Below are 57671 nucleotides of genomic sequence, written 5' to 3'. Positions count from 1 at the left end.
CCGCCGGGCAAGGTTTGAGCCGAGGCAGCGGTGGGGACCGTAGCCGAACGCGGCGTGACGATTTTCCTGTCTCGCCAGATCGATCGTGTTGGGGCGTTCGAATTCCGTCGGGTCACGATTGGCGATCATCGTGGCACAGGAAACATAATCCCCCTTGCGGATGGGCGCGCCCTCGAAGTCGATATCTTTCTTCGCCACGCGGATGATCTGCACCGTTGGATAGGCGCGCAGCAATTCTTCGGCCGCGGGCGCGATCCGGTCCGGTTCGCTGCGCAGCCATTCCTGCTCTTTGAGGTTGCGCGCCAGATAGGCGAGGTCAAAGCCTAAGGCTGCTGCAACTGTGTCAGCCCCCGCGACGAACAGAAGCACGCCCACGCCACGGACTTGCTCATGGGTCAGCGGTCGGCCCTCGACCTTGGCCTGAACGACAAAGGTCATGAAATCGTCGGCCGGTTCCTTACGGCGAACGGCTGCAAGTTCGTCGATGAACGCCACAATTGTGCGGGCTGCCACCTGTCTTTTCTCATCGTCGCCGTGCAGCAGATCTTTGCCCCAGGCCACGAATGTATCGAGTCGGTGATCGGGTAGCCCAAGAAAGCTAAGAAAGATGCTGACCGTGAAAGGAACGGCAAAATCCTTCATGACGTCGCAGCTTGTGCCGGATGCGACGATCCTCTGGATCAGCGCGATCGCTCGTTCGCGAACAGCCGGTTCCAGCACCAGCACCCGCTTGGGCGAAAGCAGCGGACTAAGTAGTGAGCGGAACACGCCATGGGCCGGCGGATCGAGTTCAAGTGGGATCATCGGCCAGTTTTCGCCCAGCGCGGAGGCGAAGATGCTGCGATGGCTGGAAAAGGTTTCGGCATCCTGCAGCACCCGGCGCTGATCTTTGGCGCGAGTGATGACCCAGGTGCCCTGGCCATCGCGCGTATTGTAGGGAGAATAAAAGATCGGCGGTCCTTCGTGAACGCAAGCGACCGCTGCGTGCGGATCCCCATTGGGCGTCGGCAGCATGCCAGGCGACGTGAACAGACTGAAGTCCCTCACCATTTCGGGCGGGACATGATCTGGAACTGGGTTGGGGGCCATTTTGACTTCTCCTGAAACGTCAGGCGTTCTTCCGCTCGGTCGAGATCGCACGGCTGGTCATAAGGTCGATCAGCAGCATGTTGCACGTCCCGGCTCAGTGCCTCGAGATTTCCGTTTCGCGATGCAGCGCCTGCGCGCAAGCGCGGATGAGATTGGTTGCGAACGCATGCAGGCAGGGTGTCCACGTCGTCCTTGGTCCATAAAGCACCTCAGCCGCCTACTCGCGTTTAGCTGACAGACTGGTCAAACCCCGCTGAGCTGCGAAGCCCTGCTGATGACCACTCTGACAAGATCATCGGAGCAAGTTGCGTGCCGATTAGCGTACCGTTTGCGTTGCACCGCTTGCACCGCGTTGCGGGCTTGGCGACCCTTGGTCGCCTTGCTACATTCTTGTCCGACTTCGGACACAAGAACATGTGCGGTCAGACACGCACGGCAGCGCAAATGAAGATATCTCGATCACCGCGACGCGAGCCCGCGCGTCCCGGCCCTTGGGCACTAGCTAGAGCTGGAGGGCGGCAAAGACCTCTTCGATGCGGGTAGGGAATAGCAACAGCGCGCGATCTTAGATGCTGACAGGTGTCTTCGCAGAACGCCGCGCATGCAGGAACACAATAGAGAAATAGACTCGCGCGGTCGCTGCAGTCCCCGCTGGTGTACGGTAAGGCATCGGTCCGGCTGTCCGGAAACGGTTGGTCTTTCCCGAACCGGCGCAGAACTGCCGATTATCCAACGATACTGCAGTCTTGCCCGATCCGGGTGACCAGTCGATTGTTCCGCGCCTGTCGGCTACGCACGGCGCTCCCGCACAAGCCCAAAAAGGTCTTCGCAAAACTCGTCAGATTCACTGCCTTCGAGGGGTTGGCATGGCGCTTGCTCTTTGTCGTTAGAGCCCATCAAGGCACCAAGAAGGCAACAACGAACCATGGCTGAGACGCGAAGCTCCATACAAGCGCCCCAGGAGATCGTACCGATTCCGGGCCCACATCGGGACGCCGTCCCCTCCAGACATCGATGGTCGGTGGCTACTTTGCACATGAGTGCTTCGAGGCCGACAGGCCAAGGCATGGCGCTCGCCCAATCGCGGTTTGCCAGCCCTGCTCGGCGTGTGAGCGCCGGCGAGACGAATAGCCAACACGCAACCGATAGACCGAATGATCGGCGAGCCAGCCCTAGCCCGGTGTCGCGTCAGCCAACCGAGAAACAATGCGCCACCCTTCAATTAGAGGAGAAACATAGATGACCGTTAAAAAGAAGGTTCCCTTCGTCACCTTTCGCACGCGTGTTCGCGACAAGTCGATCGAGGGGCCAAATCCATACCGCTGGGAAGACAAGACATCCGACGACTATTTCAGCGGCAAGCGCGTCATCCTGTTCTCGCTTCCTGGTGCCTTCACCCCGACCTGCTCGACCTACCAACTGCCCAATTTCGAAGAGCTCTATGACGAGTTTCAGAAGGAGGGGATTAACGCCGTCTACTGCGTCTCCGTCAACGACGCCTTCGTCATGAATGCGTGGGCGAAGTCCTTGGGACTGGAGAAGGTCGAGCTTATCCCGGACGGCAAAGGCGAGTTCACGCGCAAGATGGGTATGCTGGTCGCCAAGGACAATCTGGGCTTCGGCATGCGCTCCTGGCGCTACGCGGCCCTGATCGAGAATGGCGTGGTGGAGAAGTGGTTCGAGGAGGAAGGCTTCTCGGACAACTGCGAGACCGACCCCTATGGCGTCTCGTCCCCGCAGAACGTTCTTGAAACGCTGAAGGCCGCCGCATGAACCTTGTGCATGTCGCCCAAAGTGCGCAGCGGGGACATGCAAAGACACAAGACTCTAAAGCGCCTCGCCTGAGGCCCTCCAGCCGCGATGCGCTTTAGAGGGGTCGACGTTTCAATGCCCAAGGGTTCCCTCGAGAGGATTCGCGCTAACCATGCAACCCACAGCAAGCCTGCTTCAGCGCCAGCAGCAATCCATGGTGGCATCGCCTCAACTCATTGAGTCGATACGCTTGCTGCAACTGGCGCATGCCGAACTGCATCAGTACGTGGAGCGGGAACTCGAGAAGAACCCGCTGTTGGAAACAGCGTCGGACGACGAGGGGCCTGTCGGCGACGCTTCCTCGAATTCGGAGAGGGATCCGCAGGTCGGCGCAGGCAACAACAACGTCGACGGTCCGCTCAGGGCCGGTTCCCCGGATCGGGTCGGGCAACGGAAATCACAGCGCAACACGACGAACGATGCGACGGGAAGTCGCCCTGCCCCCGAGGAATTTGTCGCCCTCACCGAAACCTTGCATGACCATGTCGCTCGTCAGATCGCCCTCACCGCATTTACACCGCAGGAGCGGCTGATTGCTGGCCTGCTTGCAGCTGATCTGGAAGACACTGGCTACCTCCGGGTAGACCTCTCGGATCTGGCCGGCAGCCTAAACATCCGGGAGGCTGATGTGGAACGGGTTCTCGGAACCTTGCAACAGTTTGATCCACCCGGGATTTTTGCGAGAACTCTCAGCGAATGCCTGGAAATACAGTTGCGCCAGCGAGACCGGTTCGACCCCGCGATGGCAGCTTTGGTTGCCAATCTTGACAAGCTTGCGCGACGTGATTTTCAGACCTTGAAGCAGCGTTGCGGCGTTGATGAGGACGACCTGCTCGAGATGTTGCATGAAATCCGTGCGCTCGACCCCAAGCCTGGAAACCGATTCCAATCCGGAGAGCCCCAATCCATCATACCCGACGTCTGGGTCATGCCCTCGCCCGGAGGTGGATGGCATATAGAACTTGATCCAGAGACGCTGCCCAAAGTGTTGATTAATCAGACCTATTTCGCCGAAGTCTCACGCCTGACCGCCAAAGGTTCGAAAGATCAAGCATTTCTCAACGAGTGCCTCGAAAGCGCGAACTGGCTAATCAGAAGCCTCGATCAGCGCGCCAAGACGATCCTGAAGGTTGCGGCTGAAATCGTCCGCCAGCAGGATGGCTTCTTGGAACATGGCGTCGATCACCTGCGGCCTCTCACTCTGAAGACTGTCGCTGACGCGATCAAACTGCATGAGTCGACGGTAAGTCGAGTGACGTCGAACAAATACATGCTTACGCCGCGCGGCGTGTTCGAACTGAAGTATTTTTTTACTGTCCCGATCGCCTCCTCGCAAGGCGGCGACGCGCACTCCGCCGAGGCGGTTCGTCACCGGATCAAGGCGATCATCGCGCTGGAATCGCCCAAAGACGTACTTTCTGACGAGGACATCGTTCTCCGGCTCAAGGAAACCGGTGTCGACGTCGCGCGACGCACAGTCACAAAATATCGCGAAGCGATGAACATCCCCTCCTCCGTGCAGCGGCGGCGGGAAAAGCGCTTATCGCTTAATGGCGATAAACCCTTGCCGCCTCGTACCCATGACGGTAGCGCTCCCTAAACGGAAATCGATCCCGGGCCTTATCCGCGGCTTTCGCCTTCCTCAGCGCCGAAACAATTTTCGAAATCATTGCATTGTCCGCAACTGGGCGCGGTGCACAGCGAAAAGCCTTCGGCCTCGCAGAGCTTGCGGTAAAAGTACTTTTTCCATTTCATGTTTTGGGTGTTTCCGGACGCCAGCCGCGGAAAATGCGTGGCAAGCAAGCGGCTGAGCTCGGCACGATTGAAAAGGCCAAGGTCTTGCCAGAGATGGTCGTTGCGCATGGCACGCCGTGCGATGATCTTGGCGAAACGGGCGCCCGACGGGTCTCCTGGCCGGGCATGCGCGAGCAAGAGATCGCGCAGAAGTTCTTCCTCCAGGCTCGGCTCGGGGTCGCTCGCCTCTTCCAAGGCGAAAGTGTTGATAGCAGTTGCGGGGAAATCGCGGGCCAGGACATCCTGCAACTCGGCGCGCGAAAGGCCGGTTGCCTCGGTGGCCGTCGTGCCGCCGGCCTCAACCTCCTTGAGCGCCCGCGCGAAGATGCAGGCAAGCACATGCTGGTCGAACCCCGTGCCTATCTCAGCCCACGGCCATTGGCCAGTGCCGCGGCAACCGTGGTGATGGGCAAACATGGTGCCGTTCTCCCAGTCTGTTGCGTCAGATTATGGGGCGACCTGGTCGGCCGCGACATGCGTCTGACAGTTCTTCGGGCAGACGCGAGCGCAGGCGCCGCATCCGATACAGCGGCCGGCATGGTCGACCACCATGATCATGCGATTGAGCTCGCCGTCGAAGTCATCGTCCTCGCCGTCACAGATGCCAAGGATCTCACCCTCGTCATCGACGCCGTAAAGGTGCATGACCTCGCGCGAGCAGACTTTGAAACAGCGGCCGCACCCGATGCAGGTCGTGCCGTCGATAGCGGTCAGATATTGCGGCATCCATCCGGAACCGTCGCGGGTGACGAAAGCGTTCATGGTGAATTCTCCGGCCCAGCGAGTTCTCTTGCAGCTACCGAGCACCCTTCGTGCCAGCGCGGCCGAGTAGTAAGATGAGCGCTGCGTTCCCGCCATATCAACAGCGATGAAGGCCAGGGACGTTTTATGTCGGAATCCCGAACTGGTCTCAATCGGGCTCTGACCCGGTTCAGATATTGCATCGTCTGCAGGCCATCAATCACGCGATCCAGCCGGCCGATGCGCAGGTTGTCATGCACAGACTGGACGATAGGTCCTGCTGCTTCGGGGTTTTGCGCAGCAGATTGCCGTGCTGGCTCTGTCGCGGCGCTGATGCAGCGCTTCAGGCTGCTAGCGCTGGACGCAGGCATCGTCGAGATAGCTGCTGATTTCCGCCTCGTCGTCGCCGGACGACAGCTGCATGATGCCGCCGCAGGCGGTGTCATGCAGCTGCCGGAGGCGGGCAGTTTCCCGGCCTTTCCTTGCCGACGACGTATATCATTCGAGGATACCTTTGTTGCGACCGTCCTCTGGCAGCTTGATCAAAGTATGTACGCCACTTTGCATCGATCGCGTCCTCTCGGCGGCTGCCGTGGACGGCCAGAACGCCGGACCGACTGACGGACGGAGCACCCTCCGCCAACAGCCGTTGCACGTTGCCGACAATGTGCCGCTTCAGTGAAGCGTTCGGGTCGTAGCTGGTCGAATCGCGAGCCACGAGGGGGCGCTCCTCGCCAAGCGCATAGATGATCTCGGTGACAGAGCCGCCGATCGAGGTGATCCGCAGCGGATCGGAAAAGACAGCTGCGCCCTGACTGCGCTCAGCAGGCAACGCGGCGGCCAGCAGGAGGCCGAGCATCAGCGCGAGCAGGGAGCGTAAAGGGAAGGCAACACACATGGTCGTTATCTCACGCTGCTGACGGGGGTTGGGATACGTGGCAGGTTCTCGGCCAGAAACCGCCAGTCACCGCGTTCGCGGTCGCCTTCATAGCGCTGCCCGAAGAACTGGATGATCATTCTGCCGTCGGCGCCATAGGCTTCGAGCGACGTGATATGACCGTCCCTGGTCGGCTTGCGCACGGCCCAGACTTCGCGGATGTGATGGGTTCTCAGATGCAGGTGGAAGGTCGCGTCGAGCACATTGATCCACGGGCCGATCGGCTTGACCGACTTGACCGGACCGGAATGAATCTGAATGCAACCACGATTTCCGACGAAGCACATGATCGGCATCTCGTCTTCGGCCGCGCACTGGAACATGGCGCCAATGGCAGCATTGTCGAGCAGCCAGGCGTATTCCTGGCCGACCATCCGCATCGCCTCGCAGCGGCTGAGCTTCAGCGTCTTCAGCATATCGAAGAACTGATGCACGTCGGTCAGCCGACTCCAGTGGTCGCGTAGATCCTCGACCGTGGCGGCTTGGTCCGGAATCTCAGCATCGTCAGCTTCGCTCGCCTTAGCCGACACGATCGGCTCCTGGTTTGAGGATTCGAGCTGCGCCACCAGCTTCTGATAGGCATAGAGGTTGGAGGCCGGCCTGACGTGCACCTTGTGCACCGCCTTGCCGTCGGCATCGAAGAATTGCAGGCTGCGGTGGATGTCGCCGCCATCGCGCTTTTCGACGGCAAAACCGTGCTCCCACACCTTCGGGAAGATGCGCAGGTTGATCTCATCGCCAAGCACCATGGCATGGTGGTTGCCGGTTACCACCTTGTCGTAGATGCCGATCTTCTCGTGCACGGCGCTTTCATTGCGGGTCTGCGCCATCACCTCGCCAACCGCTTCGAGGCCGGTCAACAGGTCGTTGACGCGCGGCTCGATGCGAACCGCGTCGAAACCACAATCGGCTGCAACCAGTTCGGCTTCCGAAATCCCCAATTGGGCGGCGAGATCGGGCTCGCGGATTTTCGGACTGTCTTTGCGTGCACGCCGGATTTGCTCGGGCGAGGGCTTCTCGCGCTGCTCCATGTCCTATCCCCTGCTTCCACATACGTTTTGATCATCGATGCCATGCCGGAGACGGGGCGCGCCTTGATGCTCGACCCGGTCTTGTGCTCGCCGAGAACAGAGTGTTGCTGGAGAGCCGTCCGGCACCCCTCGAAACGCGCGCGCGTACCAACTGAACTGCGGACGATGGCCGACAGGCACATGCCGGTCCCATCTCACTTCAGTCGACGGCCACTAGCCGGTGGTGAGCGATTGTGGATGCCGACGCCAATTGGCCGATCAGGGGTTCGGATTCTACGGACGGTGCTTAATTCCCATTGAAGGCGGAGCTGGTTCGGACCTGACATGTTGCTTTCCTTCCTGGCATCGATCACGAGGCTACCCAAGAGATGAATATCCGTCGACCAGTCTTGGGCCTCGCCGAAAGGGCAGGTTCAAAAGTCGTGCCAATTGCGCGGAAGCAGGCGCAGGACGGATCTTCGGCATGCTCGTCAATGGCTTACGTGCAAGCGCAGCCGGATCTGAAGCCGAACATCGCTGTGTGCCTTACTCGACACACCTGACGGGGACCTGTCGGTTACCCGACGTCGTCCCAACGATGGCACGCGAGATTCACGGCAGAGTCAGGGATATCGCACTGTTTGAAGCGGTTTTTTCCTTTGGCACGGTCCATGCATGATGATCCGCAGTACGTCACGGACTGAGGAGAGATCGAACCATGATTACGCTCACCGACAACGCCGTTGCCGCCGTCAAGGCCGCACTTTCCCGCGCCAGCGAGCCGGTTGAAGGCTTTCGCATCATGGTCCAGGCCGGCGGTTGCGCCGGCTTCCAATACCTGATGGGCCTGGAGAGCGTCGAGCGCGAAGGCGATGCCATTATAACGGCGGATGGGGTCAAGGTGTTCGTGGACGTAGGCTCCCAACCCCACGTCGCCGGTATGACCGTCGACTTCGTTACGGAGATCGAATCCTCCGGTTTTGTCTTCGATAATCCCAACGCGCGGGACAAGTGTGGCTGCGGCAAGTCCTTCGGCTGATCGCCCCAGAGAAGGAAAAGAGGCATGTTGGACTATAGCGACAAGGTCAAGGGATGCTTTTTCGTCCCGAAGAATGCCGGCATTCTGGAAACAGCCACTGCACTGTGTAAGGTCAAAGCCATTTACAAACTGACGGGCACCGGCAGCGGCGGCCGGTTCGCCGTCAGCATCAACCACGTGTGCCAGAAGCTCAATGCGACGTGGCTCGCGCTTCGCATCATTCCGATCGACTGTGGATCGTGCGCATGAGGACTGTCTATCTCGACAACAACGCAACGACGCGGGTCGACCCTGATGTCGTTCGAACGATGCTGCCGTTCTTTTCGGAGCAATTTGGCAACCCTTCGTCGATGCACAGTCTTGGCGCCTCGGTCGGTGCAGCGGTTGGAAAGGCGCGTCGGCAGGTACAAGCGCTGATCGGCGCGGAGTTCGACGATGAGGTCATCTTCACCTCTGGCGGGACGGAAAGCGACAATGCCGCGATTCTTTCGGCGCTCGAAGTGATGCCCAATCGAGCAGAGATCGTGACTTCTGCCGTCGAGCATCCGGCCGTGCTGACGCTGTGTGCACACCTTGAGAGGACGCGCGGCGTCAAGGTGCACACAATCCCCGTGGATCGCCGTGGCCGGCTCGACCTGGACGCTTACAGGGTCGCCCTCACGCCAAAAGTCGCAATCGTCTCGATCATGTGGGCGAACAATGAGACTGGTACGATCTTTCCAGTGGCCGAGCTTGCCGACTTGGCCAAGGAAGTCGGCGCCCTTTTCCATACCGATGCCGTGCAGACGGTGGGCAGACTCCCGATAGAGCTGAAATCGACGGCAGTCGACATGCTGTCGCTCTCCGGCCACAAGCTGTATGGGCCGAAAGGGATCGGCGCGCTTTATGTAAGGCGCGGCGTGGCCTTCTGCTCATTGATCAAGGGGGGGCACCAAGAGCGCGACCGGCGCGCGGGCACCGAGAACACGCCGGGCATCGTCGGGCTGGGGATGGCGGCCGAACTTGCCTTGAAATTCATGGAGGACGAGGCTACGCGGGTAAAGTCGCTCCGCGACCGCCTCGAGGACGGGATCCTCCAGCATATCCCAAACAGCTTCGTCGCTGGCGATTCGCTTGAACGGTTGCCGAACACCGCTAACATTGCCTTCCAAGATATCGAAGGCGATGCAATCCCACTTCTTCTCGGCCGCCTCGGCATCGCCTGTTCCTCCGGCTCTGCCTGCACCTCTGGATCGCTGGAGCCGAGCCATGTCTTGCGGGCGATGAAAATGCCATACGCAACAGTCCGCTTCTCCTTCGGGCGCCAGAATGGCGAAGCGGACGTCGATCGGGTGCTCGAGGTCGTGCCCGCAATCGTGGAAAGGCTGCGTGGGCCCGGCAGGCGAAGCGCTGAAGACCGTCAATCCGGTCTATGCCTGGGCAGCACGAGAACCGGCAGCTCATGAACCGTCGGATCTTTCTCAGCGATACGACATTGCGCGATGGTGAGCAGGCACCCGGCGTCGCCTTCACGACAGGCGGAAAAGCTGGAGCTTGCCGATTCTCTCGCCGCAGCCGGCGTCCCAGAAATCGAGATCGGCACGCCCGTCATGGGCGCCGACGAGATCGAAGCAATTCGCGCCGCGGTTGCGCGGAGTCTCCCGGTTCGGCTAACGGCATGGTGCCGGATAACGTCGCAGGATCTCGATGCAGCGATCGAGAGCGGCGTCTCCGCCATCGATCTGTCGCTGCCTGCATCGGACATCCAACTCGCCACAAAGCTAGGTCTCGATCATGCAGGAGCGCTTCAGGTCATCGAGTATATGGTCGGACGCGCAGCCGCCGGCGGTTTCTTCGTCGCCGTGGGCTGCGAGGATGCCTCGCGGGCCGATCGGGATCATCTCGCTCGCGTTGTCGAAACAGCCGCGCGCGCCGGCGCCAGCCGTGTCAGGCTGGCCGACACAGTCGGCGTTCTCGATCCGTTTTCGATTTTCGAACTGTCGCCCAGGTCGCGGCGCAGTCTCCTATCGATATAGAATTTCATGGGCACAACGATCTCGGCCTCGCTGCCGCCAACACGCTGGCCGCGATACGCGCCGGCGCGCGCCATGCCTCCGTCACCGTTCTCGGGCTCGGCGAGCGCGTCGGCAATGCCGCGCTGGAAGAGGTGGCTACCGCGATGGCGGTCCTCGGCGGCCCAGACACGGGCCTAGAGCTGGCCGCATTGCCCGCCTTGGCGGCCCAGGTGACGCAGGTCGCCCGGCGGACGACAGCAGCCATCAAGCCGGTTGTCGGCGCCGATGTTTTCACTCACGAATCCGGCATTCACGTCGCCGGGATGCTGAAGGACCCGCGTACCTATCAGGGACTGGATCCGGCTCTCGTGGGCCGCTGCCGGCGTATCGTCATCGGTAAGCATTCCGGCGCCACCGCGATTGCTCATGTGCTGGGCGAAAGCGGCCGCGATCTCGACCCGGATCTGGCAGCCGCGATGGTTGCCCGTGTCCGCCGCATGGCAGCCGAGATCAAATCGACCGTCACCGCAGCTCAACTGGTCGAGCCCTACGATAGACTGCGCAGCGAGACGGCTGGCCGAAGCCTTGCATTCCACTGAGGCGGACGATGTCGTTTTTCCTCGCCATCCGTTCCGCCAGGATAGCAGCCGCGGCTTGCGGCGCAAAAAGCCGCTCCGCCATCGCACACAATTTCCGACCTTGGAGAATGCAATGAGTTGTTCCGCTGACGGCCGTCCCTTCGATCTCACGGATATCCTCGCGCGGCTGAAAGGCCTGTCGGCTGCGGAGGAGTTCTTCGCCATCCTTGGCGTTTCCTATGACCCCAAGGTGCTCAATGTCTCGCGGCTCCATATCATGAGGCGGATGGGCCAATACCTTGCGAGCGAAGATCTCTCCGAACTGCCCGACTCGGTGATCGCTGCGCGGGTCCGCGGCACGCTGGAGCGCGCCTACCAGGACTTCGCGATTTCCTCGCCGCTCACGCACAGGGTGTTCAAGGTGCTCAAAGACCACGATCCGGACAAACCTGCTACGCCGGGCCGCACCTTCGTCCCGTTCGAGTCCATGCTGAAACGGTTCGGGAAGGAATGAGCGCGACACGGATGCGACGCAACAATGTCGCCAAGTCGACAAATGGGGGTCATCACGACGAAGCCTTCAGAAGCAACCAACCGAATTTCCGGCAAGAGCGGCGCGCAAATGATTGGCATGAATGATGCGCGAAGGAGACGACCGCAAAGCCCGCATCCGGACAGGAGCCTAGAGAAACCGCCAATGCACATCGTAATCTGCATCAAGCAGGTGCCGGACTCGGCACAGATACGCGTCCATCCGGTGACGAATACGATCATGCGTCAGGGTGTGCCGACCATCATCAACCCATACGACCTGTTCGCCCTCGAAGAAGCGCTCAGGCTACGCGACGCTTATGGCGGCGAGGTCACAGTGCTCAGTATGGGTCCGCCAATGGCAGAGAACGCGCTGCGCAAGGCGCTCAGTTATGGGGCCGACCGCGCGGTGCTCTTGACCGACCGCTATTTTGCCGGCTCCGACACGTTGGCGACCTCCTTCGCTCTTTCCCAAGCAATCGCCAAGGTTGGCGAGACGTTCGGCACGCCAGACATCGTCTTCACCGGCAAGCAGACGATCGATGGTGACACCGCCCAGGTCGGACCCGGCATCGCCAAGCGCCTCGGTCTCTTGCAACTCACCTATGTCGCGAAGATCGCCTCCATTGATCTCGCTGCGCGCGAGATCAATGTCGAGCGCCGCTGCGAAGGCGGCATGCAGTTGCTTAAGAGCAGACTTCCTTGCCTTGTCGCCATGCTGGAAGGCACCAACGAGATCCGCCGGGGTTCGCTTCAGGACGCCCTGTGCGCAGCGCGCAGCCAAGTCGTGAAGTGGAGTGCGGCCGAGGCCGGCATTGAGGACCTCACCAGATGCGGCCTGCGCGGCTCGCCGACGGTCGTCAAGCGTGTTTTCGCCCCGACCCCACGGGCGGAAAAGGCGGAGCGTATCGAAACCGCGGAGAAGACGCCGCGCGATCTCGCTGACGAACTCGTCGCCGCACTCTTCACCCGGCAGCCGGAATTGGCACACGAACTCGCCTTCAACAACGACGCGTGAGGGCAAGGAGCAGACGATGTCGACCCCGAACCGAGAAACCCCTCGCCCTGCCGCCGGCCGTGCCGGCATAAAGAAGGAACTGCCTGACCGTTTCAAGGACCATCGGCATGTCTGGGTTTTCATTGAGCTCGAACGCGGCCAGGTTCATCCCGTATCCGTGGAACTGCTCGGCGAAGGCCGCAAGCTGGCAGACAAGCTTGGCGTCCAGCTTGCGGGCGTCGTGCTCGGACCGCCTGAAGAAGCCACCCGCAACGCCGTTGCCGAGGCCTTCGCTTATGGAGCCGACATGGTCTACCTCGTCGAGGCACCGTTGCTGGCCGACTATCGGAACGAGCCTTTCGCCAAGGCGATGACGGATCTGGTCGATACCCACAAACCGGAGATCCTTCTGCTGGGCGCGACCACGCTCGGCAGGGATCTTGCCGGCTCCGTGGCGACGACTTTACATACGGGGCTCACGGCCGACTGCACCGAACTGGACGTGGATACAGACGGATCGCTCGCCGCGACCCGTCCGACTTTCGGCGGTTCCTTGCTATGCACGATCTATACGCTCAATTGCCGGCCGCAGATGGCGACAGTGCGTCCCAGGGTCATGCCCATGCCGCAGCGCGCCGAAAGGCCGGTAGGTCGTGTCATCGAGCACAAGCTGTGGTTAGCCGAGGATGAGATCGTCACCAAGGTCCTCGGGTTCCTGCCGGATAGCCAGTCGGCAAAGGCAAATCTCGCCTATGCCGATGTCGTGGTTGCGGGAGGCCTTGGTCTCGGCGGCGCGGAGAATCTGCAGCTTGTGAAGAATCTCGCGCGCGCGATCGGCGCCGAACATGGCTGTTCGCGCCCGCTGGTCCAGAAGGGCTGGATGCCGGCTGATCGGCAGATCGGCCAAACCGGCAAGACCATCCGGCCGAAGCTTTACATCGCGGCCGGGATTTCCGGCGCCATCCAGCATCGCGTTGGCGTCGAGGGCGCCGATCTCATTGTCGCCATCAACACCGATCCGAACGCGCCGATTTTCGATTTTGCCCACCTTGGAATCGTCACTGATGCGATCCGCTTCCTGCCCGCACTGACGGAAGCCTTCACCCGGCGGCTGTCGCCGCATAGTCGCGACAAGCTAGCGAGTTAAGGAAGATGGACATGATCGAGGAAGAATTCGACGCCATTGTCATCGGGGCCGGCATGTCCGGTAACGCGGCTGCTTACACCATGGCAAGCCACGGCCTGAAGGTGCTGCAGTTGGAGCGCGGCGAATATCCGGGTTCCAAGAATGTCCAGGGTGCCATCATGTACGCGAACATGCTGGAGAAGATCATCCCGGACTTCCGGGACGATGCGCCTCTCGAGCGGCATCTGGTCGAACAGCGGCTTTGGGTGATGGACGACACCTCCCACACCGGGATTCACCACCGGTCGGACCACTTCAATGAGGCGAAGCCGAACCGCTATACGATCATCCGCGCACAGTTCGATAAATGGTTTTCGCGCAAGGTGCGCGAGGCTGGCGCGACGGTTCTTTGTGAGACGACCGTGACGGAGCTCGTCCGAGATGGCAGGGATAGGGTGATCGGCGTCCGCACAGATCGGAGCGGCGGAATAATAGGCGCGGACGTGGTCGTTCTCGCAGAAGGTGTGTGCGGGCTGCTTGGCACCCGGGCCGGCCTGCGATCGATGCCCAAACCAGAAACCGTGGCGCTCGCCGTCAAGGAGATGCATTTCCTGCCCGAAGAGGTCATCGAGCAGCGGTTCGGCCTCAACGGCGATGAAGGCTGTGTGATCGAGGCGGTGGGCACGATCTCCCACGGCATGGCCGGGCTCGGCTTCCTCTATACCAACAAGGAGTCAATCTCATTGGGCGTCGGCTGCCTCGTTTCCGATTTCGCCGCAGCGATGGAGAGCCCTTACGCTCTCCTTGACGCCTTCAAAAACCATCCTTCGATCCGGCCGCTGATCGCCGGCTCCGAGGTCAAAGAATATGCCGCGCATCTCATTCCCGAAGGTGGCTACAAGGCGATTCCGCAGCTCTTTGGCGACGGCTGGGTGGTGGTCGGCGATGCCGCGCAGTTGAACAACGCCATCCATCGCGAGGGTTCGAACCTCGCCATGACCTCCGGCCGTATCGCGGCTGAGGCAATCGTTCAGCTCAAGAGGCGCAGTCATCCAATGACTAAACGGAACCTATCTCTTTACAAGATCATGCTTGACAATTCATTCGTGGTCAAAGATCTGCGCAAATACAAGGACATGCCAGCCTTGCTTCATACCAATTCGTGCAATTTCTTCACCACATATCCGCAATTGCTGTCCAAGGCCGCGCAGAACTTCCTGCGCGTCGACGGCACCCCTAAGATCGACAAGGAAAAAGCGACCACGGCCGCCTTCGTCAAGGCTCGTTCGCGCTGGGGGCTGGTCAGCGACGCGGTCCGCCTAGCATGCGCGTGGCGCTGAGGGAGAGATGACGATGGCAGTGACCAAGTTACGCGTCGAGGACAAGCTTTACCACAACCGCTACTTGGTCGATCCTGGCCGCCCGCATATCAAAGTGCGACCGCACGAGAAGCCGAGCCCGAACCTTCTCGCCCTGACCCGCGTGTGCCCGGCCAAATGCTATGAGTTGAACGACGCAGGCCAAGTGGAGATCACCCCCGATGGCTGCATGGAGTGCGGCACCTGCCGGATTTTGTGCGAGGCCAGCGGTGAGATCGAGTGGAACTATCCGCGCGGCGGCTTCGGTGTCCTCTTCAAGTTCGGATGATCGGCGGCGCCCGCACTGTTCAAATGAATACTGGAGTTCAAACGACCAAGGCGCGCTTGGGAGGAGTATCCTGGATAACCGCTGAGGTGTTTCGATGGCCCATATGCTGCGGGATCGGTTCGATGAAGGAGGTCCTCCGGACATCGGGCCGGAACCGGCCCTCAAAACCATGCACAAAGCCGATCTCTCACTCAGGGAATTTATGAGATATCGAAGGTTCTGACTGCGCCAGCTCCGCTGGAGATTACGCTCGCCAACGTTGTGAAGGTCCTCCCGTCCTTTCTGCAAATGCGCCACGCAGCAGTGGTTGTCCTGGACACTGCTGTGCGCGAGCTGGAAAACTGCGTGCAATGGACGGCTACACTTGCTCGGTCATGGACAATACTTCGTCGGACTTCGCCTGCACGAATAGTCAATGCCTTTCTTCGCTCCTGTGGAAAGCAGCCGAGAGTTCGCATGGCGCCAATGCAATCGACGGGCTGTCACGCAGCAACATTTTGCCGGCTGGATCAGGGCTGCTGGCCAGCCGCATCGGCACTCCACACGACAAGGTATCGTCCCTGCTTGCCCAGCGACAGCCCTGCGTCTGACAGAGCGCGACCGGCTGATCGACACTATGGAGAAGGTGGGCTGGGTTCAGGCAAAGGCCGCCCGTATCCTCGACCTCACGCCGCGGCAAATCGGCTACGCTCTGCGCCGGTATGGCATCAAGGTGAAGAAATTCCAGAGATCAGATGACCTGCAATGGCGGGCTGCATCAGCGCTGCTGAACTGTGGCTCAGACACGCTTGCCTTCGCGGCCCCGATCCGCTTGTCCGCCTGTCGGAATGCCGACAAAACGCTGTCCGAACAAAACGACAGAATTCGACACGGAAAGCCAATTCGTGAATTAAAACCGATCTTTGAGCTGGCATGGCTCTTGCGCTTCCAGCTGCGACGTCCACCAGCAACGGAGCCGTTCGATGCCCGCACCGATCGTTTCGCTTGAGGCCCTGACCAGCACGACGACTTTCGACCAATTGCTGGCGACGGCGAAATCGGCTGGCTGCACATCGCCATCCTGCGGCTCGTCGGAGAAGCCAGACGACTTGGATCCGGTTGTCTGGGAGAGAATCAAGGATCATCCCTGCTTTTCAGAAGAAGCCCACCATTATTTTGCGCGCATGCACGTTGCGGTCGCGCCGGCTTGCAATGTCCAGTGCAACTATTGCAATCGCAAATATGACTGCGCCAACGAAAGCCGGCCCGGAGTCGTCTCGGAAAAGCTCACTCCCGACCAGGCGCTACGCAAGGTGATCGCGGTTGCCAACGAAGTGCCGCAGCTTTCGGTACTCGGCATCGCCGGACCGGGCGACGCCTGTTACGACTGGAAGAAGACAAAGGCAACGTTCGAGCGAGTCGCCAGAGAGATCCCCGACGTCAAGCTGTGCATATCGACCAATGGACTCGCGCTACCGGATCGCGTCGCCGAGCTTGCCGACATGAATGTCGATCACGTGACGATCACCATCAACATGGTCGATCCGGAAGTCGGTGCAAAGATCTATCCTTGGATCTTTCACGGCCACCGCCGATACACCGGCATCGAAGCCGCCCGGATCCTGCACGAGCGGCAGATGCTGGGTCTGGAAATGCTGAGCGCGCGCGGCATCCTGACCAAGATCAACTCGGTGGTGATCCCCGCCGTCAACGACGAGCATCTGATCGAGGTAAATAAATGGGTCAAGGAGCGCGGGGCGTTCCTGCACAATGTCATGCCCCTGATTTCCGACCCCGCGCACGGTACGCACTACGGCCTGACCGGGCAACGCGGCCCCAATGCAACGGAGCTCAAGGCCCTCCAGGATCGTCTCGAAGGCGGCGCCAAGTTGATGCGCCATTGCCGGCAATGCCGGGCCGATGCCGTCGGCCTGATCGGCGAGGATGATGGCCAGGAATTCACACTCGACCGAATTCCCACCGAGGTCACCTACGACGCCAGCAAGCGCGAGGCCTATCGCGAGGTGGTCGCGCACGAGCGCCGCGATCACATGGCGGCCAGAAGCAAGGCGATCGGAATGCTCAAGGCAGCAGGTTCCGGCAAGTCCCTTCTTGTGGCAGTTGCGACCAAGGGCGGCGGCCGTGTCAACGATCATTTCGGCCATGCGAAGGAATTCCAGATTTATGAAGCCTCGCCGCGCGGGATCACCTTCGTCGGGCATCGCAAGGTCGAGCAGTATTGCCTCGGCGGCTGGGGCGAAAAAGGCACCCTCGCAGCAATCATCGCTGCTCTGGGGGGCATAGACATCGTGCTGTGCGCCAAGATCGGAGATTGTCCAAAGGATCAACTCGCGGAAGCTGGAATCCGAGCGAGCGACGCTTACGGGCATGACTACATCGAGACGGCAATCAGCGCGCTTTACGCCGCCGAGCTTAGCGTCCAACCGCTGGCGGCGACGGCCTGAGCCGTCTCATTCCCAACCGAACCAGGAGTTACAATGAGTTTTAAGATCATCGCATCCCAATGCACTCAATGCGGCGCTTGCGAGTTCGAATGTCCCTCAGGCGCGATCGAATTCAAGGGCGAGAGCTACGTGATCGAGCGGGACAAGTGCACCGAATGCGAGGGGGCCTTCGATACGCAGCAATGCGCCTCGGTGTGCCCTATGCCGAAGACCTGCGTTCCTGCTTGATATCCGGTGGCCTGAAACGCCTTTATCAACAAACTGACACCTCAAGAAGGAAGGAACGGCCATGGGGCTCGGACGCGAACAGGAGGTCGAAATCCACCAACCTCCACGATTTGAGCCGGGTGAGCGGGTCCGTGCCACGCGCCACATAAAGAATGACGGCACCTTTCCTGGCAGGCAGATCGGCGAAAACCTCGTGCGGAAGGGCGACGAGGGCTATGTGCGCGATGTTGGCACCTTTCTCCAGCAGTTCTTCATCTACGCGGTCGAGTGGATCGATCGTGGCACGGTGGTCGGCATGCGAGCGCGTGAACTGATGAGCCTCGACAAGGTCGAGGCTCCGAGCAGGACCGACAGCACTGTGAATGAAGGAACGGCCAGATGAAAGTAATGATCCGCAGGACCGGCGCTGGCTTGTCGGCGTATATCCCCAAGAAGGATCTCGAAGAGCCGATCGTCAAACTCGAGAAGGAAGCGTTGTGGGGCGGGGCCGTGACGCTCAAAAACGGCTGGCGATTCGTTTTACCCGACCTTCCACGCGATACGCCTTTGCCGATCACCGTCGAGGCAAGGAAGATCTCCGACGAGGACTAATGCCGCGGATTGATAGAGAGCGCGACCAGAGGAAGCGAGCATGAACACGATCCCACCCTCGAGGCACCTCGTCATTGTCCGGGACAGCTTTGCCGAAAAGCTGCTTGAGCTTGCGAAGCAAGCGCTAGCCGCCGATCAGGTGATCCCGTATCTCGGTCCGGGCCTTCTCCGGCTGAGCTCCGCGGAGCCGACTGTACCGTTTACCTCGGAAGCCGTCGCCGCGGCGCTCAACACGAGGATGCCAGCACCTTCCAAGATCCGCACCAATATGTGGTCGGTCGCGCAGTTTATTGAACAGCGCCGGCACCGCCGCACACTTCAAACATGGATGGCCGAGATCTTCGCAGCGCCGGCGGCGCCGACTGTCCTCCACGCCTGGCTCGCAACGCTGCCGCTCTCCCTCATCATCGACAGCTGGTACGACGGCGCCATGCGGGCGGCCCTCGCAGATGCCGGCCGAACGGACGTCGTCGAGATACAAGGCGTAACTCGGGCGAACGAATTCGGTGACATTTGGACGAAAACGTATGATTTGTCCGGCAACGAACTCGAATCCGGATCGGTGGCAAAGACGGTCCTCTATACACCTCACGGCAGCATTAGGCCGGCGGCAAATTTCCTAGTGGCGGATTCCGACTATGTCGAAGTCCTTACCGAAATCGATATTCAGACCCCGATCCCAGACGCGGTGAAGGAACGGCGCAACGATCGGGGTCTTTTCTTTTTCGGCTGCCGCTTCAATGATCAGATGCTGCGCACCTATGCCAGGCAGATCTTGAAGCGCTCCATAGGCCCACATTGCACGGTAATGGATGCGCAAACGCTGACCAGAAACGAAGCCCGTTTTCTGGCGGCAAGCGGAATCACGGTGATCGATATGTCAGCAAGCGAAGCGGTGGCTCGGCTTGTCGGAGCGCGCACTGCAGCAGATGGCCAGGATCAACTTCGCGGACGCCTTTGATATGGAAAGCCGTCCGGCTTGCCGTCAAGGGGGCAAAATTCAGTCGGGAACACACCCGTGAGCAATGCCATTGGCACAGCAACGAACGCTCTGAATTCGGCCACCCATGCGGAGGCGACCCGCCGGGGGCGAGGCTTGAATACGCTGCTGCGCATTACGCGTATGAACTTGCGGCACCCTCGGCAGGTCACCTTCGCTTTCGGTTCCACGATCGGAGCAGTAATCCTCCAGTTGCTCATTCCCCAGCTTCTCGGGCGGGCTGTCGACCAGACCCAGATAGCGATCGGGGACGGTGTCACGGGGACCACGGCAGAACAAGCGCTCTGGACCCCGGCTCTGCTGCTGCTCGGTGTCAGCGCGCTACGCGGCCTCTTCACGATGGCGCAGAACTATTTTGCCGAAGCCGTCGGGCATCAAGTCGCGTACGAACTGCGGCTCGCTTGTTACGACAAGATCCAGCGTCTCAGCTTTTCCTATCACGATCGCGTGCATTCAGGTGATCTGATCATGCTCGGCATTCTCGATCTTGACGGCGTGCGGACGTATTTTTCCAACGCACTGGTTCGCGTGCTCTTGCTCAGCATGCTGATCGGGATCGGCGCCTACACTATGATCTCAACCGACCCGGTGCTCGGCCTGGTCGCGCTGAGCTTCGTACCTTTCGTCGCCTGGCGCTCGTCGGTCACACACCTTAGGCTGCGCGCCACCTGGCTAGACCTGCAGGAGCGGCTTTCGGTCCTGAGCCGCGTGATGGAGGAAAATCTCGCAGGCATCCGGGTCGTCCGCGCCTTTTCGGCACAGGCTTATGAGATGCTGAAGTTCGACCGCGCCTCGAAGAACGCGCTCGACCGCGCACACCACCAGGTTGACGTCTCCGTGCCCAACACATCGGCAATGACCCTCTCCTTTTTTTTCGCCATGGGGTTGGTGCTCTGGATCGGTTGCAACAAGCTCATCGCCGGCGATATCACGGTCGGGACGCTGGCGACGTTCCTGACCTTCATGACGATCCTGCAAATGCCCGTCCGCCAGATCGGTCTGATGGTCAATGCCTTCGCCCGCGCTTCGACTTGCGGTTCGCGTCTCTTCGCTCTCCTCGACCAGGATATCACGATCAGGGATGCTCCCGGCGCCAGACCGCTCGAGATCAGTGAAGGCATTCTGCGGTTCGACAATGTCTCGTTTGCATATCCCGGTACCGAAAACCGCGCCATTTTGAAGAATATCAGCTTTGAAGCCCGCAGGGGCGAGACGATCGCGATCGTCGGTCCGCCGGGTTCCGGCAAATCGACAATGGCTCATCTGATTGCCCGCTTTTACGACGTGAGCGGGGGCGCCATCACGCTTGACGGGCATGACATCCGCGGGGTCACCCTCGCGACGCTTCGCAAGATGGTCGCCGTCGCACAGCAGGATGCATTCCTTTTCACCACGACGATCGAGAACAACATCGCTTACGGCGATCCCTGGGCGAGGGAACAGCGGATCGAGCGCGCCAGCGAATCCGCCCAGCTGCACAGCTACATCCTTAGCCTGCCATCAGGCTACGAGACGGTCGTCGGCGAACGCGGCGCCTCTCTCTCGGGCGGCCAGCGCCAGCGTCTCACGATAGCTCGCACGATGATGCTGCGCCCATCAATCGTCGTTTTCGACGACTCAACGGCCGCGATCGATGGGGCCACCGAGCAGCGCATCCGCGCGGCGATACGACGTTTCGCCAAGGATAGGGTTACGATCATCATCGCCCACCGGCTGAGTTTGCTCACGCACGCCGACCAGATCCTTTTTGTCGACAACGGCGAGATCGTCGAGCGCGGTACCCATCAAGAGCTCTTGGTCAAGCGAGGACGCTATAGCGCCTTGCACGATTTCCAGTTGCGCGCCAGTGATGACATCGCGATCGCGAATGGAGGCGTGACCTGATGGCCAAGGGGCATGTCAGCGAACCCGAAACCGAAACCAATGACGGCAGGCGCCCCCCGCGCGCGGTCGTCGGCTCCCATCGCATCGAGGAGGAGATGTTCGGCCGGGCTTTCGACAACAACATCGTTCGGCGCATCTGGGCCTTCGTCCGCCCCTACCGCGCTATGGTAATCATCTCCGTCGCCGCATTGATGATCTTCACCGGTACGCAGCTTCTCATGCCGCTTATCATCCGTTACGCGATCGACCACGCCATGACTTCGGCTGGCGCTGATCGCTCCGCCCTGCTTGCGGCCGCCGAGGCGTTCGGCCTCACCATTGTGGTTAATTTCGGCGCCGCCTACACACAGGAAACCGCGGTGGGGAAAATGACCGAGAACGTCCTCTTCGATATCCGCCGCGCCATGTTTGGTCATCTGCAGAAGGTTTCGCTCTCCTTCATGGACAAGACCGAGGTCGGACGCCTGATGTCCCGCCTTCAAGGCGACGTCTACGCCATCCACGAATTCCTCGAAACCTCAATCTATTCCGTAGCCGATTTTGCGCTTCTCTTCGGCATTGTTTTCGTGATGTTGTACCTCGACTTCCGCCTCGGCCTCCTGACGCTCTCTGTCCTGCCGGCCTTGTTGATCATCCGCATCGTCTGGTTGCCGCGTGCCCGCCATGCCTTCATGGCCGCACATGAGACCAATTCGGTCGTCAATGGCGCGCTAGCCGAAGCCATTCACGGCGTGCGTACCATACAGTCCATGCACCGTCAGCAGGTAAATTTCATGCTCTATGACGATAAGTCACATGCCAACCTCAGGGCTCACCTGATCGCTGCCAGGTGTGCACAGGTCATGGTCCCGATCGTCGATGGCCTCACCGGCCTGGCCATGGCCGTCATGATCGCGGTCGGCGGCTCCATGGTCATGAATGGTAGAATCGATGTGGGCGTATTGGTCGCCTACCTGTTCTACATCCAGCGCTTTTTTGACCCAATTCGCTCACTTACCCTGCAATATTCGGTCATGCAGCGTGCCATGGCCTCCGGCAAGCGCCTGACCGATGTGCTCGACGTCAAGATCGAGGTACAGGACAAACCGGGTGCCAGGGTGCTTTCGCCGGAAATGGGCGGCTCGGTCGAATTCAGGAACGTCACCTTCGGCTACGAACCCAACCATCCGGTGCTGAAAAATGTCTCCTTCCGGGTCGATCCCGGCGAGACGGTCGCCTTGGTCGGGCCAACCGGTTCTGGCAAATCGAGTGCGATGGCCCTCGTCCGCCGCCTCTATGATGTTCAGCAGGGCCAGGTGCTGGTCGGCGGACATGATGTGCGCGATCTCACCCAAGAATCGCTCGGCGGCCAAATCGCCATGGTGCTGCAGGAGCCGTTCTTATTCACGGGGACGGTCTTCGATAACATTCGTTACCATAAGACCGACGCCACGCGCGACAAGGTCATCGAGGCCGCCAAGGCGGTCTGCGCCCACGACTTCATCATGAGCCTTGCCAACGGCTATGAAGCCGAAATCGGAGAACGCGGTGGCAACCTTTCTCTCGGCCAGCGCCAGCTCATCAGTTTCGCCCGCGCTCTCGTTGCCGACGCCAAGATCCTGGTTCTTGATGAGGCCACCGCCAACATCGACAGCTACACGGAAATCCTGATCCAGAAGGCTCTGAGAAAACTTCTTGAAGACCGCACTGGCCTCGTCATCGCCCACCGCCTTGCAACAATCCGTGGTGCCGACCGCATCATTGTACTTCAGAATGGCCAGGTCATTGAGACCGGCAACCACGACCAACTGATGGCCATGGGTGGGTTCTATTCCAAACTCTACAATCTTAACTACGCATCCTTCGACGACATTCCCGAAGAAAAACTCGATACCACCGCACTAGGGGGGTCCCGGACCTGATGTAAAGTCGGCCGCTGTCGGCCTCAACCGTTCCATCTGGTTGAGGCCGACGAGATCGTTGGACCTGGCGTGCTCGTCGGCGATAGTGTCGGCGGCCGCGCTACATGATCGGGCTCGGCGGCCAGGCTGCGTCGCATCTATCTCGCAGATTCGCGATGGCGTCTCCGGGCTGATCAGTCTCGACAGCAGTCCATCCCGAAGCTGGACCATGCGCGATGTGTCCCTGCGGGTCACTTCAATATTCCCCCGGTTAAGGTCAGTCAAACTCCTCCACCCGCAAGGCAGGACAGATGTGGATTTGTTAGTTTGACTTTGTTTCCCGGGCAAAGGCTTCAGCGGCTTCTTTGAGGCGATAGCAGTCATGAAAACAGCGCGTATCCAGGTCCGCAGCGATGCCGATGCCGTTCTGGTAGAGTCCATCGAGCGCGCAAAGAAGGCCATGCGAACGGGTATCCCTTCGGAACCTTCACATTCAGTTCGCCCTCGCAGCTGTTCACGGTGATCAGCCCCAAGCGGTGGGAGCTGATCGAGCACCTGAAGCGCGTGCATGACGATCTGTCCGGGCTGATCGATTGGGGCATCATCGAGCGCACCGACGACGGAAAGGTTTACGTGCAGATTCCGACATATCCGGCCGGGCATTCTAGCTTGAAGCCGGCCGCCGTTCCGACGTGAAGCTGGCCACCATTCCGATTAATATCCGGCCACTTTGAAGCCTGAGAAGGAGCACCTGGGTCAGCAACTTTGGCATGACGGTCCTTTGGAACAAGAGACGCGTAATGCCGGCAAAGAGAAGGCTGACCATGAGACATTTACGACAGATGCTGCGGCTTGCGGGTGACGGAACGAGCGCCCGAGAGATCGCCCAGAGGCTCGGCACAGCGCGCAGCACCGTGCAGGATAATAATCTGAAGCGTGCAGCTGCGGCGGGGTTGAACTGGCCGCTGCCGGGCGAGCTGACCGACGACGCGCTTGAGCGCCGGCTGTTCGCCAGGGCGGGCTCAAGCAGGGCCTGCGGCGGCTTCCGGAGCCGAATGGGCGGGGCTGGCGCTGGAACTGAAGAAGCCGGGGCACGCTAATGCTCGCCGTATCGCGCCGTCCATCCCGGCGGCTATGGCTGCAGTCGTTATGTTGCGGCCAGATTTATGTTGCGGCTGCAGGGGTGAGCCAAGGCTCTCGGTGATTTCCTCGGCCCAAGCCGCCACATAAAGAAGAACGGCGATGGCGATTGCACTACAAATGCTTTCAGGAATGCCATCAATGACGGCAGGGAATCGTTGACGTGGGGGCTTTTTCAGGCTGCTGATATCAACCTTGGCCAACGCCTTGGCCTTCATTTGCAGATCCACCTCGGCTTAGATGTGCGTGGTGTCCAACGACACATGGCCCAGCCAAACGCGGATCGTGTTGATATCGACACCTACACGCAGGAGGTGGACGGCTGTCGTGTGCCGAATCGTATGGGGGCTGACGCGCTTCTTGGTCAGGGTCGGAACGGCTTTGCTTGCCATGGCAGCATATTGCGTCACGACGCGGTGTATTCCGAACCGCGTCAGAGGCTCCTTCATCCGCCCAAGAAAGACTGCATCGCTTTTATCCCGATCGATCACCAGGCGGGCCAGCGATGTTGCCGTCGCTGGCCACAATGGGCAGATCCGGATCTTGTTCCCCTTGCCATGAAGACGCACTGAAGGAAACGCGCCCAGTTGAAGATTGCCGACCGTCAATTTTGCTACCTCATCCGCGCGAGCACCGCTGTTGTACAGGAATAGCAGCAGAGCATGGTCGCGCGCCCCCAGAGTCGTACGCCTGTCGGGTTGACCGAGAAGCGCATCCATCTCGGCCTCTTCGAGATATCCGATCGCGGCCTTTGCGGTCTTCTTGAATGGGATTGCCCTTATCTCGGAACACCAGGCCAGGTGGACCGGCGACCGCATGCCGATGAAGCGAGCCAGTGAATGAATGGTCACAAGCCGTTGGTTGCGGGTTGCATCGCTGCATCGGCGATCACGTTCCAGATGGTCCAGGAACTTACGGGCGACTTCCGGCGTCAGCTCTTCGACGGTCATGCAATCGATGGCACAGCCTTCCTGTTTGCTAGCGAACGGCAGCAACAGAGCCAGCGTGTCGCGGTAGCTGGCTTGGGTGTTGCGGGAAAGATTGCGCTCTGCGACAAGATGTTCCAGTAGAAACCGACGAATCCACGGACCAAGGAGGTTTTTATCCGTCATGGTTGGCCTCCATCGCGTACGGTGCAAAGCGCTCGCTGGCCGCCTCGAGGAGATCCGGCGTCATCTGCAAATAGCGCTGGGTTGAATGTTTCATAATGAGTCCTGTCCGGTTGATGGAGCGGTAATTAAGGCACGGCGGGCGGGAACGGCGTTCGGACCCGGGCGGCCTTTGATAATCGTGAGGCCGGAAGGAGTATCCCGCAGACCACGGTTGAGATTGTCGCTGCAGACTTTGGTGATGAGCCCTGGCGCCCCCATTGATGCACCGTGGTCTCGGCGATCGCGAAGTGTTCGGCCACTTCCTGGGTGATGAGCAGACCACAATCCCGCAGGCGCTGGCGACGGCCGGGCAGGTTGTAGGCCCCACGGATGAAGGCGATCTTCTTGAGTTGAACGGCTTGCCTTCCCAGCTTCGCAGACCGCGTTCATTGAAGATATCGGCGATCTCGCGATCGCAATGACGGTCGAGCAAGCGGTCTACGTCGGCGACGAGCTCAGGCTTGAACTTGCGGATCTGGGCGATCGGCAAGGGCCGGTCCAGCGTCAAGGTGCGGGTCGCCCCGCCGGATAGTCGCACGTTTGCGATAATCCTCTCGGCCTTGACCAGGGTGACGTCGGCCACCAGCAGACGCGGGATGCGCTTGCGCTCACTCATGTCGATGCGGGGATCGCTCCAGATCCGCGGGAGCTGCTCGGCAAGATCGCGGACGCGTTGCTGCGTCTCGGCATCGAGGGCAGCGGCTTGCTCGGGCGCGCGTTGTTCATAGTCTTCGACGACGTCGGTGTGGAGCCGCAGCTTCTCGTTCCACTCGGCCTCGATAGTGTCGGCAACGAGGCGATTGGCGGGATCGACCTTCATGTAGCTGCGCCGGGCGAGCTCGGCGTCATGACGCGTCCGCTCCAGGGTGACGTCAAGGGTCATCGGCGTCATCAGCTCGACAAGCAATGCACCCACCGCGGGGTCGACGACTTTGCCGGGCACGGACTGGCATACCTTGCCGCCACGACGGGTGGCGGTCTCCTGGCAGATATAGGTCGGGACGGGTTTGCCGTGCTCTTGGCTATAATGAACTCCCATGCGCTCGCCGCACAGGGCCGCAGAGAACGCGGCCCTGGAGCAAGGCGCTGCCTTCGCGCACCGGTCCGGCGCGGCGCTGCATTCCATAGGCTTGTGCATTGGTGGTGAGACGCTCCTAGTTGGCCCTAAAGCACTCCCAGGCGATATAACCTGGATGCATGTCGGGGATGACGAACCGAGCCATATCCACCTTGATCTGCGAAACGCCACCGCCCGGCCCGGGGCCGTCCACGCGTTCGACCGTAGACGAAGGCGCCGGCATATCTCGGATTATGCAGGACCTGAAGGATGCGGGTGTGCCGTGGCGGCGCCCTCGATCATGACGCGCACCCCTCAATTGGTTCAGCATGCAGACCTTTTCAAATGCACGCGATGGAGCGGCTCGGGCTTCCCCAAACCACCAACGCTTGATTTGTCGATTTCGCTTAAAAGTCCTTTCACAGACGCTTGATCTCGATGCCATATTTCCTCAGCACGTACCCAATCTGGCGCGGCGTCAGCCCAAGCAGGCGCGCCGCCTTTGCCTGGACCCAGCCACATTTTTCCATAGCCGCAATGACACGATCGGCATCAGTCACCCTCGCGCCATTTAAGTAGGCTGGGCCGGCAGGCGCTAACGGCGCAAGCTCGCCTATGGGAGGCGGGACCCCAAGGGCGGCCGAACCGGTGGCGTCGGCCGGCGGCGTGCTCGACTTCACTGGCACCGGGACGATCGGCCCAGCTTGCAGCGAGGCCTTCCACAGCGCCGCGGCAAAGCACTGACCGTCGCAGCAGGCAAGGTCCTTTCTGAAGATAGATGGGCCCGCCGCCAAGACCGCTGCCCGGTGCACGCAATTTTGGAGCTCACGGATGTTGCCGGGAAATTCACAGTTCTTCAGTACCTCAATCGCACTCGGATCGAAGGTCAGCGTACGGCCGTTCTCATCACTAAAATTCTTGAGAAACTCAGCCGCGAGGAGCGGAATATCACTGCGCCTTTCCCGTAACGCCGGCACCTGCAGGTGAACCACGTTGATGCGATAGTAGAGGTCGCGGCGGAACTCGTTCCTTGCAACCGCCTCTTCCAGGTTCTTGTTCGTGGCGGCAATCACGCGAACATCGACCTTAACGGTCTGGTTGCTGCCGACGCGCTCAAACTCCTCCTCCTGGAGAACGCGCAGGAGCTTTGCCTGAAACGACCCCGAGATCTCGCCGATTTCGTCGAGGAACAACGTTCCCTTGTCAGCGAGCTCAAACCGTCCCTTGCGCGAATTGAACGCGCTGGTGAAGGCACCCTTTTCATGGCCGAACAATTCGGATTCCAGGACTGTTTCAGGCAATGCCGCGCAATTAAGTTTGACGAAGGGTCGCTTGGCGCGCGGCGACAACTCGTGAAGGGCCCTGGCAACCAATTCCTTCCCGGTACCGGATTCGCCTCGTATCAGAACCGTGCTCTTTGCCTTGGCAACCACCGCTATCTTCTCAAGCAGCGCGTTTAGCGCTGGACTGTCGCCAATCATCCCCTTGACGTAAACCTTCTTACGCTCCCGCGCAGGCTGCTTTTGCAACCGTTCCCCCTCCGCCATCGGTCGCGCGCGGTCGCCGGGGGACAAACGATGCAACTTAATGGTCTGTCCCACCAGGGTGGCGACAACGGTGAGCAGCTGGACATCACAATCGGGCGGATACCTTGGCCCATTGTCCAGGGCGCGGTCGATGGTCAGGGTGCCCACGACGTTCGCATCCACGCGAATGGGAACGCCGATGAACGACACTGCTACGGTGTCTGAGGCCCCGAGCATTTCAATATCGGCGGCACTGAAGGCCAAATGCAGCGCTATGTTCTCGGCGACGAGCGGCGTATCGGTCGTCATAATCTGATCGATTGCCTTGCGCGGCAGGCGCCTGCGGTAGCGCTCATCGCTGCTCTCGTCCCACTCGGTGCTTACGGCAATGTCCAGTACGCCGTCACCGTTGAACGAAGAGATGATGCCGTGTTGCATCCGCACAAACGAGCGCAGCAGCTTGAGAGTTTTGGCCAAAGCCACTTCGAGTCGGGAGGGAGCGGCGAGTACTTTCGATATTTCGGAGATCCCGGTAAACGCGCTTTCGTACGGCTGCACACCAGGGATCACGTCGTTCTTCTCGGGCTTTGCGTTAGCCCCTTGCGCGTCCTTGTCGCACGACGGCGTCTTCCTGGCCCTTTGTTCGGGTTTGCCGATGTTGTGATGCATGTCGTCCTCGATCTCGCGCTTTGAAAACAATGCCCGTTGCAGGGTGCAGCTGCGACGTTTCGGACAAGCGCGAAAATGGCCCTGACATGAAGTTGGGGCGCCACCATCCGATTGCCCGCCAAGCGGGGCATTGCCTGACGCATGTCTTGGTTTTCCTCTTAAGGCGGGGCCGCCATCTCGGCTTCTGTCAGGCGCAACCGCACGTTGACGAAGTGACCGGATCGAGGGAGGATAGTCAATCGAGCTATCCTTTCATTTGTGAAAGGATACTCGGCGCTCTGATAGAATTCTATCAGGTCAATACATTTCTCTTGTCGGTCTCAAAATCTTGCTGCTTATGCAGTTCCGGCACGTCAAGCCGCCGGCGCAACGCTGAGGAGTCTCTCCCCAGATAAAATACGATATTCTTGGCAGTTGCCCATTTTGCGCCGTAACGGCATCCGCTCCAGGACTCGAAAAAGGGGCGTACGCACTCGGAACGAAGGCCCGGGTCTCGCTGGAGTGGCTCTGGTTAAAGGAAGGCCTTGGCCTGGCGCCTGACAGGCCACGGCAGAGACGACCGTGGTGGAGATGATTGGCTTCCTGAGGAAACTCGGCGCTAGACGACCTCGCGGGCGCACTTGCCGCTAGCATCGGTTTCATCCGACATGGGCTATGACCCGGGAGTCGGTGGGAGACGCTCAGTAGACCCAGGAACTCTGCGACCTCCCGTGATCTCACGTTGGAGTAGCCATCCGGGACGCCTGCTGCACCATCATCTCCCGCATCCAGATGCTTGCCGGATCACTGTTGTGAAAGGCGGGCCATTGGACGGTCTCGGTGAATGTGGGAAGCGGCAGCGGGAGTTCAATGATCTTCAGGGGGAACGTTTTTTCGAAATGCTTAACCAGCCGTAACGGCATGGTCGCTACACGATCTGTGCCTGACACCATGGGCGGAATCATGCTGAAGCCCTGCACGGCGACCTCGACACGTCTCTTAAGACCATGCTCAAGGAAAAACCATTCGTCGATAGAGGGCCTCAGCGCGCGCCCGAACCTGACCGCAACGTGCCTCATCGACAAATATCTCTCGAGTGTAACCTGCCGTGGTAGCTGTTTGTTCGTAGGGCAGCCCACGCACACGAGCCTCTCGTCGAACAACGCCACTCTTGAATGCGCGCTCGACGTGTACAAATCCGGAAGAATTACAAAATCGATGTCACTGCGCCGGAGAAGCTCATCCGGCTCGTCGTCGACATGCAGCAATTCGAAGCTGACGGAGGGTGCTTCCCGGGCAACACGCTCCACGACCTTCCCAAAAAATACTAGTGTGATGAAATCGGAAAGAATGATCCTGAAGCGCCGATCGGATTGAGCTGGGATAAACGGGTCCTGGGAAATAATCGAGCGCTGGATTTGCAGGAGTGCGTCACGGACTGCGGGGGCGAGCGCTTGCGCACGCGGTGTCAAAATACGTACGCGGCCGCTCAGGATAAATAGGTCATCATGGAAATAATCGCGCAGCCGGGCGACGGCCGCACTCATCGCCGGCTGACTTAGGTTGATGCGGCGTGCCGCCTCCGTGAGCTTGCGTTCGGTCAGCAGCGCGTCAAGCACCACGAGCAGATTCAGATCAAGACCCTTGAAACGCATGTCTTAAGCCATCCAAAGCGTGTATGCGCTTCATCTAAACAAACGATTGTACCGATTTTGCAGAACCTTGCATAGGGTATCCAAGGATGGAAGCCCTAAACCTTCTGATGTGGGCGGAACATCAAGCGCGTCGCATGTCCATTGCGACCAGATTTGTCGGTGATCTGCGCAAGCTACGTCGCGGCGGCTCGGCGCGACAAGCTAATTGCGTGGGCGCTTAGCTCGAGAAACCGTAACCAAGATGAGGCTTCCATGCGCTCACAGCTACGATGGAGGTTGTGCTGGGAAAATGAGTTGCAACTGGCCGACCACATCGAACTCGCCGACTTCTTCCGAAAGACTTATGGACCGACTGGGGCCTTCAATGCGAAGCCATTTGCAGGCAATCGGAGTTGGGCCGGAGCAAGACCCGAGTTGCGTGCAATCGGCTATGACTCGGGCGGTGTAGCGGCTCATATGGGCTTACTACGCCGCTTCATTAAGGTTGGCGAAGTCGATCAACTGGTGGGCGAACTCGGATTGTACGGGGTGCGTCCGGATCTTGAAGGACTCGGAATCAGCCTTTCGTTCCGAGTCGTCTATCCAGTGCTGCAGGAGCTTGGCGTTCCATTCGCTTTCGGCACGGTTCGGCACGCGCTGCGAAACCATATTGTAAGATTCTTCAGAGACGACTTGGCGACCATTGTGTCGGGCGTTCGCGTACGGTCGACCCAAGCAGAGGTATATCCCGACCTCCCGCCGACGCGCCTTGAGGACGTGCTCGTTGTGGTCTTACCGGTTACGCGGCCGATGAGCGATTGGCCGACGGGTGCAATAATTGACAGGAACGGGCCAGAGCTATGAACCCCAACTATCTGTCCGAAGTGCCGTTTGAGTTCGCCGACCGCGTTAGCGATCGCAGCGTTTATTTGACGTTTGATGACGGTGCTAACCTACTTTTCACACCGCAGATCCTCGACGTGCTGGCGCAACATCGGGTGCCGGCGACTTTCTTCGTCATCGGTGCCTACGCCGCAGAGCAGCCGGAACTGATCCAACGAATGATCGCAGAGGGGCATGAGGTAGGCAATCACACGATGACCCATACGGATCTGTCCCGATGCGGATTCGAGGAAGTACAACGTGAGATATTTGACGCGAACCTGGCCATCATGATGGCGTGCCCGCAGGCCTCGGTGCGCTACTTTCGCGCGCCATACGGGGCCTGGAGCCAAGAGGTGATCACTGCCTCGGAGATCGCTGGGCTGACCCCCCTTCATTGGTCGGTTGACCCACGAGACTGGTCTCGCCCCGGCGTCGATGCAATCGTCGATGCAGTGCTCACCTCAGTCCGTCCTGGCGCAATAGTGCTCTTGCACGACGGGTGCCCTCCCGACGAGCTGACTCTTGGCGCTTACGCCTATCTGCGTGACCAGACCACAACGGCGCTGTCCCGTTTGATTCCGGCGTTACACGACCGCGGATATGAAATTCGCTCCCTTCCACAACATCACTGATCAATGAGATCCTATGGACCTGCTAGCTCCAGTCAGTACCTTCGTCGTGTCTTTTTATGCGCTGTTCTCGGCCGCATATGAAGGCTTGCAGGCGGTTTATGCCCTGCGGACAAACGGTTCGTCAGCATCGGACGAACTGGTCGGCCCCGACCCTTGGCCGAGCGTAGATGTCATCGTACCCTGCTACAACGAGGACCCGCGCACGCTCTCGGCATGCCTAGCTTCCATCGCAAGCCAACAATACGCCGGAAAACTGCAAGTTTATGTGGTTGATGATGGTTCTACAAATTGCGACGCCGTCGTACCTGTACACGATACCTATGCGCGCGACCCGAGATTCAACTTCATTCTTCTTCCCAAAAATGTCGGAAAGCGCAAGGCCCAGATTGCGGCGATACGCCGCTCATCAGGAGACTTGGTGCTCAACATCGACTCGGACACGACAATCGCATCCGACGTCATCACCAAGCTTGCACGAAAGATGCGAAATCCAGTGATCGGGGCGGCCATGGGGCAGTTGACGGCCAGCAACCGGATGGACACTTGGTTGACCCGATTGATCGATATGGAGTATTGGCTGGCTTGCAACACGGAACGCGCCGCACAGGCTCGCTTCGGTGCGGTTATGTGTTGCTGCGGCCCATGTGCTATGTACCGCCGCTCCGCGCTCGTTTCCCTGTTGGATCAGTACGAGACGCAACTGTTTCGAGGGAAGCCGAGCGACTTCGGTGAGGATCGTCATCTAACGATCCTCATGTTGAAAGCAGGCTTTCAAACCGAATACGTTTCGGACGCCATCGCCGCAACAGTCGTTCCGGACAGGCTGGTGCCGTATTTGCGCCAACAACTCCGCTGGGCGCGGAGCACTTTTCGAGACACGCTGCTAGGGCTGCCCCTCCTGCCCAGCCTCAATGGCTACCTCACGTTAGACGTGGTCGGACAGAATCTAGGTCCGCTATTGCTCGCCGTTTCAGTACTAACAGGGATCGCGCAGCTCTCACTCACGGGCCAAATGCCGTGGTGGACGGTCCTGGTGATCGCATCGATGACATTGATTCGCTGCAGCGTGGCAGCGTTACGTGCACGTGAATTGCGATTTTTCGGCTTTGCTCTTCACACATTCATCCAAATCTTTCTGATAATTCCGGTGAAAATCTACGCGCTGTGTACGTTGAGCAATAGTGATTGGTTGTCACGCAAAATTGGCACTGTGCAAAACAGGAGAAACAGGCAATTCATCGTGCAAATCACGATTGCTGTATCAAAGACTACAGCACGTCTCGCAATTACTGGGTCAACTGACAGGGAAGATCCTTCGCAATGCTCTGCGGGGCTGGCGACGTGTGGCGGCATTTGCCGCGACGAGTAAGACTAGAAGCTCTGACCCCAGACGAGCCGAGCTTCTCATCGAGCATGCGGAGCTCACAGGCCGAATAGCTTTTCGAAGGCTGACGTAAGCGCATGTCTAAATTTGCAATGGAACTCACCGGGGTAAAGAAGTCGTACGGCGACAAAATCGTTGTCGACGGGCTGTCGTTCACCGTTGCACCGGGAGAGTGCTTCGGCCTTCTGGGACCGAATGGCGCGGGCAAAAGCACGATCGCGCGTATGGTCCTCGGCATGATATCGCCAGACGCGGGCAAGATCACGGTTCTTGGTGAACCTGTGCCGTCACGCGCTCGCTGGGCCCGCATGCGCGTCGGCGTGGTCCCTCAATTCGACAACCTTGATCTCGAGTTTACAGCGCGCGAGAACCTGCTGGTCTTCGGACGCTATTTTGGCAAGAGCGCTCGCGAGCTTGAAGCGGTGATCCCATCGCTCCTCGAGTTTGCCCGCCTTGAGAGCAAGGCGAATGCACGTGTGGCCGAGCTATCCGGCGGTATGAAGCGGCGCCTAACGCTGGCACGTGCGTTGATCAACGACCCGCAGCTGCTCGTATTGGATGAGCCGACCACCGGCTTGGACCCGCACGCGCGCCACCTGATCTGGGAGCGCCTGCGTATCCTGCTGGCGCGCGGCAAGACGATTATTTTAACGACCCACTTCATGGAGGAGGCTGAGCGGCTTTGCGATCGGTTGTGCGTACTCGAGCATGGACGCAATATCGCCGAGGGCAGCCCTCACGCCCTGATCGATAAGCATATCGGGTGCCATGTGATCGAGATCTTCGGTGGCAATCCGCGGGAGTTGAGTTCGCTGATCAGGCCTTACGTTCAGCACATCGAGATGAGCGGCGAAACACTCTATTGCTATGCGCCCGATCCGGAACAGGTGCGGGTGCAGCTACGCGAGCGCGCTGGTCTGCGGCTTCTGCAGCGTCCCCCTAATCTGGAGGACGTTTTCTTGCGGCTGACCGGGCGCGAGATGGAGAAGTGAATGATGGACGAAGGTTTTGCGGCGGCTCTACCCGCCAACGCGTGGAATTGGCTTGCCGTGTGGCGCCGCAATTATCTGGCATGGAAGAAGGTGGCATTTGCGTCAATTCTCGGCAACCTAGCCGATCCGATGATCTACTTTTTCGGACTAGGCTCTGGCCTCGGAATAATGGTCGGTCGCGTTGAAGGTACCTCGTACAGTGCTTTCCTGGCAGCCGGGATGATCGCGGCAAGCGCGATGACCGCTTCGACCTTCGAAACAATTTACGCGGCTTTCGCTCGCATGCGCGACCGGCGCATTTGGGAAGCGATCTTGTACACCCAGCTCACCCTCGGCGACATCATTCTCGGTGAGTTGGCGTGGGCAGCCACCAGGGCCTTCCTGGCCGGTACGGCAATTACAATTATTGCCGCCATGCTGGGCTATGCGGCTTGGCCGTCCGTGCTCTATACGCTGCCGGTCATCGCCCTCACTGGCCTAACCTTTGCGAGTTTGGCGATGGTCGTCACCGCCCTTGCGCCGAGCTACGACTATTTCGTGTTTTACCAGACGCTCGTGATCACGCCCATGCTGTTCCTGTCCGGCGCTGTCTTCCCAATCAACCAACTGCCTGGCGCCTTTCAGCAGGTAACACGCTTCTTGCCGCTGGCACATTCGATCGACCTCATTCGTCCGGCAATGCTCGGTCGCCCGGTTGTTGATGTCGGCGTGCATATCGGCGCTCTTTGCATTTACGCAGTAGTAGCATTCTTCTTGTCGTCTGCATTGCTTCGCCGACGTCTGCTGCGTTGATACTGCTTGCGACTTAAAGAAGGAGACACGGGTGCAGCATCGCTACAGCCTGGAGGTAAGCGTGCTCGGATTGGAAGAAGTGGCGCGAGCGGATATCGAAGGCCGAGGCGCCGGCGCAACTGACGCACAACACCACCAGCGAAGATGTCACCTGTTATAGAAGGTCCGGATGGAATCGGAGCAGGTGCTGAGCGCTACGGAGCAAAGCCACCCCCCAGTTTGAAGAGCCGGCGGTGCCAGGATTCTTTGCTGGATCCTTCGCAAATGTTAATCGGAAACGCACTCAATGACCCATCTCCGCACTTCTCCTGAGCCATTTGCAATCCTGGCGATGCCGAGGAGTGGCACGCACTACCTGGAAGAATTGCTAAACGAGCATCCGAATGTGTTAAGCAACGGTGAGTTGCTCAATACATATGATACGAATTGGCCCGATAAGGATCGCCTGCTACGCAGCGATCGCGAACTCCTGGAGCAGGCCTTCTTGCACTACCCGACGAGAAGCGACAAGAAGGTGACGCATGTTGGCTGCAAGATCAACGAACCTCAGTTTTACGAGCGTCCGGGCTTTTTTGGACAACTGGCCCGTTGGGAGGGCCTCAAGGTCATCCTTTTAATTCGCAGAAACACATTGGAATCGCTGAGATCGCTAGTGCAGGCAAGACAAACTCGCCAGTGGCTTAAGTTCAGTTCGGACAAGAATACCGCTCCACCGTCACCCGTGACATTGTCACTCGCCGCCTGTGAGGCCTACTTCAAAGCTGCCGATGATTTCCACGCTCGGGTCGTGAGCGCCTTCGGGTTAACTAACATGCTCGGAATCGAGTATGAGTGGCTTCTTCGCGATCCCGGCGCTTGCGTGGCAACTGTCTTGGATTTCCTTGGCGTTCCAGCGCTTCAGCTCCCTGGTAGCGGCGTCCTTGAGCGCCAAGAAACGCGCCCGTTGCACGAAACGGTATGGAATTTTGATGAGTTGCGGGCACACTTCGCACATGGTCCTTATGCGAAATTCTTTGAGCTCGGTGCCGCCTGACTGGCTCCTCGCAGCCACTGGCGCGCTTACTCCCAGCGTCACATTGCATGCTTGTTGACGTAGCATTCCTTTTGCGGGAAGAGGCGCTCCGCTCTATTGTGTCAGCGCTTCAAGGCATTTGTCGGCCCGGTCCCAGTCTGCTTGTAGTCACCTCGAGGTCCATGTCAGCGCGGTCGAAACAGTTGACCAAGACGACGCCGGCATCGATGTGACGGGTAAAGGCGTGGGCGTTCCCGATGTCGCGTATCCAGATGGATGCCGAGCGCGACGGTTTTGTCGCGAAGCAAGGCTTTCGTCCTGATCTTGACGCCGAATTCGGTCACTCCACCAGGACCGGCGTCGCCATGTTGCCCAAGGCTTTGTTGTGATTTACCGGAGCATTGCCGTTTAGCGGCGAGCGGTCATCCCTTTGGCCTCCCTCACGCTGCCTGGCTGGGCTTACGGGGCAACCCGGTCGAGAAAGACATCGAATGCGGCAGCAACAGCGCGAATCACAAAGCGATGCTCCTGCCGCACGCGGATGAAACCCTTTTCGATGTCCACTATCCCGTCCTCGGCCAGCATCGCCAAGCGTTCAGCTGAATCGAGAAAGCGGCTCGGATCAGATCTATGGGCGGCGCAGATTGCCGGCACATCGGCCTCGAGATCGCTCATCAGCCGCTCGATGATTGCGGCTCGCACGCGGTCTTCGTCGGTGAGGCGGTAGCCCTTTGACGTCGCCAGATGCCCAGCTGCGATGTGCCTGGTGTAGGAATCCCGTGTAACCTCGTTCTGGACGTACCCCTCGCCGACACGGCCGATAGCCGACGCGCCGAACCCGATCAGGGTTTTGCAGGTGTCGGCCGAATAGCCCAGCGAGTTACGCCGCAGGCGACCGGTTTTTTGTGCCAGCGCGAGTTCGTCGTCCGGCAAGGCGAAATGATCGAGCCCGATCTCTCGGTAGCCTGCGGCAACCAGCGTCTCGGCTACGGCCGCAGCATGTTCGGCGCGAGCAGCGCTGTCCGGCAGCGCTGCCTCGTCGATCAGGCGCTGATTCTTTATAAGGGACGGAATGTGCGCGTAGCCGAACACCGCAAGCCGGCTGGGGCGCATGGCGATCGCCGCCGTCGCGGTTTCGATGCAGGACCGCACCGTCTGATGCGGGAGGCCCAAGATGAGGTCGAAATTGATGCGGCTTACTCCATGTCGACGCAGCATTTCGACGGCAGCGGCCGTTTGCGCCTCACTCTGGACCCGGTTGATCTCTTTTTGAACAATGGGGTCGAAGGTCTGCACGCCGAGGCTCGCCCGGTTCACGCCGGCTGCTCCTAAGGCTTCGGCCATCTCGGCCGTGAACGTTCGTGGGTCGATCTCGACGGCGACCATAGCCGTTTTCCTCAACGCGAAACCGCGGCCCAGGAGTTCCATCATGGCCAAGAACTCCGCTGGCCCAATGAGGGTCGGCGTTCCACCGCCGAAATGCACGTCGCTCACGGGCAGCGGTTGCGGCACTTGCTCCAAGACCAACCGGATCTCGTCACGCAGCACCGCGAGATACTTGATGATCGGGGCATCCTGCCGGGTGATGGTGGTAGGGAAGCCGCAATACCAGCACAACGATCGGCAGAACGGAATGTGGAGATAGAGTGACACCGATTCCTCGGCCGGCAGGTCCCTCAGCCATTCCTTGTATGACTCGGCACCGACCGCCTCGGAGAACTCCGGCACAGTCGGATAGATGGTGTACCAAGGCAGGCGGGCCTTGTGATATTTTGTCAGGATCGAGGTCCGCAACGGTTTACCGTCCTATGCCGATAACTGTCATTCTTACCGCTGCGGCTCTCCTGTGTCTTTGCGCTAAGTCAAATCCGTTCCGCTTTCGCCGCGAAACCGGCGTTTCGGCAACCTGCAAGCTCGCGCAACCCAGGTAGAAGCTAATACCGGGAGCGACCAATCGGACAGCGAATTCATGGTCAGCCAACTCGTGTCGTAATTTCGGATTGAATCGTCATTGCGGTGTATAGGGAAGCATCTAGCGGCAGATTCCCAAATGCCCGTTGACAAAGAAGCTAGTTGGAACCTGCCTCTTCCAACTGATCAAGCAGAGTCTTTCGCATAGACGGCCGATCCTACTACGCACAATTCACTCCCGATTGCTGCATCGAAGGTCAGCGGCAAGTTTGGCGGAGTCGCGATGGCATTAAGGTCGTGAACGAATCTAAAACTCCTGAGCCATCATTCGTAAGCAGGTGCGGCGAGCGAATACGCATCTGCTTCAGAACGCCCAATGACGACCATTCGGAGTAACAAGAAATGGCGCTTTAGCTTCGCTCGATCCAATTTCGAGAAATTGAGCACCTTGCATCATGTCAAGTTTGCAGTTGAACGAAAAAACTGGCGACATCCTCGCCACCCTATCGCCCGGGGGCAAGGAAAGCTCTATAAATGAGCCCGAGGAGTTCAGACGATCCGTTACCTGCGATCACCTGATCCTTGGAGACGCCGTAGGCATTGGAGGCCGCCTCCCTCAAGCTGATGTTGCCGTCTTCTGGATACAGTTATTGGCGTTCGATGGCTGCAACCGCACTTTCCATTATGCGTGCCGGCAATGGAAATGGGTTCTCATTTGTGTTTTAGTTTGACGCAACCTAAATCCGGTGCTGGTCCGTTGGACGGCAGAGCTTCTAATTGTCTCGTCACTTGCAAAAGGGACGGAAGAACACTTTGCAGTTTTGCATCGCCTTAACACCTTGGTCAGGGCCCGACCGCCGTGAGGTCGGTCGGGCTGTCCTCGATCGGATGGACTGTACGTCGCGGCCGATCGGGCCCTGGTCACGGTCAAGCGCGAGAAACGGCCTGACGTATCACGTCGCAGACATTGCCGTTCCAATTCCATCTGCCGGGAAATTTCTGATGGAATGCTATCATAGACGGCTGGTTTCCTTTCACAAATGAAAGAGAGTTCGATTGGCTCTCCTCCCTCATTCCGGTCTCCTAAATCAACGGGTGGTTGTTGGGCGGCAGAAGCCAGACAGCCAAGAACGACGGCCGCGCGTCATGGAAGGAAGGTCTGCCCAGCGCCTCCGCGGTCCCCGGCACGCGCTGACGGCCGAGCGCATACGCCTATTGAAGTAATGGCGGAACAGGTTATCGCTGCCGACGAGACTGGTGGGCTCACTGGCGTTGCTTGCGGCAACCGCCATTCCCCTCGTCATTGATGACGGAGAAGATACAGCAGGCGGTTTCGCGTGCGACGGCACGAAGTCGTCGAGCGCGGCGTCCTTGGGAGCGCGACGACTGCGAAGCCTCTTTTGAACCGCACCATCGCGGGTCGGGAACCAGCGGTCTCTGCTTCTCGACGTCCTATTTCAAAGTGTCGATTGCAGCGCGAGCGCGGCAAGGACACGGTCGCGTAAGGAATACGCCCTTTGCTGGTGCCAACGATGCGGCTCGTCGCAAAGACGACAAAAGCGAGGGGCGAGCAAAACCGCAAGCCCAAGAGGTCGACCGACGGCCGATCTGCCAGGGAACAAAAAGACCTGCTTGAAGGCGCGCCCTTATCAATCTTATGCATTCTTCAGACCGACCGTTGGCGAATCTTCGTGCGAGATTCCGCTAGGGGTGAAGGCAGACAGTGCGATTATCCGCACAAGGCCGCTTGCGCGGCGTGACAAAAGCTCGGGAGAGGACGTTGTGACACAGGTCTTCCATTTGGCACGGCACTTGCGGCGAGATGGCAGCAGCGTTCGACCGGCGCCGCGATGGGAGAAGCCTGTGAAGGGCATGAACAGCCCGCCCCAATCCGGTCAGGGAGAGAAACAGTGTCAGCCCCACAAGTCCCCAGCGCGAGTCCCGCGCCCCGCAAACCCTTCTATGCCAGGCTTTACGCGCAGGTGCTTGCTGCCATCATCCTCGGCGTCGCAATTGGCCATTTCTATCCGGAACTCGGCGAGAGCCTGAAGCCGCTCGGCGATGCCTTCATCAAGCTCGTCAAGATGATCATCGCCCCTGTCATCTTCCTGACAATTGCGACCGGCATCGCCGGCATGAACGATCTCCAGCAGGTCGGCCGCGTTGTCGGCAAGGCGATGGTCTATTTCCTCACCTTTTCGACGCTCGCATTGATCGTCGGCCTTATCGTCGCCAATGTCGTTCAGCCTGGCGCCGGCCTCAACATCGATCCGGCCTCGCTCGATGTCCAGGCCGTGAATACCTATACCGCAAAAGCCCACGAGCAGTCCGTGACCGACTTCCTGATGAATATCATCCCGTCAACGATCGTCGGTGCCTTCACGGACGGCGACATCCTGCAGGTCCTGTTCTTCTCGGTTCTGTTCGGCATTGCTCTGGCGATGGCCGGAGAGACGGCCACGCCGGTCACTTGCTTTTTCCAGGCGCTGATCGCGCCCGTCTTCAAGCTGGTCGGCATTCTGATGAAGGCTGCGCCGATCGGCGCTTTCGGCGCCATGGCCTTCACGGTCGGCAAATATGGCGTCGGTTCGGTCGTGAACCTGGCGATGCTGGTCGGGACGTTCTATTTCACCGCCTTCCTCTTCGTGTTCGGGGTTCTCGGCGCGGTCTGCCGTTACAACGGCTTTTCGATCTTTTCTCTCATCCGCTACATCAAGGAAGAGCTGCTGCTTGTCCTGGGAACATCCTCCTCGGAGGCCGCGCTGCCCTCGCTCATTGAAAAGATGGAAAAGGCTGGCGCCAAGCGCTCCGTGGTTGGTCTGGTCATCCCGGCCGGATATTCCTTCAATCTGGACGGCACCAACATCTACATGACGCTTGCGGCCCTTTTCATCGCGCAGGCGACGAATACGGATCTCTCGATCGGCGATCAGGTCCTCCTGCTGCTCGTCGCGATGCTCTCCTCGAAGGGTGCTGCAGGTGTCACCGGCGCGGGCTTCATCACGCTAGCCGCTACGCTCTCCGTAGTACCGAGTGTTCCCGTTGCCGGCATGGCTCTGATCCTTGGCGTCGACCGCTTCATGTCCGAATGCCGGGCGCTCACGAATTTCGTCGGTAACGCAGTGGCATCGCTCGTCGTGGCCCGCTGGGAAGGCGAATTGGACCAAGTGCAGTTGCAAGCCGCCTTCCGCGGTCACCAGATTGTCGAGACATTAAACCGGCCAACCGATCAAACGCCCATCGACCTGTTAGGTCGTCGCACTCGTCACAAGAAATAAACATCGAACCGCAGGCTCCAAACGGCGCTTCGCGAGCTCATGGAATCAGAGCGCTAATGCGGTGAGCGCAAAATTATGAGTGCCACAAGCAAACGAATCGTATGTTGATAGGCGCCCGGCTACGCTTGCAGTCCTGTTTGTCGATCACGGAGCATGCGCACGCCTTCATTTTTGCCGCCCGTGATCGTGGCCGAGGCGCGCTGGTCGATAGAGAGCCAACGGCATAAAACAAATCAGAATTGGAACATGGCCAAGCGTCCCACAATTGCCGATCTTGCCCGCGAAGCCGGGGTCAGCGTCGCAACAGTCGATCGGGTGCTGAACGCCCGCCATCCCGTGCGAGAGGAAACCGCGCGGCGGGTCCACGAGGCCGCCCGCGCCATCGGCTATCATGCTGCCGGTCTCATCAAGCAACGCCTGCAGCGGGACTTGCCGCACTATCGGCTGGGCTTCATCTTGAGAAAACCCGCCCAGAAATTCTACCAAGACCTCGCGCGCGAGCTCGAAGCCTCGGTCAGCACGGCCCAGTCCTTCCATGGTATTCCGCTCATCGAATTCGCGCCGTCACATGTGCCGGGCGACCTGGTCGCGCTCCTCAAGGATTTGGGCGCACGCTGCCACGCCATCGCCATGGTGGCGCCGGACCACCCGAAGATTACGGCTGCGGTCGAGGAGCTCAAGGCAAAAGGCATTCCGGTTTTCTCACTGCTTTCCGATTTCGCCACCGGCGTGCGCCAGGGCTATATCGGCCTCAACAACCGTAAGGTGGGGCGGACGGCCGCTTGGATGTTTTCCCGGGTCGCAAAACGGCCCGGTAAGGTGGCGGTGTTTGTCGGCAGCCATCGTTTCCAGGGGCACGAGCTCCGCGATGTTGGCTTTCGCTCCTATTTCCGTGAGAACGCGCCGACATTCGAGGTGCTCGATACGTTCATGAACCTCGAGAAACGGCAGATCACCTACGAAGCAACGCTGGATCTCATGCAGAGGGAACCTGAACTCGCCGGCTTCTATCTGGCCGGCGGGGGCATGGAGGGCGCCATCTCCGCGCTTCGTGAAGAGGGCCAAGGTCAGGATCTCGTGGCGATCGTGAATGAAATCACGCCGGAGTCACGGGCGGCGCTCGCAGATAACATCATCACGATGGCGGTCGCCACGCCACTTAGCCGGCTTTGCCAGGAGCTGATGACATTGGTAGTCCGGGCCATCGAGACCGGCACCGCGGAGACACCGGGGCAGACATTTCTGCCGTTCGACATCTATCTGCGGGAAAATATATGACCTGATGGAATTCTATCATCTGAGCTTCCTTTCACAAATGAAAGAAAGGTCGATTGACTATCCTCATTGCGGTCTCGTGAACCAACGGGCGGTTGGGGCGCGGCACAAGCCCAGACAGCCGACAACGGCGGCCGCGCGTTATGGAAAGGAAGGCCGAGCCATGCGCCAGGCATCGCCCTGCCCTGCACCCGATCACATGGCGGCGCATTTTTCACACAGCAGATTCTCGAAATCTCGCGGATGTGGTCTGGACAAAGTGTGCCGCTGCGTAAAGTCCGTTGCAAGTTCGATATCACGCCGGATCGCGTGATCGCCGAGGTGAACGCCTTAATGGATCATTGTAAAAAGGTCCGGGACAAACTTATCGTCGCCAGCGCTCACGACAATCACGATAGCCCAGTTCTGGGTCGCTGATGCATGTGTCAAACTCGCAACCTCGCAGCCTCAATTAGAAAAACACCAGTTCGCACCAAGGAGCGAAAGCATATGGACCGTCGTAGTCTGATCAAAGGGTTCGGCGCATGCCCGATTTGCGCTCAGGCCGCGGATGCGGCGAGCACCCATTGGGGATATGCTGGCCCGGTCGGACCCGAGTACTGGGCCGATCTGGATATGAAAAATTTCGTCTGCTCGGCGGGCACGCAGCAATCACCGATCGATATCAACAGCGCGGTCAAGGCGGATATTCCGCACATCTCTATTGGTTGGCACAAGGGCGGCGGCAAGATGGTGAGGCGCGACAAATGCCGGCTTTGCCGGCCTTGCCGAAGCTTTTCCCATGCGGCTAGGCGAGGAGATGGCGGTCGACGAGGTCGATCCCAACGGGCTTCTGCCGGCCTCGCTTGGCTACTGGACCTATGAGGGATCATTGACGACGACGCCCTGCACCGAAAACGTCGAGTGGATGGTGGCGATGGAACCGGTCCAGGTCGGCGCTGCAGATATCAAGCGATTTACCTCACTCTACCCGTCGAATGCGCGGCCGATCCATTCACCCAATCGGCGCTTTATCCTGGGCCTCTACCCCATGACTCTTGGTATAAGGTGGCCCGCGACGGTTCCGAACCGTCCGGCGGCAAGCCCGCAGCGTCCGCGGCGACGCTGGTCGGCAGAAGCTACGGCACGGTTTGAAGTAGCCGGGTGCGGACGTGTTGGCGAGCGCGCGAGAGGCTGGTCTGGCGGCCTCACTGTTGGACTGGCGGCCCAAGATGATCAAGCGCGATGCGTCACGACATCCGAGCGGGCGATGATGCCGATAGCTGTTGCCATCAATCAGCGTTCCGGCTTGTCGTCCCGTTCGATGAGAATCCGCTCGGCAGCTCCATCAAGATCCTCGTATTGGCCACTCCTCAGAGCCCAAAGAAAGCCAGAGAGCCCAAGCGCTCCGAGGAACAGAGCCACGGGTATGAGGTAGACGAGCGTCGTCATGACATTCGTGCCCATTCGCCGATGCGGGAGCGTCTGTTGTGCGGAGCAATTCTGGCCGGAGCGTTCGACGCAAATCCTTGCAAGCGCAACGCATTTCCGATGACCAGGAGCGACGAGGCGGACATCGCGACCGCCGCGATCAGCGGCGTGACATGTCCCAGAATGGCGATCGGCACCGCGACGGTGTTGTAGACGATCGCTATGGCGATGTTCTGGCGGATCAGCTGACCTGCCTTCCTGGAAATATCCAGCGCGAGGGGTACTGCCAGAAGGCTATCGCGCAAGAAGACAAAATCCGCCGCGTTGCGGCCAATGTCGGCGGCGGTCGCCGGAGCAATCGAGACATGCGCCGCGCCCAGCGCAGGCGTATCGTTAAGCCCGTCGCCGACCATCAGAACCTTATGTCCGCCTTTCGCCAGCGTCTCGATCCGTTCGACCTTGCCGGAGGGAAGCATCGCGGGAACGAAACGATCGACACCCAATGTTTCGGCCACCTCGCCGCAGGCCCTTGCCGTATCGCCCGACAGCATTTCCACCGACAGGCCGGTATCTTTCAGTTGCTTAACGGCTGCGCTGGCATCGGGGCGCAGCGCATCCTCGAAAGCAAAGGATGCGGTGATGATCCCATTCTTCGAGAGGACTGTCGCACCGAACCCGCCTAATTTGCCTTCGCCGCCGGTTCGGGCTTTCCATCCAGCCCATCCGCGCCGGCCAAGACGCCAAGTGTTTCCGGCGGCGCTGGCTTCGATCCCGAAGCCCGGATATTCGCTGACGGATTCGAGCTTGGGCTGGCCGGAAAACCCCGCAAAGCCGGCCATCGCCCTTGAAAACGGATGGCGGGAATGCGCGGCCATGTCGGCTGCGATCGCCAGCATCGTTGGATCGATGGACGATGCATTGACGAGCCGCGGCTGGCCGAGCGTGAGTGTCCCCGTCTTGTCGAATACCGCTGCGTCGATCGTCGCCAGGCGCTCCATGGCCGAACCATCCTTGACCATCACGCCGTTCTCGAACAGACGCCGCGCCGCAACGACCTCCACGATCGGCACTGCGAGCCCGAGAGCGCATGGGCAAGTGATGATGAGAACGGCGATGGCAATCGTGATCGCCCGGTGCCAGTCGCCAGTGGCCAGCATCCAGCCGATGAAGGTCACAAGGGCCGTCAGATGGACGACCGGCGCGTACAGCGCCGAGACGCGATCGGCGATGCGGCGGTACCGTGCGCGGCCACCCTCGGCGGCTTCCATCAGCCGAACCATCTCCGCCAGGAAGGAATCCTTCGCAGCAGCGGTCGCCTCGATCGTAAGTGGACCAGTAAGATTAAGGGTTCCCGCCTGAACCACACCGCCCGGTGCCACTGTGTTTGGCGTGCTCTCGCCGGAGACCAGCGAGCAGTCGAGATCCGATGTCCCGTAGATGATGGTGCCATCAACCGGAATCCTTTCGCCGGCCGCGATCAGCATTTTCATGCCGGGTTCGATCTCGCCGACCGGCAGGTAGTCGCGCGTGCCGTCGTCGCCCAGCACCATAGCCCCGCGCGCGGCCAGCCGCGACAGGCCTTTGACGGCGGTCCGGGCCCGCTCGCGCATCACGTGGTCCAGGGTGCGGCCGATCAGGAGGAAGAACAGCAGTGAGACAGAAGCGTCGAAATAGGCATGGTCGCCATGGTTGATCGTCTCGTAGAGGCTCATGGCATAGGCGAGCGACACACCGACGGCGATCGGCACGTCCATGTTCATCCGGCCATGGCGAAGCGCGTTCCAGGCCGAGCGGAAGTAGATGCCGCCGGCAAAAGCCAAAGCAGGGATGGCAATCAGCGCCGAGACCCAATGGAACAGGTCGCGCGTGGCACCTTCGGCGCCGGACCAGACCGACACTGAAAGCAGCATGATGTTGCCCGCGGCAAATCCAGCGACCGCGACGGCGCGGATCAGTTCAGAGAGCGTCTTGTCCTTCCCTTCGACCTCTGGATCGAACAAATGCGCCTGGTAGCCAAGCCGGCCAAGGGTGGCTACGAATGGCGGGACCTCTTCTCCATGCCAGCGGATCGAAACCCGTTTCGTCGACAGGTTGACGCGAGCAGCATCGACATTGTCGAGCTTGCCGATCGCCGTCTCGATCGACTGTATGCAGGCGCCGCAATGTACCATTGGCACCGACAGGTCGATCTGGCGGAGCTCTCCGCCGAGGGAGCGGCTTGCCAATTTTATTTCCTGGCTCGAGGGCAGGACGGATGTCACACCGTCCAGGTCCAATGCCATTTCGGCATCCGGTGCGCAGCAGTTCATTGAATCGCCCCTTTGGAAATGATAATGCGGCGAACGTCGCGATAGGGTTCGGCGAGGCCGGCATCGGCATCGATTTGAACGATCCAGACGCCGTCCTTTGGCGTGTGTCGTGTGCTGAATTCCTGGTCCCGGCCTGACGCCAGGGTGATGGCCTTGTCCTCGGCCTCGTAGGCAGGATGGCGAAACAGAACCTTGACGCCATTCATTAGAACAGACTTGCCGGCAGCGTCGCTCAACGAGTAGCGCACATTGCCCGATGCGATCGTCAGCTTGCCGGTCCAGCCCAACGCCGCTTGCGCGCGCCCTTCCTTGGCCTTCTCGTTGAACTGCTGGCTGGCCACATAGGTGTTTTCCACGACCAGGCCTGTCCAGCTCGTGCTGGCGAGCGTTGCCATGGTGAGGTTGACGCCGATGACCACGCCGAAGAAGCCGAGGATGGTGAGCAGCATGTGCCTGCCGGTGAACTCGCGGGATTTCTGCGATTGGGCACTCATCTGGCAGTCTCCGGTGCATTGAACGTGGCGGTGTATTCGGCGGACTCGAGGCCTGCCTTGTCCTCTATCCGGAATTTGAAGCTCCGCGCGGTGCCCTCGACCTGGCCCGCCGGCTGGCGCACGAAGACCTTGAGCACCTTCAACCGATCGGGCTCGACAAGCGTCTCGAATGACCGTGCCGGAGGAAGCTCGATGCCGACCGCGCTCATCTCGGCGCCCGGCAAGCCTTGCAAGGTGACGACGATCGCCCTCGGTTCGGGGATCATGTTCAGCAGCTTGACGGTGTAGCCGTTGCGGATAGAGCCGTCGGAGAGCGAGACGAATTGCGGGTTGCGATCATGCAAGACATTCAACTCGAGCCTCTCGCGTGTGAGCAGCGAAATGAGCAGCGCCAGTCCGACCGCCGACCATGCGCCGAGGTAGATGAAGGTGCGCAGACGGAAGATGTTGCGAAGTTGGAAGTGTGCCAGGCCGTCGGAAAATGCGCCTGTGACAGTCCGGACGAGTGCCGGGTTCACCGGGACGGTGCCGCCGGCAGTCGCAAGCGCCATGTTGGCATTGTAGTCCGAAAGCCTCGCATAGGAGATCAGCCCGCGTTCCCTGCCAAGCTTGTCCATGATGCCGTCGCAGGCGTCGATGCAAAGCGCACAGGTTATGCATTCGAGCTGCTGGCCGTCGCGAATGTCGACGCCCATCGGGCAAACGGCGACGCAGGCATTGCAGTCGACGCAATCGCCGACCGGCTGCCCGGCGGCAATAGCCTTCTTGGCATGACGCGAGCGCGGTTCGCCGCGCCAGTCATTGTAGGTGACGGTTAGCGAATTCTCATCCAGCATCGCCGCCTGAATGCGCGGCCACGGGCACATATAGGTGCAGACCTGCTCGCGCATCAGTCCGCCGAACGTGTAGGTGGTCGCCATTAGTACGGCGATGGTCACATAGGCCACAGGAGCGGCGGTGCCTTCTACGACGTCCAAAGCCAGCGTCGGGGCATCGGCGAAATAGAAAATCCAGGCGCCACCCGTTGCAACCGCGATGACCAGCCAGATAGCGTGCTTGGAGACCCGCAACACCAGCTTGCGCATTGTCCATGGCCCTGCATCGAGCTTCATGCGGGCGTTGCGATCGCCTTCGATCGCTCGCTCCACCACCAGGAACAGGTCGACCCAAACGGTCTGCGGGCAGGTATAGCCGCACCAGGCCCGGCCAACCGTCGATGTGATCAGGAAGAGACCGATTCCGGCCATCATCAGAAGGCCGGCGACATAATAGAATTCCTGCGGCCATATCTCGACGAAGAAGAAGTAGAATCGCCGATGGGCGAGATCGAGCAGCACGGCCTGATCCGGGGCGTATGACCCGCGGTCCCATCGAAGCCAGGGTGTCAGGTAGTAGATGCCCAGCGTAATCGCCATCACCAGCCACTTGAAGCGGCGAAAGTTGCCGGAGGCGCGTTTCGGGAAGATCTTCTTGCGCGCGGCATAGAGCGGCTGCCGCGTCTTGGCGGAATTGACCGCCTCGGCTGCGTGGGGCGCTACCTGCGTTTTCTTTAGCACGGGCATCTCCTCGCGCGCCGCCGACGGTATTGGCGTGCAACCGCACTCGTCTGCTTTGGGTAACGTCCAAGATGCTGAGCTAAGCATGTTTTGCCGCATCGACACGGAGCGCCCCATTAATCAGAACAATCGCCGCACGCCCGAATGTGTCGAGGCCCGGCGCGCCGGGCCTCGTCGCTTGGCGGGGAGGGCCGAGAATAGGCTTCCGATCCTATTCTCCGCCGCCAAGCGAATGGACATAGACTGTGAGTTCCTTGACTGCGGTCTGGCCGAGGCGCCCGGCCCATGCCGGCATGATGCCATGCTTCGGCTCGCGGACCTGGGCGGCGATGGCGGTCTCGCCGGATCTGTAGAGCCAAATCGCATCGGTCAGATTGGGCGCGCCGAGCTCCCTGTTGCCTTGTGCCTTGTCGCCATGACAGGCCACGCAGTTCTCGGCGAAGACCTTGGCGCCGGGCTCGACCAGGCTCGCGTCTTTGACAGCCCCCGATAGGCTGGCGACATAGGCGCTGACCTGAGTGATCTGCTCGGGCGTTATGATGTCGCCAAAAGCGGGCATTTCCGAAACGCGTGTATCCAGGTCGGACGCAAAGCGAATGCCATGCATAATCGTTTGCTGAATCTGCTCCGCCTTGCCGCCCCACAGCCAGTCGTCGTCGTTGAGGTTGGGAAAGCCCGCGGAACCTTGCCCGCCGGAGCCGTGGCACTGCACACAATTGACCTTGAAGGCGGCGCCACCGGCTGCGACGGCGAATTCGCGCAGTGCATCGTCGGCAACAATTTCGGATACGCTTTTCTGCTCGATGGCTGCGACGTAAGTGCCTTTGGCTGCTTCGGCAGCCGCAAGTTCGTTCTTGACGTCGTTTCGGCTGGAAAAGCCCAGAACGCCCTTGGTGGCGGAGCTGAGCATCGGCCAGGCGGGGTAGGCAATCGTATAGGCGGCTGCCCAGGCGATGGTGACGTAGAAGGTGATCACCCACCAGCGCGGAAGTGGGTTGTTAAGTTCCTTGATCCCGTCCCACTCATGGCCGGTCGTCGCGATCCCTGAGATTTCGTCGACTTGCTCGTTGCTCATCATCAATCCTCCTCGAGAGGAATCCGGGCGGCTTCATCGGCCAGCCCGCGGCTGCCGGGTCGGAGCGCAAATGCAATGCAGCCAATGAAGAACAGAGCCATGGCGAGCAGGCCCCAACTGTCGGCAAACTCCCGCATCAAATTGTAATCCATCGACATTCTCCTCAGCGGTAGCCGGCGGCTTCGTCGTAGTTTTTGAAATCAACAAGCGTGCCGAGCATCTGCAGGTAAGCGACAAGGGCATCCATTTCGGTGACCTGTTGGGGGTTGCCGTCGAAGTCGCCAAGCTTGGCCTTGGGGTAGCGGCCTTCCAGACCGGACGTGTCGGCATTGGGATCAGCCTGTGCCATCAGATCGGCATTTGCCTGGGCGATCATCTCGTCTGTGTAGGGGACGCCGACTCGCCTGTTCGCGATCAGATGCGTCGAGAAATCCTTCACCTCGATCGGTGTGCCCTTCAGGAAGGCATAGCTCGGCATGATCGATTCCGGTACCACCGAGCGTGGCGCGTTGAGATGCTGGACGTGCCATTCGTTGGAGTAGCGGTCGCCAACGCGCGCGAGGTCCGGGCCGGTTCGCTTCGATCCCCACTGGAACGGATGATCGTACATCGACTCGGCCGCCAAGCTGTAGTGGCCGTAGCGCTCGACTTCGTCGCGGAACGGCCTGATCATCTGGCTGTGACAGAGGTAGCAGCCCTCGCGCACATAGATGTTGCGTCCGGCGAGCTCGAGCGGCGAGTAAGGCCGCATGCCTTCGACCTTCTCGATCGTGTTGTCGAGATAGAAGAGCGGTGCGATCTCAACGATGCCGCCGACCGTCACGACCAGCAAGGACCCGACGAGAAGGAGCGTGGCGTTCTTCTCGATGACTGCGTGTTTGTCCATCAAGCCCATTTCTGGCTCCTTATTCGCCGGGCTGGAGGGCGGGCACGGAACCCGGCAATGGCTGTTCTTTGCGCTGGTAACCGCGAATGGTCATGGCGACATTCCATGCCATGATCAGGGCACCGGACAGATACATCGCACCGCCGATGGCTCGCATGACATAGTAGGGATGCATGGCGGCGACGGTTTCGGCGAAAGAGTAGACCAGGAAGCCCTGCTCGTCGTATTCGCGCCACATCAGGCCCTGCATGATGCCGGACACCCACATCACCGCCGCGTAGACCACGATCCCGAGCGTCGCCAGCCAGAAATGCCAGGTAACGAGCCGCAGCGAATACAGTCGATCGCGGTTCCACAGCTTCGGCACCATGTAATAGATCGCACCGAACGAGATCATGCCCACCCAACCGAGCGCTCCGGAATGGACATGGCCGATCGTCCAGTCGGTATAGTGTGATAGCGAGTTGACGGTCTTGATCGACATCATCGGGCCTTCGAAGGTCGACATGCCGTAGAAGGCGACGGCCATCAGCATCATGCGGATGATCGGATCGGTGCGGAGCTTGTCCCAGGCGCCGGAGAGCGTCATCACGCCGTTGATCATGCCGCCCCACGACGGCATCCACAGCATGATCGAAAACGCCATGCCGAGCGTCTGCGCCCAGTCGGGCAAGGCGGTGTAGTGCAGGTGATGCGGGCCGGCCCAGATATAGAGAAAGATGATCGCCCAGAAATGGATAACCGACAGCCGGTACGAATAGACCGGACGGTTCGCCTGCTTCGGCACGAAGTAATACATCATGCCAAGAAAGCCGGCCGTGAGGAAGAAGCCGACGGCGTTGTGGCCGTACCACCATTGCGTCAGCGCGTCCTGGACACCGGAAAACGCGGAATAGCTCTTGGAGCCCAGGAAGGAGGCCGGCATCGACAGGTTGTTGACCACATGCAGCATCGCGATGGTCACGATGAAGGACAGGTAAAACCAGTTGGCGACGTAGATATGCGGTTCCTTGCGCTTCAGGATCGTGCCGAGGAACAGGACGAGATAGGCGACCCAGACGATGGTCAGCCAGATGTCCACATACCATTCGGGTTCGGCGTATTCGCGGCTCTCGGTGATGCCGAGCAGATAGCCGGTCGCCGCCATGACGATGAAGAGCTGGTAACCCCAGAACACGAACCAGGCGAGATCGCCGCCGAACAGCCGCGCGCGGCAGGTGCGCTGTACGACATATAGAGACGTGCAAAGCAGCGCGTTGCCGCCGAAAGCGAAGACCACGCCCGACGTATGCAGCGGCCGCAAACGGCCGAAATTGAACCAGGGCTGGATGTTGAGATCGGGGTAGGCGAGCTGCAGCGCGATGACCACGCCGACCAGCATGCCGACAACACCCCAAAACATGGTGGCGATGGCGCCATAGCGGACCGGACCGTCCATGTAGGCCGTGGGGTCGATCGGAGCGGCGGGCTTGAACTCCGTGTTGCGCATCAGGATCACGGTGAAGCCAGCCACGGTGAAGAACAAAACCCACATGTGCTGGCGAAAAGTTTCATCCACGCCGAAGCCGGCGGCCACAAGGGCGGCAAAAGCAAACAGGCTCAAAAGGGCGATCTCTGTGCCGAATTTCATCGCAAGTCCCGATCTCGAATTCCCGCGGACGCCAAATCCGCGGTGCATTACTTGCCGAGCCGCCGCGTGCCCGCCATGATCCAGGTCAAAGCCGCACGAATTTACTGGGCAGCATTGAGCTCGGTGCAATCAGAAGGTGGCGATTGACTGAGAAAACGCAGCACGAGCCGCCTGTTCGTGAGAGAGTCCGACGTCCCCGGCCCGGCCCGGCTTGGAGGCGATTCCGTACGATGTGATGAGAGGCGGCGTATCGGGAAAACTGAGGCTCTGCGACGCGCGCTGGAAAGCGTCAACAATGCCTTTCCGAACGTCTCAAATGTCTTGGCATAGGCAACGCGGGTCGTTCACTTCTCCGTGACGTTTATAGGTTCGAAGAGACGGTTCATTTTCCCGGCGTATGAGGCGTGCTTGACCTCGGCCGGAGTCGATCTTGCCTCCACCAGCCGGTTGCTCGTCGAGTATGTCGAGGATCAATGCTTCGCCGACGAAGTGGTCGAAACACCCTGGCGATCGGCCATGGACCCAATAGACAATGCGGAAGCTGTCGGGTTCATGCTACGCGGCTCCTTCAAAGGCTTGCGGCGGGAGATCGCGATCGAAGAAGAGGCATGTCCCGCCGCGGCTCGGAGTATCGGACGTAGGTTCCGTCACTTAGGTCTTATTGAAAGAGCGGTTGTCGCGCGCCTCAGCCGCCGCAGCGCTGTTCCAGCCGGCTCATGTTGTCCACCGTCACATGGCGATTGTTCTCGATCCGGATTATGCCGTCAGCCCGCAATCGCGTCAGCTGTCGGCTCACGGTCTCGAACCTCAGTGCCAGGAAGTCAGCAATGTCGACACGCGTCAGCGGCAGATCGAAGCGCGCCGACCTGGCCGCCGGATCAACAGTCCGATCGATATTCCGGGCGATCGTGAGCAGAAAGCTCGCCACCTTTTCTGGTGCCGTCCTGCGCCCCACAGTCACCATCCATTCGCGGGCTGCGTCGAGTTCGATCAACGTCTGCTTGAATAGGCGATGCTCGAGTTCCGGTGCTTCCTTCATAATCCGCTCGACCGCCGCCTTCGGAAACGAGCACAAGGAGACAACTGTAGCCGCTTCCGCGTTGATCGGGCTTTCCACCTTGAAGGGCCGTCCCAGAAAATCCGGTGCGAACTGGAGGCCGACGATCTGCTGCCGACCGTCCGAAAGGCTTTTCGTCAGCTTGACCACACCTGAAAGCACGTTCGAATAGCTGTCGACGGCCTCGGCGTCGCCGATCAGTTTGACCCCGGGCTCGATTTTGTGACGCCACGAGGTCTTGGCGAGCCCGACCAAATGGTCTGGGTCGAGCGCACCGCAGGCACCGCGATGCCGTGCCTCGCAAGACAGGCAAAGGACGGGAATACCGGAACTGTGAATGTCCTGCTGTACCGTCATTACGCTCGCTTTTATTGATCCCAAATGCCGGCAGGATAACAATCGGTGCGAGAGAAATCCTGCGGCAGTTTGTCCATACCGAGGGTTGACCGAAATCAATGCTTTGGCTCAGCGATGCATCTAGGGTCCCGCGATGCAAACACGGTGGACCGCGATATGCGACCGGAATTAGCTGCCAGACTTGGCGAGAACGTCCCGCGCTATACCAGTTATCCGACCGCGCCGCATTTCCATGCGGGCGTCGATGCTGCCGTTTACCGCGTCTGGTCGCAGGCGCTCGGAAGCGGTGACGAGATATCGCTCTATCTTCATATCCCCTATTGCGACAAGCTGTGCTGGTTCTGTGCGTGCCATACCAAGCAGACGCGTCATTACGAGCCGGTGGCCGCTTATCTGCGATCGCTGCATGGGGAGATCACCACGGTTGCCGGTCTTGTCAGCGGCAAGGGTCGTGTCCGAGCGGTCCATTTCGGTGGCGGTTCGCCGACGATGGTGAAGCCCGAAGATCTAGTCGCATTGGGGGTTCGCCTACGGGACAGCTTCGATTTTCTCCCGGACGCGAAAATCAGCGTCGAAATCGAACCCAATGACATGGATGAAGCACACCTGGATGCACTCGCCGAAATTGGCATGACGCGGGCGAGCCTGGGCGTGCAGGATTTCGATTCGAAAGTGCAAAAGGTGATCAACCGCGAGCAAAGCTTTTTGCAGACCAAGGCAGTCGTCGACGGAGTTCGTTCACGTGGCGTCGAATCGGTCAATCTCGATCTGCTCTACGGCTTGCCGCACCAGACCAGGGGGAGCGTCTGTTCCACCGTAGCGCAGGCGCTGACCCTGGAACCGGACAGGATGGCGCTTTTCGGCTACGCTCACGTGCCCTGGTTCAAGAAGCATCAAACGATGATCGAAGAGGCATGGCTCCCCGGTCCCACGGAGCGGTTCGCACAATCGCAACTTGCCGCACGAGCGATTGTGGACAAGGGATACGAAGCAATCGGGCTCGACCATTTCGCCAAACCGGGCGATGCGCTGGCGGTGGCTGCCCGCACAGGGGCCCTGCATCGTAACTTCCAAGGCTATACAGAGGATCGCTGCGAGACATTGATCGGTCTCGGTCCTTCGTCCATCGGCCGTTTTCGTCAGGGCTACGTCCAGAACATGGCCTCGCCCGCCGAGTACGGACGCATGGTCGCGGATGGCGGGCTGGCCGCCGTCCGCGGCATCGCGCTTTCCGACGACGATCGCGTCCGTGGCTGGATCATCGAGCGGCTGATGTGCGACTTCGCCTTCTCGGCGATCGATCTGGTAGAACGCTTCGGCGAAGCCGGCCAGAGGCTCCTTCAGCAGTCGAGTTCCATGGCCCTCCACGGTCCGGTTCGATTGCTTGAACTTGATGGCGACAAATTCGTTGTGCCGGCCGCAAGTCGCCCTTTCGTGCGAAGCATCGCGGCCAAGTTCGACAAATATTTCGAAAGTAGTACAGCCAGGCACTCGGTGGCAGTCTGAGCACCGCAGACGAACGGTCATCGTTTTCAGTCGATCGCGAACCGATTGCCCTACGTTTGTGACCCTCCATCGGCGACCGTCGCATCAAGATAGGGTTTTGAGAACGGACTAGATGCGAGGGTCTTTGGCATAGGGCGACGATATCGCCGGGTCGTGTCTTCCTTTCGAAGCTCCTCAGTCGCCCGTGAAGAAAGCCATTCGGCACCGGCGTTGTAGGCGAGCCCCGTTTCAGAGGCTATTCCGGTTGAGCTGCGGAGGTCAGGCTGATCGTGGCTGGACCGGTGACGCCGCAGCGGTTGCAGCAGCGCCAAGAGGTAGGCAAACAAAAGCCTCAGCCAGTTGAGCAAGAGGCTGAAGTTGTAGCCGACGCCGGCGAGCATGGCGTTGTTGGCGTCGCTTCGGTGAAGGCCAGGAAGTTGCGGCCCATGCGGTGGTCCTGCTTGAGATGGCCGATGACCGGTTCGACAGCGGCCCGGCGTCGCAGTGCCCGCTTGATGGCCTTGGTGATGCCGCCCCTGGTAGCCGGCGACATGGACCTTGAACATCTTGTCCTTCGGCGCGTTGTGGCCGCGATAGCCGGCATCGGCGACGATCTTGCCGAGATTGGCACCGATAGCGGTTTCGATGGCGGGAATGACGGTGGCCAGTGTGTGGCCGTCATAGCGATTGCCGGGCAGCGCCTTGACATGGGCCGACGAACTGGCCGCCGCGGTTGCGCTGCAGCGTGGTGGCGACCGAGACCTCGACGCCGAACTCATAGGCTTGTGGGCCTACCCTTGCCGATGCATTCCACCTCGGGAGCGTGCAGGGAATAGACCTTGCGGCCGCGCTCGCGCTGCCGCTGGTCCCTGACGCGCCGGGCAAGCCAGCGGCAGGGCGAAGACCTGGGCAGTTCGGGCTGCCCGGCGAGCTTGCGGGTAATGTCGCGGATCACCGCGCCGAGCATGGTGCGCAGCCGCTTAAGCGCCCGGTTTGCGCGCTTGGACTGCTTGGCATGGGCATAACGCTGATGCTTGATCAGCGCGAACTTGCCGACCCGCGCATAGGACTGGCGCAGGCCGATGCCGCTTTTTTGGCCAACTTCACCAGCCACTCGCGGGCCCGATGCATCAGCTTGGCGTCGGTCGGAAAGGTGATGGCCTTCTCCTGCACTGTGGTGTCAACGATCACCGCACGGACGTCGGCCGGTTTGGCCGCCCCCCAGCCGCGTCGCTGCCGCAAGGCTCTCCTGGAGCAAGGCCATCAGCCGCTCCTCGCCCATGCGCAGACGTCAGCGAGCTGCGGTCGAAGGGGCAGGCGGTGCTGGAAGAACTCCTCGCCGCAGAACAGCTGGTAATAGGGGTTCTCAAGCCAGCGCTCGCACAGCGCCTAGTCGGATAGGTTGTGCATCGACTTGAGGATGGCCAGGCCCGCCATCAACCCGGTTGGCAGCGGCGGCCGGCCGGGGTCGTCGTCATAGACCGCGCCGAGCCGTTCTTCGAGGAAACGCCAGTCGATCGACCGGGCCAGTTTCACCAGCGCATGATCCATGTTGAGGATCTGGTCGAGCCGGGATCGCAACAGGTCGGTCTGTCCGCTTTCGCGTCGTTCCTTCGGCCGCATCGCTCGCTCCCTCGCAGCTTCGCATCAACCGTCGAATCACGCGTACGGGTACGCTTTCAATTTGCCGGAAATCGCAGCTCAAAGCCACGATTTTCGGCAAAATCAAACGCAAAGCTGTAGCAGAATCCTAATTGAATCAAAGCCTTCCGAGTTCGACAATGCGGCGCTTTCCGGACAAGTCGCCTAGTTGGGCCGATTGCGGACAGGCCGCTAAAGGCTTGGATACACGAGAAAGCGGGCAAACATCGTTATTGCAGCCTGCCCATCCTTGACGTTAAGCCTGAGGCACCTTGATGGCGCGCTTGGTCGAAGTTGAGAACTCGACGCGGATACGAGTTCTCAAACTGCTGGCCAACCAGCCGACCTAAAGGCATTCCTCCAAAAGGCGTATTTCCGTTCTCCCTGTCGATTCGACAACAACCACCCAATATCCCATAGTCAAGGACCGGTGTCGGGGGATGCCTTAATGCGTTGGGGTTTAGTGTCGATCGCGGTTGCCGCCTCTGTTATTTCGGGCTGTGCTGCCGACTATTTGAACAACTACGAGACGGTGACGCTGGCAGCGGGCGACTCGCTCAATCAGAACGAGTTGCTGCAAACGGTCGATCCGTTCAATCCGAACAGCAACAACACCAAGATCGAAGGCGATGGCCAGCGCATGACGACGGTTGTCCAGCGGTATCACGGCGTGGCGCCGCCTGCGGCCGCGCTCGGCCAGGTTCCAAACAGCAGCGTCGATCTGGACTGCGCTGGCGGCAAGGGGAACAACCCGGTTGTGCAAGGCCCGGTCGCGGTAGGCCCATCCGACCCAAATGGTCTCGATCGAGATCATGACGGCGTTGGGTGCGAGCGATAAGAATGCGCTCGAAACCGAATAGGTCGAAACATCCCCATAGGGGCAGAGTCCACCAATTAGCAGATAACCGGTACAATCGGCGAAGGTATGACCGTGGGCGCGGCGGTGACCGCGTGTCGTGGTGGGGAGTTGTTTTGTTTTTGATGATGCTAGATGCCGTAATGGGCCGGCCTTCGCGAGCATAGCCAAGTTGGGTGGCTGTCCCTCAGAATGATGGTGTTGAAACGGAGTCCGAGTGATCGGCTCCAAACATCATGAGAGGAACAGCCATGGAACATTATGCGGGAATCGATG

General features: G+C 59.9%; 50 protein-coding genes and 6 pseudogenes (1 of these 56 running past the window's edge). 33 read left to right on the top strand and 23 right to left on the bottom strand.

Annotated features, from left to right (window positions below):
• Nucleotides 1-1089, bottom strand: the 5' portion of a protein-coding gene (locus AC07FD_RS00465; RefSeq protein WP_478348203.1) for a cytochrome P450. It extends 129 nt beyond the left edge of the window; the window shows 1089 of its 1218 coding nt (coding positions 1-1089); it begins with the start codon at nt 1087-1089; its stop codon lies beyond the left edge, outside the window.
• A 1239-nt stretch (nt 1090-2328) separates the two neighbouring features.
• On the opposite strand from AC07FD_RS00465, the gene AC07FD_RS00460 reads away from it, so the two are divergent.
• Nucleotides 2329-2862, top strand: coding sequence for a peroxiredoxin (locus tag AC07FD_RS00460; protein ID WP_095082048.1), 534 nt, complete (start codon nt 2329-2331; stop codon nt 2860-2862).
• A 151-nt stretch (nt 2863-3013) separates the two neighbouring features.
• Nucleotides 3014-4501, top strand: coding sequence for an RNA polymerase factor sigma-54 (gene rpoN, locus AC07FD_RS00455; RefSeq protein WP_478348202.1), 1488 nt, complete (start codon nt 3014-3016; stop codon nt 4499-4501).
• Between the two features lie 20 nt (nt 4502-4521).
• Here rpoN and AC07FD_RS00450 read toward each other — a convergent pair whose 3' ends face one another.
• From AC07FD_RS00450 to AC07FD_RS00435, 4 genes are all read right to left on the bottom strand, one after another.
• Nucleotides 4522-5112: a nitrogen fixation protein NifQ gene (locus AC07FD_RS00450; protein ID WP_095082052.1), complete on the bottom strand. Its 591-nt coding sequence runs from the start codon at nt 5110-5112 to the stop codon at nt 4522-4524.
• Between the two features lie 30 nt (nt 5113-5142).
• Entirely contained in the window at nt 5143-5457 is a 315-nt protein-coding gene (gene fdxB, locus AC07FD_RS00445; RefSeq protein WP_095082054.1) for a ferredoxin III, nif-specific, read from the bottom strand.
• A 421-nt stretch (nt 5458-5878) separates the two neighbouring features.
• Complete coding sequence (locus tag AC07FD_RS00440; protein ID WP_379100465.1) at nt 5879-6334, bottom strand: TroA family protein; 456 nt, start codon at nt 6332-6334, stop codon at nt 5879-5881.
• Nucleotides 6335-6339: 5 nt separating this feature from the next.
• Nucleotides 6340-7404, bottom strand: a complete 1065-nt coding sequence (locus AC07FD_RS00435) for a hemin-degrading factor (protein WP_095082058.1) — start codon at nt 7402-7404, stop codon at nt 6340-6342.
• A gap of 697 nt (nt 7405-8101) precedes the next feature.
• On the opposite strand from AC07FD_RS00435, the gene AC07FD_RS00430 reads away from it, so the two are divergent.
• The 19 genes and pseudogenes from AC07FD_RS00430 to AC07FD_RS00340 all read left to right on the top strand — a co-directional run bounded on the left by AC07FD_RS00430 (nt 8102) and on the right by AC07FD_RS00340 (nt 24422).
• Nucleotides 8102-8422 (top strand): iron-sulfur cluster assembly accessory protein, encoded by a 321-nt coding sequence (locus tag AC07FD_RS00430; RefSeq protein WP_095082060.1) that lies wholly within the window; start codon nt 8102-8104, stop codon nt 8420-8422.
• Between the two features lie 24 nt (nt 8423-8446).
• Nucleotides 8447-8671: a hypothetical protein gene (locus AC07FD_RS00425; RefSeq protein ID WP_478348201.1), complete on the top strand. Its 225-nt coding sequence runs from the start codon at nt 8447-8449 to the stop codon at nt 8669-8671.
• Nucleotides 8668-9867 (top strand): cysteine desulfurase NifS, encoded by a 1200-nt coding sequence (gene nifS / locus AC07FD_RS00420; protein WP_095082066.1) that lies wholly within the window; start codon nt 8668-8670, stop codon nt 9865-9867. The genes AC07FD_RS00425 and nifS overlap by 4 nt, the downstream gene beginning before the upstream one ends.
• Nucleotides 9864-11015 (top strand): annotated as a pseudogene (locus AC07FD_RS00415) (homocitrate synthase/isopropylmalate synthase family protein). Before nifS ends, AC07FD_RS00415 begins: the two are co-directional and overlap by 4 nt.
• Nucleotides 11016-11127: 112 nt before the next feature.
• On the top strand, nt 11128-11508 hold the full coding sequence (gene nifW / locus AC07FD_RS00410; RefSeq protein ID WP_095082068.1) for a nitrogenase stabilizing/protective protein NifW: 381 nt from the start codon (nt 11128-11130) through the stop codon (nt 11506-11508).
• Nucleotides 11509-11691: 183 nt separating this feature from the next.
• Entirely contained in the window at nt 11692-12543 is an 852-nt protein-coding gene (locus AC07FD_RS00405; protein ID WP_095082070.1) for an electron transfer flavoprotein subunit beta/FixA family protein, read from the top strand.
• 16 nt (nt 12544-12559) lie between these two features.
• On the top strand, nt 12560-13669 hold the full coding sequence (locus AC07FD_RS00400; RefSeq protein WP_378921980.1) for an electron transfer flavoprotein subunit alpha/FixB family protein: 1110 nt from the start codon (nt 12560-12562) through the stop codon (nt 13667-13669).
• A gap of 11 nt (nt 13670-13680) precedes the next feature.
• Complete coding sequence (locus AC07FD_RS00395) at nt 13681-14988, top strand: FAD-binding protein (RefSeq protein WP_095084245.1); 1308 nt, start codon at nt 13681-13683, stop codon at nt 14986-14988.
• Nucleotides 14989-14995: 7 nt separating this feature from the next.
• Nucleotides 14996-15295: a ferredoxin family protein gene (locus AC07FD_RS00390; RefSeq protein WP_095082074.1), complete on the top strand. Its 300-nt coding sequence runs from the start codon at nt 14996-14998 to the stop codon at nt 15293-15295.
• 324 nt (nt 15296-15619) lie between these two features.
• Nucleotides 15620-16019, top strand: a pseudogene (locus AC07FD_RS00385) (helix-turn-helix domain-containing protein); the annotation flags it as partial.
• Nucleotides 16020-16257: 238 nt separating this feature from the next.
• The gene (gene nifB / locus AC07FD_RS00380) at nt 16258-17739 is read left to right on the top strand and encodes a nitrogenase cofactor biosynthesis protein NifB (protein ID WP_095082076.1); all 1482 of its coding nucleotides are present in this window, start codon (nt 16258-16260) and stop codon (nt 17737-17739) included.
• Nucleotides 17740-17772: 33 nt separating this feature from the next.
• The gene (locus AC07FD_RS00375; RefSeq protein WP_095082078.1) at nt 17773-17967 is read left to right on the top strand and encodes a 4Fe-4S dicluster domain-containing protein; all 195 of its coding nucleotides are present in this window, start codon (nt 17773-17775) and stop codon (nt 17965-17967) included.
• Between the two features lie 61 nt (nt 17968-18028).
• Nucleotides 18029-18349: a nitrogen fixation protein NifZ gene (locus tag AC07FD_RS00370; RefSeq protein WP_095082080.1), complete on the top strand. Its 321-nt coding sequence runs from the start codon at nt 18029-18031 to the stop codon at nt 18347-18349.
• On the top strand, nt 18346-18558 hold the full coding sequence (gene nifT / locus AC07FD_RS00365) for a putative nitrogen fixation protein NifT (RefSeq protein ID WP_095082082.1): 213 nt from the start codon (nt 18346-18348) through the stop codon (nt 18556-18558). Before AC07FD_RS00370 ends, nifT begins: the two co-directional genes overlap by 4 nt.
• A 40-nt stretch (nt 18559-18598) precedes the next feature.
• The gene (locus AC07FD_RS00360) at nt 18599-19519 is read left to right on the top strand and encodes an SIR2 family NAD-dependent protein deacylase (protein WP_095082084.1); all 921 of its coding nucleotides are present in this window, start codon (nt 18599-18601) and stop codon (nt 19517-19519) included.
• Between the two features lie 69 nt (nt 19520-19588).
• A complete protein-coding gene (locus tag AC07FD_RS00355; protein ID WP_245331070.1) occupies nt 19589-21442 on the top strand; it encodes an ABC transporter ATP-binding protein in 1854 nt (617 codons plus the stop codon).
• Nucleotides 21442-23343, top strand: coding sequence for an ABC transporter ATP-binding protein (locus tag AC07FD_RS00350; protein WP_378921984.1), 1902 nt, complete (start codon nt 21442-21444; stop codon nt 23341-23343). Before AC07FD_RS00355 ends, AC07FD_RS00350 begins: the two co-directional genes overlap by 1 nt.
• Before the next feature lie 498 nt (nt 23344-23841).
• A complete protein-coding gene (locus AC07FD_RS00345; RefSeq protein ID WP_245331018.1) occupies nt 23842-24018 on the top strand; it encodes a DUF2087 domain-containing protein in 177 nt (58 codons plus the stop codon).
• Nucleotides 24019-24092: 74 nt separating this feature from the next.
• A complete protein-coding gene (locus AC07FD_RS00340) occupies nt 24093-24422 on the top strand; it encodes a helix-turn-helix domain-containing protein (RefSeq protein WP_379079143.1) in 330 nt (109 codons plus the stop codon).
• On the opposite strand, the gene AC07FD_RS00335 is transcribed toward AC07FD_RS00340, so the two are convergent.
• The 5 genes from AC07FD_RS00335 to AC07FD_RS00315 form a co-directional block, all read right to left on the bottom strand.
• Nucleotides 24345-24680: a hypothetical protein gene (locus AC07FD_RS00335; protein ID WP_378922014.1), complete on the bottom strand. Its 336-nt coding sequence runs from the start codon at nt 24678-24680 to the stop codon at nt 24345-24347. The genes AC07FD_RS00340 and AC07FD_RS00335 overlap by 78 nt on opposite strands.
• A gap of 18 nt (nt 24681-24698) precedes the next feature.
• Nucleotides 24699-25574 carry a tyrosine-type recombinase/integrase gene (locus AC07FD_RS00330; protein ID WP_378921988.1) on the bottom strand — a complete coding sequence of 292 codons (876 nt, stop codon included), beginning with the start codon at nt 25572-25574 and terminating at the stop codon, nt 24699-24701.
• Nucleotides 25564-26751, bottom strand: coding sequence for a hypothetical protein (locus AC07FD_RS00325; protein WP_378921990.1), 1188 nt, complete (start codon nt 26749-26751; stop codon nt 25564-25566). Before AC07FD_RS00325 ends, AC07FD_RS00330 begins: the two co-directional genes overlap by 11 nt.
• Before the next feature lie 338 nt (nt 26752-27089).
• Nucleotides 27090-28865 carry a nif-specific transcriptional activator NifA gene (gene nifA / locus AC07FD_RS00320; protein WP_095084246.1) on the bottom strand — a complete coding sequence of 592 codons (1776 nt, stop codon included), beginning with the start codon at nt 28863-28865 and terminating at the stop codon, nt 27090-27092.
• A 716-nt stretch (nt 28866-29581) separates the two neighbouring features.
• The gene (locus tag AC07FD_RS00315; protein WP_095082092.1) at nt 29582-30499 is read right to left on the bottom strand and encodes a LysR family transcriptional regulator; all 918 of its coding nucleotides are present in this window, start codon (nt 30497-30499) and stop codon (nt 29582-29584) included.
• A 252-nt stretch (nt 30500-30751) separates the two neighbouring features.
• On the opposite strand from AC07FD_RS00315, the gene AC07FD_RS00310 reads away from it, so the two are divergent.
• The 7 genes from AC07FD_RS00310 (at nt 30752) to AC07FD_RS00280 (ending at nt 36564) form a co-directional block, all read left to right on the top strand.
• Nucleotides 30752-31342 (top strand): NodA family N-acyltransferase, encoded by a 591-nt coding sequence (locus AC07FD_RS00310; protein ID WP_095084247.1) that lies wholly within the window; start codon nt 30752-30754, stop codon nt 31340-31342.
• Nucleotides 31339-31995: a chitooligosaccharide deacetylase NodB gene (nodB, locus tag AC07FD_RS00305; protein WP_095082094.1), complete on the top strand. Its 657-nt coding sequence runs from the start codon at nt 31339-31341 to the stop codon at nt 31993-31995. The genes AC07FD_RS00310 and nodB overlap by 4 nt, the downstream gene beginning before the upstream one ends.
• A 13-nt stretch (nt 31996-32008) precedes the next feature.
• On the top strand, nt 32009-33364 hold the full coding sequence (gene nodC / locus AC07FD_RS00300; RefSeq protein ID WP_095082096.1) for a chitooligosaccharide synthase NodC: 1356 nt from the start codon (nt 32009-32011) through the stop codon (nt 33362-33364).
• Nucleotides 33365-33456: 92 nt separating this feature from the next.
• Complete coding sequence (gene nodI, locus AC07FD_RS00295; RefSeq protein ID WP_095082098.1) at nt 33457-34371, top strand: nodulation factor ABC transporter ATP-binding protein NodI; 915 nt, start codon at nt 33457-33459, stop codon at nt 34369-34371.
• A gap of 3 nt (nt 34372-34374) precedes the next feature.
• Complete coding sequence (locus AC07FD_RS00290; RefSeq protein WP_095084248.1) at nt 34375-35163, top strand: ABC transporter permease; 789 nt, start codon at nt 34375-34377, stop codon at nt 35161-35163.
• A gap of 286 nt (nt 35164-35449) precedes the next feature.
• Nucleotides 35450-36196, top strand: coding sequence for a sulfotransferase domain-containing protein (locus AC07FD_RS00285; protein WP_095082100.1), 747 nt, complete (start codon nt 35450-35452; stop codon nt 36194-36196).
• A gap of 236 nt (nt 36197-36432) precedes the next feature.
• Nucleotides 36433-36564: a hypothetical protein gene (locus AC07FD_RS00280; RefSeq protein WP_378921994.1), complete on the top strand. Its 132-nt coding sequence runs from the start codon at nt 36433-36435 to the stop codon at nt 36562-36564.
• Between the two features lie 70 nt (nt 36565-36634).
• Here the strand turns inward: AC07FD_RS00280 and hemN (AC07FD_RS00275) are convergent, their stop codons facing one another.
• From hemN (AC07FD_RS00275) to AC07FD_RS00265, 3 genes and pseudogenes are all read right to left on the bottom strand, one after another.
• Complete coding sequence (gene hemN / locus AC07FD_RS00275) at nt 36635-37969, bottom strand: oxygen-independent coproporphyrinogen III oxidase (RefSeq protein WP_095082102.1); 1335 nt, start codon at nt 37967-37969, stop codon at nt 36635-36637.
• A 179-nt stretch (nt 37970-38148) separates the two neighbouring features.
• A pseudogene (locus AC07FD_RS00270) lies at nt 38149-38482 on the bottom strand (LLM class flavin-dependent oxidoreductase); the annotation flags it as partial.
• 16 nt (nt 38483-38498) lie between these two features.
• Nucleotides 38499-38905: pseudogene (locus tag AC07FD_RS00265) on the bottom strand (histidinol-phosphate aminotransferase); the annotation flags it as partial.
• Nucleotides 38906-39996: 1091 nt separating this feature from the next.
• On the opposite strand from AC07FD_RS00265, the gene AC07FD_RS00260 reads away from it, so the two are divergent.
• From AC07FD_RS00260 to AC07FD_RS00250, 3 genes and pseudogenes are all read left to right on the top strand, one after another.
• On the top strand, nt 39997-41364 hold the full coding sequence (locus tag AC07FD_RS00260; protein ID WP_245331020.1) for a dicarboxylate/amino acid:cation symporter: 1368 nt from the start codon (nt 39997-39999) through the stop codon (nt 41362-41364).
• A gap of 246 nt (nt 41365-41610) precedes the next feature.
• Entirely contained in the window at nt 41611-42642 is a 1032-nt protein-coding gene (locus tag AC07FD_RS00255; RefSeq protein WP_095084249.1) for a LacI family DNA-binding transcriptional regulator, read from the top strand.
• Nucleotides 42643-43128: 486 nt separating this feature from the next.
• Nucleotides 43129-43663: pseudogene (locus tag AC07FD_RS00250) on the top strand (carbonic anhydrase family protein); the annotation flags it as partial.
• Between the two features lie 251 nt (nt 43664-43914).
• Here AC07FD_RS00250 and ccoS read toward each other — a convergent pair.
• The 9 genes from ccoS to AC07FD_RS00205 all read right to left on the bottom strand — a co-directional run bounded on the left by ccoS (nt 43915) and on the right by AC07FD_RS00205 (nt 53413).
• On the bottom strand, nt 43915-44070 hold the full coding sequence (gene ccoS / locus AC07FD_RS00245) for a cbb3-type cytochrome oxidase assembly protein CcoS (RefSeq protein ID WP_095082106.1): 156 nt from the start codon (nt 44068-44070) through the stop codon (nt 43915-43917).
• Nucleotides 44067-46358 (bottom strand): cation-translocating P-type ATPase, encoded by a 2292-nt coding sequence (locus AC07FD_RS00240; protein WP_478348200.1) that lies wholly within the window; start codon nt 46356-46358, stop codon nt 44067-44069. The genes ccoS and AC07FD_RS00240 overlap by 4 nt, the downstream gene beginning before the upstream one ends.
• Nucleotides 46355-46852, bottom strand: a complete 498-nt coding sequence (locus tag AC07FD_RS00235; RefSeq protein ID WP_095082110.1) for a FixH family protein — start codon at nt 46850-46852, stop codon at nt 46355-46357. The genes AC07FD_RS00240 and AC07FD_RS00235 overlap by 4 nt, the downstream gene beginning before the upstream one ends.
• A complete protein-coding gene (ccoG, locus tag AC07FD_RS00230; protein WP_095082112.1) occupies nt 46849-48414 on the bottom strand; it encodes a cytochrome c oxidase accessory protein CcoG in 1566 nt (521 codons plus the stop codon). Before ccoG ends, AC07FD_RS00235 begins: the two co-directional genes overlap by 4 nt.
• A 205-nt stretch (nt 48415-48619) precedes the next feature.
• On the bottom strand, nt 48620-49483 hold the full coding sequence (ccoP, locus tag AC07FD_RS00225; RefSeq protein ID WP_095082114.1) for a cytochrome-c oxidase, cbb3-type subunit III: 864 nt from the start codon (nt 49481-49483) through the stop codon (nt 48620-48622).
• Nucleotides 49484-49485: 2 nt separating this feature from the next.
• Entirely contained in the window at nt 49486-49635 is a 150-nt protein-coding gene (locus AC07FD_RS00220) for a cbb3-type cytochrome c oxidase subunit 3 (protein ID WP_095082116.1), read from the bottom strand.
• Between the two features lie 11 nt (nt 49636-49646).
• On the bottom strand, nt 49647-50378 hold the full coding sequence (gene ccoO, locus AC07FD_RS00215; RefSeq protein ID WP_095082120.1) for a cytochrome-c oxidase, cbb3-type subunit II: 732 nt from the start codon (nt 50376-50378) through the stop codon (nt 49647-49649).
• Nucleotides 50379-50388: 10 nt separating this feature from the next.
• Nucleotides 50389-51999, bottom strand: a complete 1611-nt coding sequence (gene ccoN / locus AC07FD_RS00210) for a cytochrome-c oxidase, cbb3-type subunit I (RefSeq protein ID WP_095082122.1) — start codon at nt 51997-51999, stop codon at nt 50389-50391.
• Between the two features lie 685 nt (nt 52000-52684).
• Entirely contained in the window at nt 52685-53413 is a 729-nt protein-coding gene (locus tag AC07FD_RS00205) for a Crp/Fnr family transcriptional regulator (protein WP_095082125.1), read from the bottom strand.
• Between the two features lie 156 nt (nt 53414-53569).
• Here AC07FD_RS00205 and hemN (AC07FD_RS00200) point away from each other — a divergent pair, with 156 nt between their 5' ends.
• The gene (gene hemN / locus AC07FD_RS00200; RefSeq protein ID WP_095084250.1) at nt 53570-54919 is read left to right on the top strand and encodes an oxygen-independent coproporphyrinogen III oxidase; all 1350 of its coding nucleotides are present in this window, start codon (nt 53570-53572) and stop codon (nt 54917-54919) included.
• Nucleotides 54920-55212: 293 nt separating this feature from the next.
• Here the strand turns inward: hemN (AC07FD_RS00200) and AC07FD_RS00195 are convergent.
• Nucleotides 55213-56521, bottom strand: a pseudogene (locus tag AC07FD_RS00195) (IS5 family transposase); the annotation flags it as partial.
• Nucleotides 56522-57002: 481 nt separating this feature from the next.
• Between AC07FD_RS00195 and AC07FD_RS00190 the strand changes: the two are divergent.
• Nucleotides 57003-57377 carry a calcium-binding protein gene (locus tag AC07FD_RS00190; protein WP_245331022.1) on the top strand — a complete coding sequence of 125 codons (375 nt, stop codon included), beginning with the start codon at nt 57003-57005 and terminating at the stop codon, nt 57375-57377.
• The last annotated feature ends 294 nt before the right edge of the window (nt 57378-57671 follow it).

The sequence above is a fragment of the Mesorhizobium waitakense genome (genome assembly GCF_056431085.1).
The sequence above is the reverse complement of the archived record's forward strand: the minus strand, read 5'-3'. Positions and strand labels throughout refer to the sequence as shown.

Excerpts from the sequence above, each read along its gene's own strand:
- AC07FD_RS00315 (WP_095082092.1), bottom strand. The coding sequence starts at position 30,499 with ATGCGTTTCAAGGGTCTTGATCTGAATCTGCTCGTGGTGCTTGACGCG.
- ccoG (WP_095082112.1), bottom strand. The coding sequence starts at position 48,414 with ATGCCCGTGCTAAAGAAAACGCAGGTAGCGCCCCACGCAGCCGAGGCG.
- AC07FD_RS00450 (WP_095082052.1), bottom strand. The coding sequence starts at position 5,112 with ATGTTTGCCCATCACCACGGTTGCCGCGGCACTGGCCAATGGCCGTGG.
- ccoO (WP_095082120.1), bottom strand. The coding sequence starts at position 50,378 with ATGGGCTTGATGGACAAACACGCAGTCATCGAGAAGAACGCCACGCTC.
- AC07FD_RS00460 (WP_095082048.1), top strand. The coding sequence starts at position 2,329 with ATGACCGTTAAAAAGAAGGTTCCCTTCGTCACCTTTCGCACGCGTGTT.
- hemN (WP_095084250.1), top strand. The coding sequence starts at position 53,570 with ATGCGACCGGAATTAGCTGCCAGACTTGGCGAGAACGTCCCGCGCTAT.
- AC07FD_RS00280 (WP_378921994.1), top strand. The coding sequence starts at position 36,433 with ATGTCGCGTATCCAGATGGATGCCGAGCGCGACGGTTTTGTCGCGAAG.
- nifW (WP_095082068.1), top strand. The coding sequence starts at position 11,128 with ATGAGTTGTTCCGCTGACGGCCGTCCCTTCGATCTCACGGATATCCTC.
- AC07FD_RS00350 (WP_378921984.1), top strand. The coding sequence starts at position 21,442 with ATGGCCAAGGGGCATGTCAGCGAACCCGAAACCGAAACCAATGACGGC.
- AC07FD_RS00220 (WP_095082116.1), bottom strand. The coding sequence starts at position 49,635 with ATGGATTACAATTTGATGCGGGAGTTTGCCGACAGTTGGGGCCTGCTC.
- ccoS (WP_095082106.1), bottom strand. The coding sequence starts at position 44,070 with ATGACGACGCTCGTCTACCTCATACCCGTGGCTCTGTTCCTCGGAGCG.
- AC07FD_RS00340 (WP_379079143.1), top strand. The coding sequence starts at position 24,093 with ATGACGGTCCTTTGGAACAAGAGACGCGTAATGCCGGCAAAGAGAAGG.
- AC07FD_RS00255 (WP_095084249.1), top strand. The coding sequence starts at position 41,611 with ATGGCCAAGCGTCCCACAATTGCCGATCTTGCCCGCGAAGCCGGGGTC.
- AC07FD_RS00325 (WP_378921990.1), bottom strand. The coding sequence starts at position 26,751 with ATGCACAAGCCTATGGAATGCAGCGCCGCGCCGGACCGGTGCGCGAAG.
- AC07FD_RS00310 (WP_095084247.1), top strand. The coding sequence starts at position 30,752 with ATGCGCTCACAGCTACGATGGAGGTTGTGCTGGGAAAATGAGTTGCAA.
- AC07FD_RS00330 (WP_378921988.1), bottom strand. The coding sequence starts at position 25,574 with ATGACGGATAAAAACCTCCTTGGTCCGTGGATTCGTCGGTTTCTACTG.
- AC07FD_RS00440 (WP_379100465.1), bottom strand. The coding sequence starts at position 6,334 with ATGTGTGTTGCCTTCCCTTTACGCTCCCTGCTCGCGCTGATGCTCGGC.
- AC07FD_RS00285 (WP_095082100.1), top strand. The coding sequence starts at position 35,450 with ATGACCCATCTCCGCACTTCTCCTGAGCCATTTGCAATCCTGGCGATG.
- ccoN (WP_095082122.1), bottom strand. The coding sequence starts at position 51,999 with ATGAAATTCGGCACAGAGATCGCCCTTTTGAGCCTGTTTGCTTTTGCC.
- AC07FD_RS00435 (WP_095082058.1), bottom strand. The coding sequence starts at position 7,404 with ATGGAGCAGCGCGAGAAGCCCTCGCCCGAGCAAATCCGGCGTGCACGC.
- ccoP (WP_095082114.1), bottom strand. The coding sequence starts at position 49,483 with ATGAGCAACGAGCAAGTCGACGAAATCTCAGGGATCGCGACGACCGGC.
- nodC (WP_095082096.1), top strand. The coding sequence starts at position 32,009 with ATGGACCTGCTAGCTCCAGTCAGTACCTTCGTCGTGTCTTTTTATGCG.
- AC07FD_RS00335 (WP_378922014.1), bottom strand. The coding sequence starts at position 24,680 with ATGAAGGCCAAGGCGTTGGCCAAGGTTGATATCAGCAGCCTGAAAAAG.
- AC07FD_RS00240 (WP_478348200.1), bottom strand. The coding sequence starts at position 46,358 with ATGAACTGCTGCGCACCGGATGCCGAAATGGCATTGGACCTGGACGGT.
- AC07FD_RS00205 (WP_095082125.1), bottom strand. The coding sequence starts at position 53,413 with ATGACGGTACAGCAGGACATTCACAGTTCCGGTATTCCCGTCCTTTGC.
- fdxB (WP_095082054.1), bottom strand. The coding sequence starts at position 5,457 with ATGAACGCTTTCGTCACCCGCGACGGTTCCGGATGGATGCCGCAATAT.
- AC07FD_RS00235 (WP_095082110.1), bottom strand. The coding sequence starts at position 46,852 with ATGAGTGCCCAATCGCAGAAATCCCGCGAGTTCACCGGCAGGCACATG.
- AC07FD_RS00390 (WP_095082074.1), top strand. The coding sequence starts at position 14,996 with ATGACGATGGCAGTGACCAAGTTACGCGTCGAGGACAAGCTTTACCAC.
- nifB (WP_095082076.1), top strand. The coding sequence starts at position 16,258 with ATGCCCGCACCGATCGTTTCGCTTGAGGCCCTGACCAGCACGACGACT.
- AC07FD_RS00395 (WP_095084245.1), top strand. The coding sequence starts at position 13,681 with ATGATCGAGGAAGAATTCGACGCCATTGTCATCGGGGCCGGCATGTCC.
- AC07FD_RS00360 (WP_095082084.1), top strand. The coding sequence starts at position 18,599 with ATGAACACGATCCCACCCTCGAGGCACCTCGTCATTGTCCGGGACAGC.
- AC07FD_RS00425 (WP_478348201.1), top strand. The coding sequence starts at position 8,447 with ATGTTGGACTATAGCGACAAGGTCAAGGGATGCTTTTTCGTCCCGAAG.
- nodB (WP_095082094.1), top strand. The coding sequence starts at position 31,339 with ATGAACCCCAACTATCTGTCCGAAGTGCCGTTTGAGTTCGCCGACCGC.
- nifT (WP_095082082.1), top strand. The coding sequence starts at position 18,346 with ATGAAAGTAATGATCCGCAGGACCGGCGCTGGCTTGTCGGCGTATATC.
- AC07FD_RS00405 (WP_095082070.1), top strand. The coding sequence starts at position 11,692 with ATGCACATCGTAATCTGCATCAAGCAGGTGCCGGACTCGGCACAGATA.
- nifA (WP_095084246.1), bottom strand. The coding sequence starts at position 28,865 with ATGCATCACAACATCGGCAAACCCGAACAAAGGGCCAGGAAGACGCCG.
- nodI (WP_095082098.1), top strand. The coding sequence starts at position 33,457 with ATGTCTAAATTTGCAATGGAACTCACCGGGGTAAAGAAGTCGTACGGC.
- AC07FD_RS00375 (WP_095082078.1), top strand. The coding sequence starts at position 17,773 with ATGAGTTTTAAGATCATCGCATCCCAATGCACTCAATGCGGCGCTTGC.
- AC07FD_RS00430 (WP_095082060.1), top strand. The coding sequence starts at position 8,102 with ATGATTACGCTCACCGACAACGCCGTTGCCGCCGTCAAGGCCGCACTT.
- AC07FD_RS00290 (WP_095084248.1), top strand. The coding sequence starts at position 34,375 with ATGGACGAAGGTTTTGCGGCGGCTCTACCCGCCAACGCGTGGAATTGG.
- AC07FD_RS00370 (WP_095082080.1), top strand. The coding sequence starts at position 18,029 with ATGGGGCTCGGACGCGAACAGGAGGTCGAAATCCACCAACCTCCACGA.
- rpoN (WP_478348202.1), top strand. The coding sequence starts at position 3,014 with ATGCAACCCACAGCAAGCCTGCTTCAGCGCCAGCAGCAATCCATGGTG.
- nifS (WP_095082066.1), top strand. The coding sequence starts at position 8,668 with ATGAGGACTGTCTATCTCGACAACAACGCAACGACGCGGGTCGACCCT.
- AC07FD_RS00400 (WP_378921980.1), top strand. The coding sequence starts at position 12,560 with ATGTCGACCCCGAACCGAGAAACCCCTCGCCCTGCCGCCGGCCGTGCC.